Consider the following 57,225-nt stretch of genomic DNA (forward strand, 5'->3'; position numbering starts at 1 on the left):
TCGATCAGGGCCAGGGTCAGCTTGGAGCCGATCAGCGGGATGTCCGGCTTCTCCCTCAGCAGGTACGGGACACCGCCGATGTGGTCCTCGTGGCCGTGGGTCAGGACGATGCCGTCGATGTCCTCCAGCCGGTCCCGCACGGAGCTGAAGTCCGGAAGGATCAGGTCGACTCCGGGCTGCTCCTCCTCGGGGAAGAGGACGCCGCAGTCGACGATGAGCAACCGGCCGCCGTACTCGAAGACGGTCATGTTGCGGCCGATCTCGCCGAGACCGCCCAGCGGGGTGACGCGCAGGCCGCCCTCGGGCAGTGGCGGCGGGGGGCCGAGTTCGGGATGCGGGTGGCTCAAAAGTCTCTCCTCACCACGCGCGCCACGCACCCTGGCGGGCACGTGGCGCGCGATCGTCGTGCACTTGCAGTTGTTGGTCCGTATCCAGTTGTGAAGTCTGTTTCAGAGCTGTACCCCGCCGGCGGCGAGATCGCGCTTGAGCTGCTCGGTCTCCTCCGGGGTCAGCTCGACGAGCGGCATGCGCAGGGGGCCTGCCGGCAGCCCCTGGAGCGCGAGAGCGGCCTTGGTGGTGATCACGCCCTGGGTGCGGAACATACCGGTGAAGACCGGCAGCAGCTTCTGGTGGATCTCCGTCGCCTTGGTGACGTCACCGCTGAGGTGGGCGTCCAGCAGCGCGCGCAGTTCGGGGGCGACCACGTGGCCGACGACCGAGACGAAGCCGACCGCGCCGACGGACAGCAGCGGGAGGTTGAGCATGTCGTCGCCGCTGTACCAGGCGAGTCCGCTGGTGGCGATGGCCCAGCTCGCGCGCCCCAGATCGCCCTTGGCGTCCTTGTTGGCCACGATCCTGGGGTGTTCGGCCAACCGGACGATGGTCTCGGTGTTGATGGGGACGCCGCTGCGGCCGGGGATGTCGTAGAGCATGACCGGCAGGCCGGTGGCGTCGGCGATGGCGGTGAAGTGCCGGTACAGGCCCTCCTGCGGGGGCTTGCTGTAGTACGGCGTGACGGCCAGCAGGCCGTGGGCGCCGGCCCGCTCGGCCGCGCGGGCCAGCTCCAGGCTGTGCCGGGTGTCGTTGGTGCCGGCTCCGGCGACGACGTGGGCGCGGTCGCCGACCGCCTCGACCACGGCCCGCACGAGCTGGGTTTTCTCCGCATCGCTGGTGGTCGGGGACTCACCGGTGGTGCCGTTGACGACGATGCCGTCGTTGCCGGCGTCCACCAGGTGGGCGGCGAGCTGCTGCGCGCCGTCGAGGTCGAGAACGCCGTCCGCGGTGAACGGCGTGACCATCGCGGTCAGGACCCGCCCGAAGGGCGTCTGCGGTGTGGAGGTCGGAGCCATGGGTCCCACGCTACTCGCAGCCTGAGGTCCGGTGTGCTCTCGGGAGCCGGTTGAGGAGCCCGGCACTGTCCGCTCGGGGGTTCAGACAGTGCCGGGTCCGTGGGAAAAGCGTAGACGAACCTCTCCAAAGGCCGCAATCCGGACATGGATCACGGTGGCTCCGTGCGCTATGGGGCGACCCGCCCGTTGGCGTTGAACGCCTCGTGCGTCAGGGGCATGAGGCCGGCCCAGTGCGCCTCCATCCGCTCGGCGACCATCTCGATCTCCCGCTGCGGGAAGGAGGGCACCCTCGCCAGTTCGTGCTGGGTGCGCAGCCCCAGGAAGTGCATCAGCGACCTGGCGTTGCAGGTGGCGTACATCGAGGAGTAGAGGCCGACCGGAAGGGTCGCGCGGGCGACCTCGCGGGCGATGCCGGCGCCCAGCATCTCCTGGTACGCCTCGTAGGAGCGGCGGTAGGAGAACTCCATGGTCTCCACGGCCAGCCGGTGCTGCTCCTCGCTGCCCTCGACGAACCGGTACTTGCCCGGACGCCCCTCCTGCACCAGCTTGCGGGAGGTGTCCGGCACGTAGAAGACGGGCTCCAGCTCGCGGTACCTGCCGCTCTCCTCGTTGTAGCTCCAGCCGACCCGGTGGCGGTGGAACTCGCGGAAGACGAACAGCGGGGCGCTGATGAAGAAGGTCATCGAGTTGTGCTCGAACGGACTGCCGTGCCGGTCGCGCATCAGGAAGTTGATCAGCCCCCTGGAGCGCTGCGGGTCCTTCTCCAGCTCGTCCAGGGACTGCTCACCCGCGGTGGAGACCCGCGCCGCCCACAGCACGTCGGTGTCTGCGGCCGAGTGTTTGACCAGCTCGACGGTCATGTCACTGCGGAAGCGGATGTCGGGGGCGTCGGACACCGGGGATCCTTTCGGTCGTGCCGCGCGGGAAGTCGGGGCGGCGCACAGCCTATGGCGGTGACGGTCGCGGGGCGACCTCGCCCCCCGGCTCGCCCCCGCCGGCACGGCGGCGGAGACGGTCGCTGATATTCTCGCGCAAGCAGCAGAAAACGGGCACTTGCTCGAACGTCCGGACGTTCTCCCCGTGGCAGTACAGATCACCTTTCGAGGAGCAGCAGCAGATGGTCCGCCGCGAAGAGTCCGTGCCCTTCGCCTTCGTCGCCGAGTCCGGGCACTTCCGCAGTAACGTCACTCCCCCGCGCCGCCGCCCGTCGAGGACGGACTTGGCCGGTCGCGTGCTGCTGGGGGTGGTCGTGGTCGCCGGGCTCGTGGGGTCCCTGCTCCTGGGGATGCCGGCCCTGGAGACCCCGCAGCCGCAGGACGGCAGGCCGGACCAGCCGACCGCCGCCGAGAGCCGCTGATAATCTCCTCGCTCACAGGCCCCCACCCACTGTGTCCGTGAGCGAGGATCCCGTGCCACTGCACTTCCTGACGGCCGACGGCGAACTGGACGCCACCGCCTCCGACGCACCGCTGCCGTACGAGGAGCGGGAGAGATGGCGACGACCGTACCGGCCGGGCCCCTGGCGGGTCGCCGCAGCGGCGCTGGCACTGCTGCTCGCCGCCTACATGCTGATGTCCACCCTGATCATCGCCATGGCGGGCAGCGCCGCGGAGGCCGCCGTGTTCCTGCTCGTCGCGGCGCTGGTGATCGCCTACGCGCTGCGGCTGCTGCGTGTGGGGGTGTGGGTCAGCGCGCGCGGGATACGCCAGGTGGGCCTGGTCTCGACCACGACGCTGTCCTGGCGGGACGTCTCGGCCGTACGGACCGTGCAGCAGCCGGTGAGGTGGCTGGGCATGCCGAGGACCGTGCAGGGGCAGGCCCTGCTCGTCGAACCGCGGCACGGCGAAGCGCTGAGGCCCGTGCTGACCGACCACAGCGCCGACTTCCTCTCCCGCCCCGACTCCTTCGACCAGGCGGCGGACGTGGTGGAGGGCTGGGCCGCGGAGAACCGCCGCCCCTAGCCCGCGCCGGTCCGGCGGGCCCGGGGGCGGCCGGCGCCGTTCAGGCGGCGGTCTCCCGCACGGGCCTGCCGTCGTGCAGCGCGATGGCCCGCTGCATGGCCTTGCGGGCCCGCGGGGTGTCCCGGGCGTCGTGGTAGGCCACGGCCAGCCGGAACCAGCAGCGCCAGTCGTCCGGGGCGGCCTCGGTCTCCTCCTTGCGCCGGGCGAAGACCTCGTCCGCCGACGCCTTGTCCACGCGCCCGCCCGCCGTCCGCGCGGGCCCGTCCTGCGGCAGCCCGCCCTCGGCCTCCAGCTCCCGCGCCAGGCGGTTCGCGTTCCGCGCGAAGCGGGTGTTGTGCCACAGGAACCAGGCGCCGACGCACGGGAGGGCGAAGGCGACGGCCCCCATCCCCATCGCGGCCGGCTCGCCCGTCCTCAGCAGCAGTACGCCCTCCAGGGCCACCACCGCGAAGACGACGACCAGCGAGACGGCGAGGAAGGCATAGGTGATCTTTCCGCCCATGGGTCTCAGTCCAGGTCCATGAAGTGTTCCAGCCCCACGGTGAGGCCGGGGGTGCCGGTCACACGGCGCACTCCCAGCAGGATGCCGGGCATGAAGCTGCTGTGGTGCAGCGAGTCGTGGCGGATGGTGAGGGTCTCGCCGGTGTCGCCGAAGAGCACCTCCTGGTGCGCCAGCAGTCCGCGCAGCCGCACCGCGTGCACCGGGATCCCGTCCACGTCCGCGCCGCGGGCGCCGTCGAGGGCGGAGGTGGTGGCGTCCGGCTGCGCCGGGCAGCCCGCCTCGGCCCGCGCCGCGGCGATGAGCTGGGCGGTGCGGGTGGCGGTGCCGGAGGGCGCGTCGGCCTTGTTCGGGTGGTGCAGCTCGACCACCTCGGCGGACTCGAAGAAACGGGCGGCCTGCCGGGCGAAGCGCATGGTCAGCACGGCGCCGATGGAGAAGTTCGGCGCGACCAGCACTCCGGTGCCCGGAGAGGCCTCCAGCCAGGTGCGCAGCTTCCCGAAGCGCTCGTCGGTCCAGCCGGTGGTGCCGACGACGCCGTGGATGCCGTGCCCGACGCAGAACTCCAGGTTGCCCATCACCGAGTCGGGGTGCGTCAGGTCCACCGCGACCTGGGCGCCCGCCTCGGTGAGCGCCTCCAGGGAGTCGTCCTTGTCCAGGGCTGCGACGAGCTCCATGTCGTCGGCGCCCTCCACGGAGCGGGCGGCCTCGGAGCCGATGCGGCCCTTGGCGCCCAGGACTGCTACGCGGAGCTTGCTCATGTGCGTGTTCCCTTTCACGGGTACGGGCCCGGCGGGGCCCGGATCGGCGGGGCCGGCCAGGCCGGCCTCCGGTCAGGCGACGGCTTCTTCCAGACGGGCGCTCTGCCGGTCGGTCAGCGGCCCGATGACCGACAGCGAGGGCCGCCATCCCAGGATCTCCCGGGCCACCGAGCGGATGTCGTCGGGGGTGACGGAGGCGATCTTCGCGAGCATCCCGTCGACCGACAGCTGCTCGCCCCAGCACAGCTCGCCCTTGCCGATGTGGTTCATCAGCGCGCCGGTGTCCTCCAGGCCCATGACCGTGGAGCCGGAGACCTGCCCGATGGCGCGGCGCAGCTCCTCGTCCCCCAGGCCGTGCGCGGCGACGTGGTCGAGTTCGTCGCGGCAGATCTTCAGCACGTCGTGGACCAGGTTGGGACGGCAGCCCACGTACACGCCGAACAGGCCGCAGTCGGCGAAGCCCGAGGTGTAGGAGTACACGCTGTAGGCCAGCCCGCGCTTCTCCCGCACCTCCTGGAACAGCCGGGAGCTCATGCCGCCGCCCAGGGCGGCGCTGAGTACTCCCAGCGCCCAGCGGCGCTCGTCGGTGCGGGACAGCCCGGGCATGCCGAGGATGACGTGGGCCTGCTCGGTGGCGCGGTCCAGCAGGTCCACGCGTCCGGCGGTGCGGATGCGGCGCGAGCCGCTCCGGGGGGCGACGGGCTCGGCGTCGGCGCGGCCCAGGGCGCCCGCCCGTTCGAATGCCTCGCGCACCTGGCGTACGACCGTGTCGTGGTCGAGGTTGCCGGCGGCGGCGACGACCAGGTGGGTGGGGTCGTAGTGCCGGCGGTAGAAACGGGCGATCTGGTCGCGGGTGAGGGCGTTGATGGTGTCGGTGGTGCCCAGGACCGGGCGGCCCAGCGGTGTGTCGCCGAGCATGGTCCTGGCGAACAGGTCGTGGACGCAGTCCCCGGGGTCGTCCTCGGTCATGGCGATCTCCTCCAGGACGACGTTGCGCTCGGCGTCGACGTCCTCGGAGCGGATCAGCGAGCCGGTCAGCATGTCGCAGACGACGTCGACCGCCAGCGGCAGGTCGGTGTCCAGGACCCGGGCGTAGTAGCAGGTGAACTCCTTCGCCGTGAAGGCGTTCATCTCGCCGCCGACCGCGTCGATCTCCGCGGAGATGTCCAGGGCGCTGCGCCGCCCGGTGCCCTTGAAGAGCAGGTGCTCCAGGTAGTGGGTGGCGCCGTTGAGCGTGGGCGTCTCGTCGCGTGAGCCGACCCGCGCCCAGATGCCGAAGGTGGCGGAGCGGACGGTCGGCACCGACTCGGTGACGACCCGCAGGCCGCCGGGGAGCACGGTCTTGCGGACGGTGCCCGCGCCGTTTCCGGCGGTGGCCGCGGACGGGGACCAGCGCCCCGGGCCGGGACCGGGCACGGGGCCGCCGGCCGGGCGGGGGGCGTGGTGGGGACGGGCGACGGCCCGCCCCACCGGGGCGGTGGGGCGGGCCGTCGTACGGGGCGTGCGAGTCACTTGGCCGCGGTGTCCTTCGCGTCGGTGGTCTCGGCGCCTTCCTTCTCGTCCTCCTCGAGCACCGGGATCAGCGACAGCTTGCCTCGCTGGTCGATCTCGGCGATCTCGACCTGGACCTTCTGGCCGACCCCCAGCACGTCCTCGACGTTCTCCACGCGCTTGCCGCCGGCGAGCTTGCGGATCTGCGAGATGTGCAGCAGGCCGTCCTTGCCCGGGAGCAGGGAGACGAAGGCTCCGAAGGTGGTGGTCTTCACCACCGTGCCCAGGTAGCGCTCGCCGACCTCGGGCATCGTCGGGTTGGCGATGCCATTGATGGTGGCGCGGGCGGCCTCGGCGGCCGGGCCGTCGGCGGCGCCGATGTAGATGGTGCCGTCGTCCTCGATGGTGATGTCGGCGCCGGTGTCCTCCTGGATCTGGTTGATCATCTTGCCCTTGGGGCCGATGACCTCGCCGATCTTGTCCACCGGGATCTTCACGGTGATGATCCGCGGCGCGTTGGGGGACATCTCGTCCGGAACGTCGATGGCCTCGCTCATCACGTCCAGGATGTGCAGGCGGGCGTCGCGGGCCTGCTTGAGGGCCGCGGCCAGCACGGAGGCCGGGATGCCGTCCAGCTTGGTGTCGAGCTGGAGGGCGGTGACGAACTGGCGGGTGCCGGCGACCTTGAAGTCCATGTCGCCGAAGGCGTCCTCCGCACCGAGGATGTCGGTGAGGGTGACGTAGTGGGTCTCGCCCTCGATCTCCTGGGAGATCAGGCCCATGGCGATGCCGGCGACCGGCGCCTTGAGCGGCACGCCGGCGTTCAGCAGCGACATGGTGGAGGCGCACACCGAACCCATGGACGTCGAGCCGTTGGAGCCCAGCGCCTCGGAGACCTGGCGGATGGCGTACGGGAACTCCTCGCGGCTGGGCAGGACCGGGACGATCGCCCGCTCGGCCAGCGCGCCGTGGCCGATCTCGCGGCGCTTGGGGGAGCCGACGCGGCCGGTCTCGCCGGTGGAGTACGGCGGGAAGTTGTAGTTGTGCATGTAGCGCTTGCGCGTCACCGGCGAGAGGGTGTCGAGCTGCTGCTCCATGCGGAGCATGTTGAGGGTGGTGACGCCCAGGATCTGGGTCTCACCGCGCTCGAACAGCGCCGAGCCGTGGACCCGCGGGATCGCCTCGACCTCGGCGGCCAGGGTGCGGATGTCGGTCAGACCGCGGCCGTCGATGCGCTTCTTCTCCTTGATGACGCGCTCGCGGACCAGGGCCTTGGTCAGCGAGCGGTACGCCGCGGAGATCTCCTTCTCGCGCCCCTCGAACTGCGGCAGCAGCTTCTCGGCGGCCAGCGCCTTGACGCGGTCGAGCTCGGCCTCGCGCTCCTGCTTGCCCGCGATGGTCAGCGCCTGGGCCAGCTCGTCGCGGACGGCCGTCTCCAGCGCCTGGTACACGTCGTCCTGGTAGTCCAGGTAGATCGGGAACTCGCCGACCGGCTTGGCGGCCTTGGCGGCCAGGTCCGACTGGGCCTTGCACAGGGTCTTGATGAAGGGCTTGGCGGCCTCCAGGCCGGCGGCGACGACCTCCTCGGTCGGCGCCTCGGCACCGCCCTTGACCAGCTCGACGGTCCTCTCGGTGGCCTCGGCCTCGACCATCATGATCGCCACGTCGCCGTCGGGCAGGACACGGCCGGCGACGACCATGTCGAAGACGGCCTCCTCCAGCTCGCTGTGGGTGGGGAAGGCCACCCACTGGCCGCGGATCAGGGCGACGCGGGTGCCGCCGATCGGGCCCGAGAAGGGCAGGCCGGCCAGCTGGGTGGAGCAGGAGGCGGCGTTGATGGCGACCACGTCGTAGAGGTGGTCGGGGTTGAGCGCGAGGACCGTCTCGACGATCTGGATCTCGTTGCGCAGGCCCTTCTTGAAGGACGGGCGCAGCGGGCGGTCGATCAGACGGCAGGTGAGGATCGCGTCCTCGCTGGGGCGGCCCTCGCGGCGGAAGAAGGAGCCGGGGATCTTGCCCGCGGCGTACATCCGCTCCTCGACGTCGACCGTCAGGGGGAAGAAGTCCAGCTGCTCCTTGGGGTGCTTCGAGGCGGTGGTGGCCGACAGCACCATGGTGTCGTCGTCCAGGTAGGCCACGGCCGAGCCGGCGGCCTGGCGGGCCAGGCGGCCCGTCTCGAAACGGATGGTACGGGTGCCGAAGGAACCGTTGTCGATGACGGCCTCGGCGTAGTGGGTCTCGTTCTCCACCAGGGAATTCTCCTCGTCTGCGTCCGTGCCCGTGTGGCGCGGACGGTGGCGGTGGAGCGTCTTCCCGTACGGGCCGGTCTTCGATCGAAGCTCCCGGGACCTTTTCGCCCGGGGGCCACTACCGAGGACCGGCGGCGTGAAGGCGCTCCGCCTCGTTCTCATATGTCGTTGTGGGACCAGACTACAAAGCTTCCGGTCTCCGTGAGTGCCTGTGAGGCGCCGCGAGTACGGCGAAGGGAGCGGTCCCCGTCGTGGGAACCGCTCCCTTTCACGGCGTACTACCGGGCGCCGGCCGCACCGCGGCGGATGCCCAGGCGCTCGACCAGCGCGCGGAAGCGCTGGATGTCCTTCTTCGCCAGGTACTGCAGCAGGCGGCGGCGCTGGCCGACCAGGAGCAGCAGGCCCCGGCGGGAGTGGTGGTCGTGCTTGTGGGTCTTCAGGTGCTCGGTGAGGTCCGAGATGCGGCGGGTGAGCATCGCCACCTGGACCTCGGGGGAGCCGGTGTCGCCCTCCTTGGTGGCGAACTCGGCCATGATCTGCTTCTTCGTAGCGGCGTCGAGCGACACGCGATACTCCTTGGATTCTTCGTCGAGGCCACCGAGTGCCCCTGGTCTTCCGCGCAGGGGATCTTCCATGACTCGGGAGGCGGGGTCCGCTGGGCGCTGCCTCCAGGTGATCACCGGAAGACGCGTACACAAACGGCCGCCGACAACCCTACCAGTCGCGCGACGGCCCGCTCACCGCAGGTCGCCGCCGGACTGCCGGGCTGCCGGGACGGCCCGGGCGCCCGGGACGGCCCGGGCGCCCGCCTCAGCCGGTCATGCTCCGTGCGGCGGAGTAGGCGTCCAGCACCGCCAGGCACAGCGGGACCAGCGACAGCAGGACGAAGCCCTCCGCGAAGTCGAGGAACCGGCCCCAGAACGGGGTGACGCCGCGCCGCGGCACGATCAGGCCGATGGCCGTGGCCAGGGCCGCCGCGCCGGCCAGGGCGGCCGACAGCCAGACGGTGCGCAGGTCCAGCGGGCCGCTGTCGCCGGCCAGCAGCTCGCGCACCGGGTCGGCGGGCGGGTTGAGGGCCAGACCGAGGGCGAGGAGGGCGAGGGCGCCCAGCCCCGCGGCGAGGGCGCAGGCGACCTGGGCGGTGTAGCGGAACAGGCGGGCGCGCATCAGCGCCGCCAGCCCCGCGGCCAGGGCGAGGAGCTGCCCCCAGCCCGACTCGGAGAAGCCCAGGACGGCCGCCGAGGCGACGACGACGGCCGAGCAGCCGCCGACGAGGCCGAGCAGCGTCTCGTGGCCGCGGCGGGCCTGGGCCGCGATGCGGTCCGCGTCGACGGGCCCCGCGGTGTCGGGGGCGGCGTCGGGGTCCTCGTCGTAGCGCATGGCGCCGGTGCGCGGCGCGTTGTAGCCGATGGGAAGCCGGGCGAAACGGGCTGACAGGCCGGGCAGGAAGGCGATGGCGCCGATCGCCACGGGGGCGCACACGGCCGCGGTCTGCACCGGGCTCAGCTCGGCGAGGATGGCGGTGAAGGTGGCCAGGGTGCCGATGGCGGAGGCGAAGGCGGCGGCCACGAACGGGCCGTCCCCGCCGGGCGTGGCGGCGATGAGGGCGACGGAGGCCACGAGGACGGCGACGCATCCGAGCAGGAACTGCAGTCTGCCGATGCCGCCGCCGTCCGCCAGGGGCAGCAGCCCGGACCCGGCGATCATCACGTGCGGCAGGGAGGCGAGTCCGAGCGCCGTCGCGCAGGGGCGGTCGTCGTACACCCGGGCCCGTACCGCCGCGAAGGCGATCAGCAGCACTCCGGTGATCGCGGCGAGGATGCCCGGCAGGCTGTGCATGTCGTGGCGGACCGGGTCGGCGAACCACAGCACGAAGGCCATGAGCGACAGCAGCACCACGCCGCCGACCAGCCCGGCTCCGCGCATCAGGTCGTCGCTCCACATCCTGCGGTCCTTCGAGACCGCGGAGGCGACCGCGTCGGAGACGTCGTCGAAGACGGCCGGCGGCAGCGACTCGGCGAACGGGCGGAGGCTGAGGACCTCGCCGTCCAGGACCTGCTGGGCGGTCAGGGAGCGGGCGCTGTCGAGCACGCCGCCGTCGCGGCGCACCAGGTGGTAGCCGACCGGAGCGCCCTCGGCGGAGGTCTGGCCGCTGAGGCGGAGGATCTCGGGGTACAGGTCGGCGACCGGGACGTCCTCGGGGAGGGCCACGTCGATGCGGCTGTCGGGCGCGACGATGGTGACCCGGCAGAAGCCGGTGGCGGCTGCCGGTGCAGTCGTACTCACCTTGAGATCCCCCTCGTGGGCTGCTCGCTGGCTCACTGGCTCCACACGATGCGCACGGCCCCTCCCCGGGAACTCCGCGCCCCACCGCGGCTTTTCGCCCTCGGCCGGCCGCTCACGCTGCGCATATGTCGCGCGCCACCCTACCGCCCCCCGGTACCGGCGGCTGCCAGTAGTATCGCCCCGCGCGGACGGGGTCCGTCGCCACGGGGGCGTCGGCAGGCACACCACCGTCCCGCTCTGCCCGAGGGATTGATGCTTCCGTGAGCCAGATCGTCGTCAAGCGTCCGCCGCGGGTGCTGCCGCCCAGCGTGCCCGGCGAGGATCTGAGGCTCGAACCGCCGCCCGAACTCCCGCGCGGGCAGCAGGAGGGCGTGTTGTTCCAGCTCCTGCCGATGCTGGGCATGGGCGGTTCGGTGGTCTTCTTCTTCATGCCGAACGCGCACCCCTTCATGCGCATCATGGGCGTGATCATGATCGCGTCCACCGTGGCCATGCTCATCGCCACCATCGTGCGGTTCCGCCGGGGCACCCAGGGCGAGATGGCCCAGATGCGCCGCGACTACCTCAAGTACCTGGCGCAGACCAGGCGCAAGGTCCGCAGGACGGCGCGGATGCAGCGGGACGCGCAGTACTACCTGCACCCCTCGCCGGACCAGCTGTGGGCCCTGGTCGCCGAGTCCTCCCCGCGCTTCGCCGGGGAGGCCCCCAGCCGGGTGTGGGAACGGCGCGCGAGCGACGACGACTTCGTGCACGTGCGCGTCGGCCTGGGCGAACAGCGGCTCGCCACCCCGCTGGTGGCCCCGGAGACGGCTCCGGTGGACGAGCTGGAGCCGCTGACGGCCGGTGCGATGCACCAGTTCCTGCAGACGCAGGGCACCGTCGCGGACCTGCCGATGGCCGTGTCCCTGCGCGCCTTCTACCACCTGACGGTGAGCGGCGACCCGGAGTCGGTGCACGGCGCCGTCCGCGCCATGGTCGCCTCCCTGGTCACCCTGCACTCCCCCGAGGACCTGGTGGTCGGCGTGGTGACCGGGCGGGACGGCGCCGAGCGCTGGGAGTGGGCCAAGTGGCTGCCGCACGTCCAGGTGCCCGGCGTCGCCGACGGCGCGGGCAGCGGGCGGCTGATCACCGGCGACCCGGCGGGCCTGGAGCATCTGCTGGGCGCGAAGCTGGAGGGTCGCCCCCGCTTCAACTCCTCCGGGCCGCCGCTGCTGGACCAGCCCCACGTGGTGGTCGTGCTGGACGGCGGCTCCGTGGTGCCGCCGGACTCGATGCTGGCCTCCGCCGAGGGGCTGCAGGGGGTCACCGTCATCGAGGTCGTGCCCGGTGACATCGGCAGTCCGCGCGGCGGCCTGTCGGTGGTCGTACGCCCCGGCGAGCTGCGGCTGGAGTCGGCGCACGGCGCGGTGTACCAGGGGCGGCCCGACTCCCTCTCCCCGGAGGCCGCCGAGGCGCTGGCCCGCCAGCTCGCCCCGCTGCGCGTGGGCACGGGCGGCGACGACGACGAACCGCTGCTGGCGAACCTGGAGTTCACCGACCTGCTGAGTCTGGGCGACGCCGCCTCGGTCGACGTACGGCGCACCTGGCGGCCGCGGTCCACGGCCGAGCGGCTGCGCGTGCCCATCGGCGTGGGCGAGGCCGGCCAGCCGGTCATGCTGGACCTGAAGGAGGCCGCGCAGGACGGCATGGGCCCGCACGGCCTGTGCGTCGGCGCGACCGGCTCGGGCAAGTCGGAGCTGCTGCGCACCCTGGTCCTGGGCCTGGCGGTCACGCACTCCTCGGAGACGCTGAACTTCGTGCTGGCGGACTTCAAGGGCGGCGCGACCTTCGCCGGGATGTCGCAGATGCCGCACGTGGCGGCCGTCATCACCAACCTGGCCGACGACCTCTCGCTGGTCGACCGCATGGGCGACTCCATCCGCGGCGAGCTCAACCGCCGCCAGGAGCTGCTGCGCGACGCCGGCAACTACGCCAACATCCACGACTACGAGCGGGCCCGGGCCGCGGGCGCCCCGCTGATCCCGCTGCCCTCTCTGGTGCTGGTCATCGACGAGTTCAGCGAACTGCTGACGGCCAAGCCGGACTTCATCGACATGTTCATCCAGATCGGCCGCATCGGCCGTTCGCTGGGCGTGCACCTGCTGCTGGCCTCGCAGCGTCTGGAGGAGGGCCGGCTGCGCGGGCTGGAGACGTACCTGTCCTACCGGATCGGTCTGCGCACCTTCTCGGCGGCCGAGTCCCGCGCGGCGCTGGGCGTGCCGGACGCGTACCACCTGCCGTCGGTGCCCGGCTCGGGCTATCTGAAGTTCGGCACCGACGAGATGGTCCGCTTCAAGGCCGCCTACGTCTCGGGCACCTACCGCTCCGGCACCTCCGCCGGAGCCGGGGCCGCCGGCGGGCCGCTGCCGGCCGAGCGCCGGCCGGTGCTCTTCACCGCCAGGCCGGTGCCGGTGCCGGCCCCCCGGCGCGCCGAGCCCGCCCAGGCCCCCGTGCCCGCCGCCCCGGCCGACGACGACGCGCTGGCCGACACCGTTCTGGACGTCATCGTGCGCCGGCTGGAGAACCAGGGCCCGGCCGCCCACCAGGTGTGGCTGCCGCCGCTGGACCAGGCTTCGCCGCTGGACGAGCTGCTGCCCGGTCTGGTGGCGGTGCCCGGCCGCGGCCTGACCCAGCCGGACTATCCGCACGCGGGCCGGCTGACGGTGCCCCTGGGCCTGGTGGACAAGCCGTTCGAGCAGCGGCGCGAGACGCTGCTGCGCGACTTCTCCGGCGCAGCGGGCCACATGCTGGTCGTCGGCGGCCCGCAGTCGGGCAAGTCCACCCTGCTGCGCACCCTGATCGCCTCCTTCGCCCTCACCCACACCCCGCAGGAGGTGCAGTTCTACGGGCTGGACTTCGGCGGCGGCGGCCTGACGGCCGTGAAGGACCTGCCGCACGTGGGCGGCATCGCCTCCCGGCTGGACCCGGAGCGGGTGCGGCGGACCGTGGCCGAGGTCGCCGGCGTGCTCAACCAGCGCGAGGAGTACTTCCGGGCCGGCGGCGTCGACTCCATCGCCACCTTCCGGCGCCGCCGGGCCCGCGGGGAGATCACCGACCAGCCGTGGGGCGACGTGTTCCTGGTCGTCGACGGCTGGGGCGCCTTCAAGCAGGAGTACGAGATGCTGGAGGCCGTCGTCACCGACATCGCCGCCCGCGGTCTGGGCTACGGCATCCACGTCGTGGTGGCGGCCTCCCGCTACATGGAGGTGCGTCCGGCCCTGAAGGACCAGTTGCTGAACCGGCTGGAGCTGCGGCTGGGCGACACCATGGACTCGGAGTTCGACCGCAGGGTCGCCGCGAACGTGCCCACCGGCGTCCCCGGACGCGGCCAGACGCCGGAGAAGCTGCACTTCATGACCGCGGTGCCGCGCATCGACGGCGTCGCCTCCGACGACGAGCTCTCCGACGCCACCGCGGCGCTGACCCGGGCGGTGGCCGGCGCCTGGCAGGGCCCCGCGGCCCCGCCGGTGCGGCTGCTGCCGCGCGAGCTGCCCGCCGACCGGCTGCCGCGGGGCGGCGACCACCCGGGGTACGGCGTCGCCTTCGGCATCGACGAGAACACCCTGCAGCCGGTCTTCGTCGACTTCGAGACCGATCCGTTCTTCCTGGTCTTCGGCGAGAGCGAGTCGGGCAAGACGGCGCTGCTGCGCCTGCTGGCCAAGCAGATCTGCGAGCGCTACACGCCCGACGAGGCGCGCATCGTCGTCGCCGACTACCGGCGCTCGCTGCTGGGCGACATCCCCGACTCCCACCTCATCGTGTACGCGGCCATGTCCAACGCCATGGACACGCACATGGCCGCGATGAAGGACCTGATGGAGAAGCGCACCCCGCCGGAGGACGTCACCCCGCAGCAACTCCGCGACCGCAGCTGGTGGCACGGCCCGAAGATGTTCATGATCATCGATGACTACGAGCTGGTCTCCACCTCCAGCGGCAACCCGCTGGCGATGCTCGCCGAGCACCTCCCCTTCGCCCGGGACATCGGCGTCTGCTTCATCATCGCCCGCAGTTCCGCCGGGGCCTCCCGGGCCTCCTACGAGCCGTTCATGCAGCGCATGAAGGAGCTCGGGGCGCAGGGCGTGGTCCTCTCCGCCGATCCGGGCGAGGGCGATCTCCTCGGCAACGTCCGCGGCCGGCCGATGCCGCCCGGCCGGGGCCACTTCGTCTCCCGCAAGCGCGGGGCCCCGCTGGTCCAGGTGGGCTGGCTGCCCCCGCGCTGACCCCCTTGCCCCGGGGTGTTCCGCCTCCGGGGCCGGCCGGCTCCGGACGTGTCCGCGAGCCGTCTCGAACCGGCGTTCGCCGTGGTCGGGAGGTTGCGCGGACGCCCCTCGGAGCGCGTACCGGGCTGTTATCTTGCCCGGGGGCCGTGAGCCGCGGAGCGCCGCGCCGTGCCCCTCACGTTCACCGCCGCCGCACCGCGGACCCGTGCACGGCGTGGCGCGGGAGCGCGCTCCCGTCGCCGGCGTCCATCGAGGAAGGACACTGATGGGGACTCAGCAGGAGAAGGACGAGCTGTACGCGATGGACATCTCCGACGCCGTCTGGGAGAGCGCACCCGGCGGTCCGGAGGACGAGAAGGTGGAGATCGCCCATCTGCCGGGCGGCGCCGTGGCCATGCGCAACTCCAAGGACCCCGACACCGTGCTGCGCTACACCGCCGCCGAGTGGCGGGCCTTCGTACTCGGGGTCCGTGACGGGGAGTTCGACCTCAAGCCCTGAGGCACCGCGACTCGGTTCCCGCACCGGCCGGGAAAGCGGCCGGGCGCCTGGCGACCGGATGCGCATCCGGTCGCCGGGCGCCCGGCGTGGTGTTCGCGACCGATCCGGGGATCAGAACTCGAACCGCTGGGCCGCCTTGCGGTCCGTCCGCTGGTAGCCGTTGGTCGACTCGACCAGGTTGTCGGCGATGGCGTTGAGGGTGGTGTTCAGGCCGCTGACATCCTGGCTCCAGCCGGCGTGCTTGGCCCTGAATGCCTGCTTCGCCTCACCGTCCCAGGTGTTGACGACCTTCATCACTTTGTCCTCGAGCGCGTTGAGCTGGTTCGTCAGCTCCTTGGCCGCGTTGCGGACGTCCTCCGCCGCGGTGATGACGGTGCCATAGGTGATCTTGATGGTCATGTCAGCCCCTACCTTCTCTGTACGGCTCGTTACTTGACGGTCGGGGTGATGCCCGTACCGGCGAAGTCGCTGATCGGGCTCGCCTTCGCCAGCTGGTTGAACTTCTCCATCTGGTCGATCTCGTTGGCGGTGAACCCGTCCTTGCTCGCCTCGAGGGCCTCCTCGATCAGCTGGAGCCTGCCGTCCAGCTTCCGGGCGTACTCGTTCGTCTGCCGCTGAAGCCGGTCGTAGGAGCTCGCGGCGTCGCCCTTCCAGGCGCCCTGGATCGTGTCGACCACGGCGTTCAGGTTGGAGATCTTGCTCTTGAGCTTGGCCTGCATGTCGTTGACCTCGCCGATCAGCGACTTGAGATCGGCATCATTTGACTGGAAGTCGCCGCCGCCTTCTCCGGACATACCGTTCTCCTTGAATGGGTTGATGGTGCTCACTGGCTGGTCGTCATGGGCGCTCCGCGTACGGGCCCCCGTCACGTCCTGCGGATCGTCCTCCGCACGAGAACGAATGCGCCTGCGACCACGATGGCCGCCGCGGCACCCGCTCCCAGGTAGACCCACAGACCACCGTCGTCCTCCGACGCGGCGGCTGCGGTCTCACCCTGGTCCTTCCGGTCCTCGTCCGTTCCCCCGGCGCCGTTCCGGTCGTTCTTGCCGTCGCTCTCCCCCTCGGAGGAGGACGCCTCCGGCGGGAGGGTCGGTTCCGTGGCCTCGATCGGGTTCCTGCCCGGGTCTCCGGGATCGCCCTTGCCTTCGAGCAGGTGGATGCGGGGCCGGACGGCACCGTATCCGATGTAGACGCTGGAGGCCCCGTCTTTCCCGTCCTTGCGCCCGGCGGTGTCCACCAGCACACGCAGGACCTGGTTGGCCGTCCAGTCGGGGTTCTTGGCCCAGATCAGGGCCGCCGAGGCGGAGGCGATGGCGGTGGCGGCACTGGTGCCTCCGTCCCTGACGCAGTACTTCTGGAAGCTCTCGTCACACCATCCGGGCATCTCGCTTCCCGGAGCCGACAGATCCACGTTGACGCCGTGCTGGGAGAAGCCCGTCACCTCGCCCTGCTCGTCGGTGGCGCCCACGCCGACCACGCCGGGGTACGAGGCCGGGTACATCGGTTTGTTGCCTTTCCCGGCATCGTTGCCGACGCCCGCGAAAAGCAGCTTTCCCTTGCTCAGCGCGTACTCGACGGCCTCTGCTCCGGCAGGGTCGTGATAGGGGCTTCCGAAGGACATGCTGATGATCTTTGCGTCGCTGTCAGCAGCCGCTCGAAGAGCTTCTCCGTAGCTGCCGTCATCGAACCTGTCGTCATCGTCTTCCGTTGAGATCCGGTAGGGAATGATCTTTGCTCCGGGAGCCAGCCCTCGGACACTCCCGTTCTTGCCCGTACCGGCGATGAGTTCGGCCATGTCCGTTCCATGGCCTGCGTAATCGTCGGTGGCCCCTCCTGGAGCCCCGGTCATGTCCTTGCCCGGCAGCACCTGACCCCGGAGAGCATCGGTGGAGGCGTTGACGCCGCTGTCGATGACGGCCACTTTGACGCCTTCACCCGTGCTGACCTTCCACATCTCCTCGGCTTGCATGGCCTCCAGGTACCACTGTTGCGAACGGACATCGTCCGCTTGAGCCACAGGTGCCGTCCCGACGAGGCATACGGTCCATGCACCGGTTACAGCCAGTACGGAGATCAGGCGCCGTCGCATACGCCGCGACGGCAACCTGCTGTGGCCGTGGTCGTGTCCTGCCGTCATCGCCGCTCTCTGTCGTGGGGTTAGTCGATAACAGGAGGGGCGATTCCGTTGCGCCCCGTCCGCCAGGTGTCTTCGTCCTCGGTGAGGTAGTCGGGCCTGCGGGAGTCCTTCCGGTTCTCCTCACGGGGGCTCGTGTTTGCGCTGCGGGGCACCGCGCCCGTCGTGTTCCGCCCATTTGCACCAGCACCACCTGAGCCGCCCCCGGCCAGCCCGGAGCCGCCGGGCGTGAAGGGGCGTACCACGCCCCCCTGGCCCGAGGCGCTCCGGGGAGTTCCAAAGACACCGCCGCCCCTCCCCGAGCCGATCGCTCCTGTGCCCGCGGCTCCCGCCGGGGGCCGTCCCGCCATGCCGTGTTCCGCTCCGACCACGGTTCCACGCGGGAGGCGAGGGCCGTTGGATGCCCCTTGGCCCTGCTGCGGAGTCCCGCCGAAGATGCCGCTGCCGCCCCGCCCCATGGGCGGTGTCGTCGCGGTGGGCGCCCTTCCGGCTGGAGGGGCGGAACCCGTGACCGGACGGGGGTTCGTGTTGTTCGCCGGCGGAACGGTGGACGGACCGCCCGCACGTCCCGTGCCGGGCCGGCCGGGCTCCTGGCCCGGAGCGTGTGTGGTCGGAACTCTGGAGGTACCGACCTGCCTGAGGTTCCCCCCTCCCCTGTGGGTGGGAACGGGAGGAGAACCGGGCAGGACGGGGCCTGGTGTGACGGGCCCGCCGCCGCCCGTCGGGGCGGCCGGGGTGCGCGGACCGGTGTCGGCGGGTGCGGGAGGTGACACGGGGGCGACGGTGTTCAGGTCTGTGCGTACAGGTTCCCGGGGCTCGTAGGCTCCTTCGACGAAACCGCGGCCACCCGGAGCAGAGGGTGACAGGCCCGCACCCACGGCCTGCGTGTCGCCCACGGTTCCGCCGCCATTCCCATGACCGGCGGAAACGGAAGTGTCTCCGCCTGCGGAAGGCGACGGGTTGATGCGGATCGGCGGCGCCGGCGGCATGCCGACGTTCGGCATCGGGCCGAACTCCGGCTCCTCCAGGCCCTTCATGTTGTCGTGCGAGACCTTGTAGTAGGAGGCCAGGCGGTTCATCTGGTTGATGGCCTCCTGGCGGTCGTCCTCCTTCTTCTTGGCCAGCTTGTACTTCTCGTTGGACTCGACGCGCTCCTCGGGCGGGATGCTCTCCAGGCGCGGCGCGGCCATGACCGCCGGATCGCGCTCGGGCATGCCGCTGCGCACCATGGACAGGCCGACTCCGGCGGCCTTCAGCTGGGTGCTGGCCTTCTCGGTGAAGTCCGCCAGGAGGAGGGTGTTCTTGCTCAGCTTCCGGCCCCACTCGCGGAAGCTGTCGCCGAACTCGCCCTCCCAGTCGACCTTGTCGATGTGCTTCTTGAGGTCGTCGCCGATCTGCCTGATCTTGCCGCCCGCGTCCCAGAGGGTGTCGGCGGCGTTCTCGATGTCGGCCGGGTCCGCGTCGTCCACCAGGGAGAACATCTCTTCGAGGTCTTTCTTCTCGAAGTCCGTGGTGCCCATGACGCTGTTGCGCGCGGCCACGCCCCCGAACAGGTCGACCGGGATGAAGGCGCCGTTGCGCTTGAGGTCGGTCATGACGAGCTGCCCCGCGACGAACGGCTCCTCGGGTCTGTCCTGCCCGTCCTGCCTGTCCTTGTCGGTCACGGTCGTACCTCCCCCGTCAGTAGGTGACCCCGGTGGCCTCGTCCTTGGGCGGCTGCTTGCTCGCCGCGTGCTGCTGCTGGTGCTGGTGGGCTCTGGTCTGGAGCTCCCAGAAGCGCCGCTTCAGATCGTCCTCCAGGTTGCCGAAGCCGACGTCGGCGCCGTGGACGGCGATGCGCATGGCCTCGATCTGATCGCCGAGGACTCCGGAGAGCCTGGTGAGCTGGGCGTGGACCCGGGCGTACTGCGAGTAGATCCCGTCGGCTTCGGCGAACTCGCCCCCGAAGGAGGAGCGCTTCACCTCCTGCTGCCCGACCTTCGTGGGGGAGGCGGGCGAACTCTCCAGCTCGTCGAGGATGTTGTCGACCCGGTTCTTGAACTCCCTGAGCGACTCGAGTTCACCCTTGAGCTTCTCGGCCGGCACCCCCATCAGGCTCCCCCTCCGCCTGCTCCAACGCACATCCCGATCCGTGCCCCGTCACTCTAGCCACTGCGGGTGACACGGCGGCAACCCGGTTCCCCGGGCCGTCACATGAGCGCCCCGGAACCGCGGAGGCCGCCCTGCTCCCCGGCCGGCCCCCGTCTGCGCCGCCAGTCCCGGTACACCAGCGAGCCCCCGGCGATCACCGACACCAGGACGCCTCCGCCGACCACCGTGTAGGTGCCCAGGCGCCTGTCGCGCTCCTGCGGGGTCTCGCCCAGGTGGAGTTCGGCCGGGGTGGGAGGTTCGGCCCGGTCCACGCCCTCATGGGCCACCGGCTTCTCGATCCTCCTGTCGTCCTCGGTCAGCGCCCGGACGGGATCGACGACGCCCCACCCCACGTGGCGGTCGTGCCCGGGTACGGACCGCTCGGCGGTCTGCGCGATCTGGGCGGCGACGTGGTGCGGCTTCCAGTCCGGGTGCTCGGCCACCAGCAGGGCGGCCACGCCCGCCACGTAGGGCGCCGAGAAACTGGTGCCGTTGTCGGCGCAGTGGCCTCCGCCCGGGACCGTGGAGACCATGTCGACGCCGGGCGCGGCGACATCCACGAAGTCGCCCGACTGGGAGAAGGGCGCCCTCTCGTTGTTGCGGTCGGAGGAGGCGACGGCGATGACGCCCTCGTAGGAGGCCGGATAGGTCTCCTTCACGTTGCCGCCCAGGCCGTCGTTGCCGGCCGAGGCGACGATGACGACGTCCTTGGCCAGCGCGCGGTTCACCGCCTGCTCGAGCCTGGAGTTGGGCCGGAGGGGCTTGGCGGTGTCCTGCGAGATGTTGACGACCTTCGCCCCGACGTCGACCGCGTGGTCGATGGCCTCGGCCATGCTGTCGGTGTTCCCGTTCCCGGCGGCGTCGTTCTGCTGGATGGGGATGATGGTCGCCTCGGGGGCGATGCCGACGAAGCCGGTGTTCTCCGCCGGGCGCGCGGCGATGATGCCCGCGACCTTGGTGCCGTGGCCGACGGTGTCCTCCGTGCCGTCCTTCGCGGGAGGCCTGGGGGTGTTGCCGTACTCGTCCTTCTTGGGTGCGGGCAGGTTGCTCATGCCCAGCCCGGCGTCGACCGCGTCCTTCAACTGGGGGTGGTCGTCGTCCACTCCGGTGTCGATGACCGCGACCTTGACGCCCTCGCCCTTCGTCTTCTCCCACAACTGGTCCAGGATCACCCGCTTCAGGGACCAGGGCCTGCCCTCGAAGGGCTTGGCGGGGAAGGTGCACTGCCCGGTGTCGGCGGCAGCCGGCGGCGCCCAGGCCAGGGGGGCGGTGACGGCCCCCAGGGCCGTCAGGCCGATCGCCGCGGCCGTCGGGAGCGCCGCCCACCGCAGCGGCGCGGGCGTGGTGGTGGCCGAAGTGTCCGTCATCTCGCGCTCCCCCGGCTCAGGAACCCTGCGGCTGCTTCGCCGCGTTCGTGCTCAGCCTCGGCCCGGTCGGCAGGAAGCCCGACCAGGCGGCGGGCACCGGCACCGGCCGGACTCCCTCGTAACCGAGCATGATCTGTGCCTGGTTGCCCTCCTGGACGCTCCGCTCCGGGTCCTCCTTCCTGCCGTCCGTGCCGATCTCGGACTCGTCCTGGCCGCTGTCGGTGTTCGCCTGCACCGCGTAGCGCAGGCCGGTGTCGGTCACCAGGAAGACGCCGCCGGAGCCGGTGTCCCGCCCCGTGACCTGGCGGAAGAGCAGGCCCGAGCCGGGGGTCACGTACGCGCTGGTGGCCCCGTTGGGGAGGGTGGCCGGATAGTCCTCGCCCGCCCAGGTGCTGAGCGTCGCGGTGCCCTTCTTCTCGTCGACGCCGCGCAGCACGCTGCACAGGGCGTCCCGGCCGCTGCCCGTCCGGTTGACCGCGCTCGGTTCCGCCTCGGGCCAATTCCGGCTGCTGCCGTAGAAGGTGCTCTCGGGCCGGATGGCGCCGGCGCTGACCTCCCGGGCCTTCCCCTGCTGGCCGAGCGGGGTGGCCTGCGGGCTGTTGAGCAGCAGCTTGGCCATGAAGTCGGTGACCGGCCTGATCTGGTCCCTGAGCACCACGTAGTGCTGGTGGCCGGTGCCGGAGGGGGCGCGCAGCACCATGCCGACCCGGTTGGCCTCGGCGTCCAGGTCGCCGGGGGCGCCGGCCGGGGTGCCCAGTCCGTCGATCCCCTCGGGGAACAGGATCGGGTCGCCCTGCCTGAATGTCCTGAGCCAGTCGGCGCTGACGTCCTGGGGCCGTGTGCTGCCGACGACGGTGCGCAGCAGCGTGTCGTCCGCCTCGATGCGGTACGCGGTGCCCCGCGCGTCGACGATGTGGAGCTTCTTGTCGGGGTCCCTGACGTACATCACCTGGCCGCCGCGCAGCCGGTTCCTGCCCTCGACCCGCTTCTCGTCCCGGTCGGCGAGGACGAAGACCGCCTTCTGCACGCCGTCGTCGCCGGGCTGGACGCACACGGCCCAGCGCTTGGCCTTCGTCGCCTCCTCCTTGCCGGGCAGCCGGTCGGGGGCGTAGGGGATGCCGAGGGTGGCGCCGTGCGGGATCCTCCCGCTGTCGAGGACCTTCTCGTCGACCTCGACGATCCCGAACTTGCTGGGGTCCAGCAGGAGTTTCGCGGAGGCCAGGTTGAGCACCGGGTGGAGCTGCTTCTTCCCCCTGGTTTCGAGGACGACGTAGCGGGTGGTGGACTCGCTGCCGATGATGACCTTCTCGCCGGGGTTGTCCCAGCCCTTGGGCGCCTTGGGCTTGAACATCCCCCAGGCCCCGAAGCCGGCCAGGATCACGGCCCCGACGACCAGCCCGGGGAGCACCGCCCGCAGCGGGCGCGGCGCCCCCTCCTCGGTCCCGGTCGGTGTGGGCTGGAGGAATGCCGAGACCAGCCGCTTCTTGGCGAAGGTGTAGGCGTTGAGCTCGTCCCGCCGTGATGCCATCTCTCGCTGCTTCTCCCCGCTGGTGGGCCCGGTGTCCCCCGGGATTCCGGAGCACCGCCACTGCTGCCTGCTGTCGGACCGGGCCCCTACTATGCCCGTTGGCGATGGGCCCTCGCCGCTCCGGTAGGGTGATCGCCCGACCAACGCCCTGGAGGGTCAGGGCGATTACGGACACAAGGGGATTTTCAGGGGATGGGGACCGCCACGCGGGCCCGGACCGCCACGTCCGCGCCCGACAGTCCGGCGCCGGACGGCGCACGCCCCGAGCCCGCGAGGCCGCGTCCGGTGCGTTCGGTCACGCCGCGTGCCGAGGCACGCCACCGCGGCCTGGGGCCGCTCCGGCTGCACCAGCTGGTTCTGGCCGAGCTGGCCGCGGCGGGAGTGCTGGCCGCGGCCGCCGTGCACAAGGTTCTGGTGATCCCGGCGGCCGTGGTGGCCGTCGTCCTGCTGCTCCTGACGGTACTGCGGCGGCGCGGCCGCCCGCTCCCGGAGTGGCTGGGCACCGTCGTGGCGCTGCGCCGCCGCAGGCGGCGGGCCGCCTCCGAGGTGCTGCCGCCGGACACCGACCCGGGCCTGGCCCCGGCCGTCGAGTGCGATCCGGCCCTGCGCAGTCTGACCTATGTCGACCGCGAGCGGCGCGGCGTCGGCATGGTGGGGGACGGCACGTTCCTGACGGCCGTGCTGCGCGTCGAGCCCCGCCCCTCCGCCCTGCGTTCCGGCCCCGACGAACGGCCCCTGCCGCTGCGGCTGCTCTCCGACGCCCTGGAGGTGGACGGCATCCGGCTGGAGTCGGTGCAGGCGGTGCAGTACACCCAGCCCGCCCCGGCACCGCATCTGCCGGCGCAGTCGGTGGCCGCCTCCAGTTACGGCCCCCTCCAGGCGTCGTGCGGCGCACCGGCCGTACGTGTGACCTGGGTGGCCCTCAAACTCGACCCGGAGCTGTGCCGGGAGGCGGTCCGGGCGCGCGGGGACGGTCTGGAGGGCGCGCAGCGCTGCCTGGTGCGAGCCGCGGACCAGTTGGCGAGCCGGCTGGCCGGTGCGGGTTTCCGGGCGACGCTGCTGTCGGAGCAGGAGCTGGTCACCGCGCTGGCGACGTCGGCCGGGGCGAGCCCGGCGGCCACGGCGCGGGCCGGGCGCCCCGACTCCGCCCCCGCGCGGCGCACCGAGGAGAAGGCCCGTGCCTGGCGGTGCGACGACCGCTGGCACACCACGTACGCGGTGGCCCGCTGGCCCGAGTTGGGGCCGGGGTCCGCTCCGCTGCCGTCGCTGGTGGCGTCGCTGACGGGGCTGCCCGCCCTGGCCACCACCTTCAGTCTGGCCCTGAGCCGGGGCGAGAGCCGTTCGGTCGCGATACGCGGGCATGTGCGCATCACCGCCCGCAGCGACGCCGAACTGGTCGCCGCCCGGCACGTGCTGGAGCGGCTGTCGCGGGAGCGCCGCGTGGGAATCGCCCGGCTGGACCGCGAGCAGGTGCCCGGGGTGCTGGCGACGCTGCCGCTGGGAGGGACGCGCTGATGCCCGGATCCGCAGACTCGGCGCGCACGGCCGCACGGCCCCGTCTGGGGTTCGGGCTGCGCGGGCCGCGGACGCCCCGTCACGTCCTGCCCGTGGAGCAGCTTGACGCACTCGCCCTGCCGGTCGGTGACGACGGAGTGGTGGCCGGTGTCGATGTCGAGGACCGCCCGGCCGTCATCGGCCTCCACCATCCGGCCCCCCACGACGTGGTGCTGATCGGCGGTCTGTGGACGGCTCAGGTGCTGGCGCTGCGTGCGGCGGGCACGGGTGCGCGGGTGGCCGTCGAGACCGGCCGGCCCCAGGTGTGGACGAACCTGGCCCGGGCCGCGGGCGGCGACCAGCAGTGCATGACGCTCCACGACGTCGGCCGGGTTCCGCCGCTGGGCGCCACTGCCGTCTCTCCGGTCGTGGTGATCCGGGACTGCGGGATGAAGCCGCCGCGCGGCCGGGTCTCCTCGGGGCCCTGGCAGTCGGTGCTGACGCTGCTTCCGTATCTGAGCCCGGTGGCCCCCCGGCTGCTGAGGGGCGCCTCGCTCACCGGTGTCCAGCAGGTCTCCCCCGAGGAGGCCCGGCAGGTGGGCAGGATCCTCTCCCTGTCCCGGCAGGAGGTCGAGGCGCTGTCCACGCTCGCCGACGGCGTGACGCTGTGGTGCACGGGCCGGGACCGGCGGTTCGTGCTGACCAGACCCACCGACGCCGAGACGGGGTTGCTGGGCGTGGCCCGGCGGCTGGACTGACGGTCCGCCGACCGACCGCGGTCCGCCGCCCCGTCACCGGTCCGTTGTCCGAGTGGGACGGGAACGGCATGCCGTTTCGGTGCCCGTGGCGACTAGGGTGGACATGCGCGCGGCAGGACATTCCGAGGGAGCGGGCCGGAGGCCGCGGCGGCGGGGGAGCCGGCGGCCGGGCCCGCCGGCAGGGAGCGGTCCGCGCGGTTCGGCCGGGGTGCTCGACCAGATCAGCAGGAGGCATTGTGAACAGCGACCGGGACGAGATCCGCGTCGACGGGATCGCACCCGGCGACGACCTGCCCAAGGACGAACTCGACGCCACGGGTGAGTTCACCATCGACTACACACCACCTGCCTGGTACACGCGGAACGCCGACCCCGCCCCGCGTCCGCCGGCCGCTTCCGGCGGCTTCGCGGACGGCACGGAGGCCGGCGGGACGGACGCGGGCACCGGTCCAGATACCGGCGCGCCGCCCGCATTCCCCCCGGTGACGCCGCCCGGGCCCCCCGCGGGGGACGCCGGTGAGGAGCCCGGCGACCACCGGTCCGGTGAACCGCCGGCCGGCCCGGCTCCGGAGGCCGCTGACGGCGGGGAGGGCGGACGGGACGGACGGCTGGGGGAGCATCCCGCCGGTGACGGTCCCGGCGGTGACGCGACCATGCGTTTCTCCTCCGCCGCGCTGCGCCGGGAGATCGCCGGACGGCAGGCGGCGAAGGAGCCCGCCGACGGCGGAGACGATCGGCCGGAGGGCACGGACGGCGAGCCGGCCGGCAGCGCGTCCTCCGGTGACGAAGCACCCCCGGCTCCGGCCCCGTCGCCGTCCGCCGACTCCGAAGTCCGGTCCCGTCCCCGGGACGACGCCGGTGAGGAGTCCGCGGGGGACGACGAGCCCGCTGGGCCCGAAGCCGGAGCGACCGGTGAACCGCACGGCTCCGCCCCGCGGCCTCCGGCTCCTCCGGCACCCGCCCCGCAGGCCCCCGCGCAGCCGCCGTGGCAGACCGCTCCGGAGGGCGGGGCGCCGGTCGGACTGCCTCCCCTGCCGCCGCACTTCCAGCCCGCCGCTCCTCCGGCCGCGCCCAACCCGCCGGTGCCGCAGGACGGTTACCACCTCGCCCAGCCCCAGCACCAGGCCCAGCCCCCGGCCGCGCCCGGCCCGCAGCCGCAGCCGGAGGGCGGTTACGGCTTCCCCCAGCCGCCCGCCGCACCGCAGGCCGGCCCGTCCCAGCCCCAGCCTCCGGCCGTACAGCAGACCGGTGCCCCCGGGCCCGCCGCGGACCGGGCCGGCGTTCCCATGCCGCCCGCGGAGCCCGCCTCCCAGGACGGCTACGGCTTCCCCCGCCCCCAACCGCAGCTGCAGGCACAACCGCAGCCCCCGGCCGCGCCCGGCCCCCAGCCGCAGCCGGAGGGCGGTTACGGCTTCCCCCAGCCGCCCGCCGCACCGCAGGCCGGCCCGTCCCAGCCGCTGCCTCCCGCCCAGCCCCCGGCCGCGCCCGGCCCGCAGCCGCAGCCGCAGCCGCAGCCGCAGGACCCTCGTGCCGGTTCCGCCTGGCCCGACCCCCGCCAGCAGCCTCCGAGCCAGCCCGGTGCGCTCGGATACACCGCGTCGGTGGAGCTGTCCTCCGAACGCCTGCTGAACCAGAAGAAGAAGCCCCGCCCGCAGAGCAACCGCGGCGGCTCCCGCTTCCGTATCGGGGCCAGGAAGGAGGAGGCCGAGCGGCAGCGCAAGCTCGAACTCATCCGCACCCCGGTGCTGTCCTGCTACCGCATCGCGGTGATCAGCCTCAAGGGCGGCGTCGGCAAGACGACGACCACCACGGCGCTCGGCGCGACGCTCGCCAGCGAGCGGCAGGACAAGGTCATCGCGATCGACGCCAACCCGGACGCGGGCACGCTCGGCCGCCGGGTGCGGCGCGAGACGGGCGCGACGATCCGCGATCTGGTGACGGCGATCCCGTACCTCAGCAGCTACATGGACATCCGCCGGTTCACCTCGCAGGCGCCCTCCGGACTGGAGATCCTCGCCAACGACGTCGACCCGGCGATCTCGACGACCTTCAACGACGAGGACTACCGCCGGGTCATCGGCGTGCTGGGCCAGCAGTACCCGATCATCCTCACCGACTCGGGCACCGGCCTGCTCTACAGCGCGATGCGCGGCGTCCTCGATCTCGCCGACCAGCTCATCGTCATCTCCACCCCGTCCGTGGACGGCGCCAGCAGCGCCAGTACGACGCTGGACTGGCTCTCCGCCCACGGGTACGGCGATCTGGTGCAGCGCAGCATCACGGTCATCTCCGGGGTCCGCGAGACCGGAAAGATGATCAAGGTGGACGACATCGTGGCGCACTTCAAGACGCGCTGCCGCGATGTGGTGGTCGTCCCGTTCGACGAGCACCTCGCGGCCGGCGCGGAGCTGGACCTGGACATGATGCGGCCCAGGACGCGCGAGGCGTACTTCAACCTCGCCGCCCTGATCGCCGAGGACTTCTCGCGCCACCAGCAGGAGCAGGGCCTGTGGTCGCCCGGCGGGAACCCGCCGCTGACCGCGCCGCCCATCCCCGGCCGGCCGCAGCCCCAGCCCGGTCAGCCCCATCCCGGCGCCCCGCAGCATGCCCAGGCTCCCTACCAGCCGCAGCCCTACCCCCAGCACCAGCAGCCGTACGGGCAACCGCAGCCGCAGCCCCAGCAGCCGTACCCGCACTACCCCCAGCAGCAGCCCGGTCAGCCCCATCCCGGTCAGTCCCACCCCGGACACCAGCCGTATCCGGGCCCGCCCGGCCACCCGGGTCAGCCCGGCCAGGCGCAGGCCGGTCCCTCCCAGCAGCCGCCCGGTGCCGCGGGGCCGCCCGCGCCCGGCGCACAGTGGCAGCAGCCGGAGCGGTGACGGCGGCGGCGCACCGCCGCGGGACGTGAACGGGCCCGCCGGTCCCGCCCCTGAGGGGCAGGGCCGGCGGGCCCGTCCGTCCGCTCGTCCGCCGTGCGCGGGGCCGAAACGCTCAGCCCAGCAGTTCCCGGGCCACCCGCACGTCCTCGGCCATCCGCTCCAGCAGCCCGTCCAGCGTGTCGAACCTCTCCTGCCCGCGGATGTAGGACAGGAAGTCCACCGCGACGTGGAGTCCGTAGAGGTCGAGGTCCACACGGTCGATGGCGTACGCCTCCACAGTCCGTTCGGTGCCGTCGAACTGCGGGTTGGTGCCGACGGAGATCGCGGCGGGCATCGACTCCCCCTCCACCACCAGCCATCCGGCGTAGACGCCGTCCGCGGGGATCGCCGTGTGCGGCAGCGTCTCGACGTTGGCCGTCGGGTAGCCCATCTCGCGTCCGCGCTGCGCACCGCGGACGACCACGCCCTCCACCCGGTGCGGCCGGCCCAGCACCTCCGCCGCGCCCTCCACGTCGCCCTCGGCGACCAGGCGGCGGGTGAGGGTGGAGGAGAACGGCTCGCCGCCCCCGGCCTCCCCGCGCTCGAACAGGTCGACGACCATCACGTCGTAGTCGTACGTCCTGCCCAGCTCGGCCAGGGTCTCCACGGTGCCGGCCGCCCGGTGGCCGAAACGGAAGTTGGGGCCCTCCACGACGGTACGGGCGTGGAGCCTGTCGACCAGCACCTTCACCACGAAGTCGGCCGGCGACAGCTTCGAGAACTCCTCGGTGAAGGGCAGGACCAGGACCGCGTCCACGCCCAGGCCGGCCATCAGCTCCGCGCGCCGGTGGTGCGGGGCGAGGAGCGGCGGGTGGCTGCCGGGCCGCACGACCTCGCTGGGGTGCGGGTCGAAGGTGACGACGACGGCCGGTACGCCCAGCTCGCGGGCGCGCTCGACCGCCCTGCCGATGATCAACTGGTGCCCGCGGTGCACCCCGTCGTAGGAGCCGATGGTGACGACGCTGCGCCCCCAGTCCTCGGGGATGTCCTCCAAGCCACGCCAGCGCTGCACAGTGCCCGCTCCTCGCCGAATGCCAGTGGATGGTGCCGGGTCCAAGGGTGCCATGACCCCCCGTCGCGTTCGCACGGGGACCCGCGCCGTACGGCTCCCGCCGGAAAGCGCCCCGGTGTGCGCCGTGGTTCACTCCGTGCGCCCGCCCGGCGAGGTGCGTCCGGGCCCCTGTGTGGACAGGAAACCGGATGCGCACAGGAGGGGGATCGTGGGCGCGGGCGCCGGACCCGGTGCCCGCGCCCACGGTGCGTCACCGCCACCGCCGGGTCCGGCCGGGTCCGGCCGGGCACCACCGGTTCCCGCCGGGCGCCAGTCAGGCGAAGACGGCCAGGCTCCTGGCCCTGCCCCCCTGCTCCTCGACCAGTGCGAGGAAGCGGTCCCCAGGCCCGAAGACCGCGACCGGCCCGGGCCTGCCGGACGGCGGCATGGCGATCCGCACCCCGTTCGCCAGCAGCCTCGCCTGCCGCTCGTCCACGTCCCAGCGCGGGAAGGCGGCCGCGGCCGCCTCGCCGACGGGAACGACGGTCAGCGACTGCTGGTGCTGCTCCAGGGTGCGTGCCGCGTCCAGACCGTACGGGCCGACCCGGGTGCGGCGCAGCGCCGTGAGATGGCCGCCGACCCCCAGACCGGCGCCCAGGTCGCGGGCGAGCGCCCGGATGTAGGTGCCGGAGGAGCAGACGACGGAGACCAGCAGGTCCAGCACGGGGGTGCCGTCCTCGGCACTCCCGGCGCGGACGTCGTGCACGGTGAAGGAGGAGACGGTGACCGGCCGGGCGGCCAGCTCCACCTCCTCGCCCTCGCGCACCCGGGCGTAGGACCGCTTGCCGTCGATCTTGATCGCGCTGACCTTGGAGGGGACCTGGAGGATGTCGCCGGTCAGCTTGGCGACGCCGTCGTCGATCGCCTCGCGGGCGATGCCGTCCGCCGGCGTGGAGGAGGTGATCTCGCCCTCCGCGTCGTCGGTGACGGTGTTCTGGCCGAGGCGGATGGTGCCGACGTACTCCTTCTCCGTCAGCGCCAGGTGCCCCAGCAGCCGGGTCGCCTTCTCGACGCCCAGGACGAGGACGCCGGTGGCCATCGGGTCCAGCGTGCCGGCGTGTCCGACCCGGCGGGTGCGGGCGATGCCGCGCATCTTGGCGACCACGTCGTGGGAGGTGAAGCCGGCGGGCTTGTCGACGACGACCAGCCCGCCGGGTTCCTGGGTTCCTTTGCGTGCCACGGGTCAGGCGTCCTCGCCGTCCGTGCCGCCCGTTGCGTCCCCCCTGCCCTCGGCGCCGCCCGCCTCCTCCTCGTCCTCCTCGCGCGCGGGCTTGCGGTAGGGGTCGGGCTCGCCCGCGTACGTGGCGCCCGAGGACGCCTGGCGCACCTGGGCGTCCGACGCCCTGGCCCTGGCCAGCAGGTCGTCGATGGTCCGGGCGTTCTCCGGGAGCGCGTCCGGGACGAACGTCAGCGACGGCGTGAAGCGCACGCCGGTCTGCCGCCCGACCTCCGAGCGCAGTACCCCCTTGGCGCTCTCCAGCGCCGCGGCGGAGGCCGCCCGCTCCTCGTCGTCGCCGTAGACCGTGTAGAAGACGGTCGCCTCCCGCAGGTCGCCGGTGACCCGGGTGTCGGTGATCGTCACATAGCCGAGCCGCGGGTCCTTGATCCGCCGCTGGAGGGTCTCCGCGACCACGACCCGGATGCGGTCGGCCAGTTTGCGTGCCCGCGCGGTGTCGGTCATGTGTCTGCTTCCTTCTGTTTCGGATCGTTCGGTTCGGGTCCGGGCGGGGCCGTGCACCGGAAGCGCTCAGTCCTCGTCCCCGTGGAACCGCCGCCGCACCGACAGCAGCTCCACCTCCGGCCGGGCGGCCACCAGCCGCTCGCACCGGTCGAGCACGTCCGAGACGTGCCCGGCGTCCCCGGAGACCATCGCGAGGCCGATCACGGCCCTGCGGTGGATGTTCTGCTCCCCGACCTCCGCGACGCTCACCGTGTACCTGCGCTGCAGCTCCGCGATGATCGGGCGGACGACCGACCTCTTCTCCTTCAGCGACCGCACGTCGCCGAGGAGCAGGTCGAACGAGAGTGTGCCTACGTACATGGGATGCGGGTCCAGCCGACCCGTGAGGCCTCGTGGGGCGGAGCCCTGCCGACGCCCGGCAGGACACGGGAAACCGTACACGCAACGGTTCCCGGTGATCGACGCATATAACGGCCACGGAGCCTCCCGCCGGGGCGGGAGGCTCCGTGGCCGTTCACCGGTGGCGCCCACCGGCGGGGGTCAGGCGCGGGGCTTCTCCCGCATCTCGTACGTCGCGATGACGTCGTCGACCTTGATGTCGTTGAAGTTTCCGAGGTTGATACCGCCCTCGAAGCCTTCGCGGATCTCGGTGACGTCGTCCTTGAAGCGGCGCAGACCCTCGATGTTGAGGTTCTCCGCCACGACCTTGCCGTCGCGGATGAGGCGGGCCTTGGTGTTCCGCCTGACCTCGCCGGAGCGGATGATGACACCCGCGATGTTGCCGAGCTTGGAGGAGCGGAAGACCTCGCGGATCTCCGCCGTGCCGAGCTCGACCTCCTCGTACTCCGGCTTGAGCATGCCCTTGAGGGCCGCCTCGATCTCCTCGATCACCTGGTAGATGACCGAGTAGTAGCGGACGTCCACGCCCTCGCGCTCGGCCATCTGCGTGGCACGCCCCTCGGCGCGCACGTTGAAGCCGATGACGATGGCGTCGGAGCCGGTCGCCAGGTCGATGTCGGTCTCGGTGACCGCACCCACGCCGCGGTGCAGGACGCGCAGGTCGACCTCCTCGCCGACGTCGAGCTGGAGCAGCGAGGACTCCAGGGCCTCGACCGAACCGGACGCGTCGCCCTTGATGATGAGGTTGAGCTGCTGCACCTCGCCGGCCTTGAGCACCTTGTCCAGGTCCTCCAGGGAGACCCTGCGGGTGCGCTTGGCGAAGGCGGCGTTGCGCTCGCGGGCGGCGCGCTTCTCGGCGATCTGCCGGGCCGTGCGGTCCTCGTCGACCACCAGGAAGTTGTCGCCCGCCCCGGGGACGCTGGTCAGACCCAGCACCAGGACCGGGGTGGCCGGACCGGCCTCCTCGACGTTGTTGCCCTTGTCGTCGAGCATCGCCCGGACGCGGCCGTACGCGTCGCCGACCACGACCGTGTCGCCGACCCGCAGGGTGCCGCGCTGGACCAGCACCGTGGCAACCGCGCCGCGGCCGCGGTCGAGGTGGGCCTCGATCGCGATGCCCTGCGCGTCCTGCTCCGGGTTGGCCCGCAGGTCGAGCGAGGCGTCCGCGGTCAGGACCACGGCCTCCAGCAGCTGGTCGATGTTCAGACCCTGCTTGGCGGAGATGTCGACGAACATGGTGTCGCCGCCGTACTCCTCGGCCACGAGCCCGTACTCGGTGAGCTGGCCGCGCACCTTGGTCGGGTCCGCACCCTCGACGTCGATCTTGTTGACCGCCACCACGATCGGCACGTCGGCCGCCTTGGCGTGGTTGAGGGCCTCGACCGTCTGGGGCATCACACCGTCGTTGGCCGCCACCACCAGAATCGCGATGTCGGTCGACTTCGCACCGCGGGCACGCATGGCGGTGAACGCCTCGTGACCCGGGGTGTCGATGAAGGTGATCTTGCGCTCTTCGTCGTTGACCTCGGTCGCGACCTGGTAGGCGCCGATGTGCTGGGTGATGCCGCCGGCCTCGCCCTCGATGACGTTGGTCTTGCGGATCGCGTCCAGCAGGCGCGTCTTACCGTGGTCGACGTGACCCATGACGGTCACCACCGGCGGACGCGAGACGAGTGCCTCCTCGCCGCCCTCGTCCTCGCCGAACTCGATGTCGAAGGACTCGAGCAGCTCGCGGTCCTCCTCCTCCGGGCTGACGATCTGGACGACGTAGTTCATCTCCTCGCCGAGGAGCTGCAGCGTCTCGTCGGAGACCGACTGGGTCGCGGTGACCATCTCGCCCAGGTTGAACATCACCTGGACCAGCGACGCCGGGTTGGCGTTGATCTTCTCCGCGAAGTCGGTGAGCGACGCACCGCGCGACAGCCGGACGGTCTCGCCCTTGCCGCGCGGCAGCATCACGCCGCCGATGGACGGGGCCTGCATGGCCTCGTACTCCTGGCGCCTCTGCCGCTTGGACTTGCGGCCGCGGCGCGCCGGACCGCCGGGACGGCCGAAGGCGCCCTGCGTGCCACCGCGGCCACCGGGACCGCCGGGACGGCCGCCGAAACCGGGACGGCCGCCGAAGCCACCGCCACCGCCGCCGCCACCGGGACGGCCGGCGAAACCGCCGCCGCCACCGCCGGGACGACCGCCGCCGCCACCGCCGGGACGGCCGGCGAAGCCGGGACGACCGCCGCCGCCACCGCCGGGACGGCCCGCGCCGGCGCCGGGACCACGGCCGCCGGGGCCCGGACGCGGACCCGCGGCCGGACGCTGCGGCATCATGCCCGGGTTCGGACGGTTGCCGCCCGGACGCGGACCCGCGGCGCCGCCCTGGCCGCCCTGCGGGCGCGGCATGTTGCCGGGGCTGGGACGGCCGCCGCCGGGAGCCTGCGGACGGGGACCGCCCTGGCCGGCTCCGGGACGCGGACCACCCGGGGCACCGGGGCCGCCGGGACGCGGGGCACCGCCCGGACGGGGCGCCTGCGGGCGCGCCATGCCGGTGGAGCCGCCGGAGGTGAAGGGGTTGTTGCCCGGACGCGGGCCGGCCGGACGGGCGCCCGGCTTGGGACCGCCCGGCTTGGGACCGCCCGGACCGCGGCGGTCCTGGCCCGCCGGGGCGGGACGGCCACCGGGCTTGGGGGCACCCGGACGCGGCGCGCCCTGGCCGGACGGCGGCGCGGTGAACTCGGGCTTGGCCGGGGCGGGGGGCTGCGCCGGGCCCGGCTTGGCCGGGGCGGGACGCGGCCCGGGGGTGGGCGGGGTCGGGCCGCTCTTGGCGGGCGCCGGCCCCGGACCCGGGACGTTCTTCTGGGGCGCGCTCCTGGGCGCCTCGGCCGCGGGGGCCGGGGGCTTGGGCGCGCCGGGCTTGGGGGCACCCGGGCGGGGTGCGGAGGCACCCGGCTTCGGGGCGCCCGGCTTGGGGGCCGCCTTGCGGGGGGCGGCGGGCTTCGCGGCGGACTTCTTGGCGCCTCCGGCGCCGTTGCCCGCGTCGAACGCGTCGGTCAGCTTGCGTACCACCGGCGCCTCGATCGTCGAGGACGCCGAACGGACGAATTCACCGAGTTCCTGGAGCTTGGCCATGACGACCTTGCTCTCGACTCCAAGCTCCTTGGCGAGCTCGTATACCCGGACCTTAGCCACTTCGCTCCTTACGGTCCGGGGGGATTCTTCCGCCGGACCTTCGCTACTGCATGGGCGTACTCATCGCGTACTCATCGAGTGCTCATCGCAATCTCGACCTACTTCCAACTCGCGAGGTACCTCTCCCGTACGGCGGGGTGCCGTACGGGCCGTCGTGCGTGCTTGCTGTCTTACGGTGTTGCCCGCGGTACTGCCTGCAGCAGCTCCGCGGTATCGAGCGGTCCGCCGGCCCGGAAGGCCCGCTGGAACGCCCGGCGGCGGACCGCCAGGTCGACACAGGTCGGTGCGGGGTGCAGATAAGCGCCCCGGCCGGGCAGCGTACCGCGATGGTCGGGAACGCATCTGTTCCCGACCAGCACCACACGCAGCAGATCGCCCTTGCCCGACCGCTCCCGACAACCCACGCAGGTGCGTTCAGGGCATGCGCGGGCGCGCGTCCGGTCAGACACTCTTAAGTCTACCTCCCCGCGCGGATTGCGCCGTTGGCGGGGTCGCCATTGGGGTACGGACGGTGACAGGCCTCTCAGCCCCTCTCCGCGCCGCTCTCCCGGCGTTCCCCACCGCGCTCCCCGCTCTGCTCGGTGTCCGGGCGGATGTCGATCCGCCAGCCGGTGAGCCGGGCGGCGAGCCGGGCGTTCTGCCCTTCCTTCCCGATCGCCAGCGAGAGCTGGTAGTCGGGCACCGTGACCCTGGCCGACCGTGCCGCGGCGTCCACGACGTCCACCCTGCTCACCCGGGCGGGTGAGAGCGCGTTGGCCACCATCTCGGCCGGGTCGTCCGACCAGTCCACGATGTCGATCTTCTCGCCCTGCAGCTCGGCCATCACGTTGCGCACCCGGCCGCCCATCGGGCCGATGCACGCGCCCTTGGCGTTCAGGCCCGGACGGGTGGACCGTACCGCGATCTTGGTGCGGTGCCCGGCCTCGCGGGCGATGGCCGCGATCTCCACCGAGCCGTCCGCGATCTCGGGCACCTCCAGGGCGAAGAGCTTCTTCACCAGATTGGGGTGGGTGCGCGAGAGCGTCACCGACGGGCCGCGGACTCCCTTGGCGACCCGCACGACATAGGTGCGCAGCCGGGTGCCGTGCGAGTAGTCCTCGCCGGGCACCTGCTCCTGCGGGGGCAGGATCGCCTCGAGCCTGCCGATGTCAACAAGGACGCTGCGCGGATCCTTCCCCTGCTGGACGACTCCCGCGACGATGTCGCCCTCGCGCCCGGCGTACTCGCCGAGGGTGATCTCCTCCTCGGCGTCCCGCAGGCGCTGCAGGATGACCTGCTTGGCGGTGGTCGCGGCGATCCGGCCGAACCCGGAGGGGGTGTCGTCGAACTCGCGCGGCTCGGCGCCCTCGGGCAGGTCGGCCGGATCCTCCTTGGCCCACACCGTCACATGGCCGGTGGAGCGGTCCAGCTCCACACGGGCCTGGCGGCGGCTTCCCTCGGTGCGGTGGTACGCGATGAGGAGAGCCGCCTCGATCGCCTCGACCAACAGGTCGAAGGAGATCTCCTTCTCCCTCACCAGACCCCGCAGGGCACTCATGTCGATGTCCACGGCTACGCCTCCTCCTGGCTCTCTTCGTCAGAGGCCGCAGCCTGACGCGCCTTCTCGGCCTTCTCGGCGGCCTTGCGGTTGAACTCGATCTCCACCCGGGCCCTGGCGATCTCGGTGTAGGCGAGCCGGCGGGCGGTGGCCCTGCGTCCCTTGACGCCGGGCACCTCCACGTCCACGCCGTCCTCGTCCGCAGCGCCGACGCGGGCGACCAGTTCGCCGCCGCCCGCCCCCTCTGCCAGCTGCGCCCTGATCAGCCTGCCGACGGCGCGGCGGTAGTGCCGCGGCTCGGTCAGCGGGCGGTCGGTGCCGGGTGAGGTGACCTCCAGGACGTACGGGGCGCCGCCCATCACATCGGTCTCGTCCAGCGCCTGGGACGCCTCGCGGCTCAGCTCCGCACAGGTGTCGAGCTGCACGCCCTCGTCTGAGTCCACCACGACGCGCAGCACCCGCCTTCTTCCGGCCGGGGTCACTGCGATCTCCTCGAGATCCAGCCCCCTGGCGGTGACGAGCGGCTCCAGCAGTCCTCGCAGCCTCTCGCTCTGGGTGGTGCTCATCCGGGTGACTCCTCGGCCGCGTGTGCTGTTGTGGGAACGTCCAGTCCTGGGGTTACGGGGGTCAAGCCTATCGTCTGCCGCGGGCTGCGCCGACCAGGCGGCCGGAGGCGCTGCGCCGGGCGGCCGTCCCCCGCACGGGGCACTCGCGGGGCACGGCGGTGCCCCGCCGAGGGGGACGGTGCGAACACGGGTACGCTCACACCCGCGGTGATCGCCGCCCGTCCCCCGCGCCGCCGAACCACCTCCCCTGGGAGCGCCCGTGCCGATCGACCCGCGTCCCCGCCGGCGGAGCCTGCTGGCCACCGGTGTGGCGGGCGCCGCCGCGCTGCTGCTGACCGGATGCTCGCAGGAGAGGCCGACGGCCGCCGAGCGCAGGCTGGCCTCCGCGGACGAGCGGCTGCGCCGTGCCGCCGCGCGCGGCAGTGCCGCGCTGCTGGCCCGCTACGACCGCACCCTCGCCGCGCACCCGGACCTGGCCGGGCGGCTGGAGCCGCTGCGGGCGGACGTGGCACGGCACGTGAGGGCCTTCGGCGGGACGGAGCCCGGTGGTCCCGGGAGCCCGAAGGACTCCGGGAGCCCCGGCGGCTCACCCGCCCCGGAGGCCGCCCGGGGCACCGGGGCGGGCGTACCCGCCGACCCCGGGCGCGCGCTGAGCGCCCTCGCGAACGCCGAACGCACCGCCGCCGACGCCCTCACCCGGGCCCTCGACGGCGCCCCGCCCGAGCTCGCCCGGCTGCTCGCGTCCGTCGCGGCGGCCGGGGCGGTCCACGTCTACCTGCTCACGGGCGGCGAGTGATGAACCAGGCGACCGACCGGGCGGTGAACCCGATGGCGAACCCGGTGGCGAACCCGGCCGTGGCCACGGCCTCCTCCGCGGCGTCCCCCGCCTCCCCTGCCACCGGCGCCGTACCGGACGCGGCCCCCGGCGGTGTGCCCGGAGGGGAGGGCGGGCCCGGCGCGAAGGACGGCCCCGCGCTGGCAGCCCTGCAGGCCGCGCTCCTGGCCGAGCACGCCGCCGTCTACGGTTACGGCGTCGTGGGCGGGCGGATCGCCGAGGACCGGCGCGCGCAGGCGCGGGAGGCCCACGACGCCCACCGCGCGCGCCGTGACGCCCTGCGCCGCGCGGTGCGGCGGATGGGCGGCAGCCCCGAGCCCGCCGCCGCGGCCTACTCCCTGCCCTTCGCGGTGCCGGACGGCGCCGCGGCGGTGCGGCTCGCCGCCGAACTGGAGGAACGGGTGGCCGCCGTCTACGCCGACCTGGTCCGGGCCGGCGAGGGCGGGCTGCGACGGGAGGCGGCCGCCGCGCTGCGGGAGGCCGCGGTCCGCGCGGCACGCTGGCGCGGTACGGGCGTACCCTTCCCAGGGCTCGCCGAGCGCACCGCGCCGGCGGGCCGGGAGTCCCTCTGAGGGGTTCTCCCGCGCGACGCCGACGACGAAAGGGACGCCCGGGCATGACATCGGCTCCGCACGTCGAACCCCCGCAGCGGCTGGTGCGCTTCCAGGGCGCGGACTCCCCCTGGCTGGCGCGGCTGCCCGGCCTGGTCCAAGCGTCGCTGGCGCGCTGGGAGCTGACGGCCGAGCGGGTGGTCTCCCCCGGCGGGCGCGGCAGCCTGGTCGTCCTGGTGCGCCGGGCGGACGGCTCGCCGGCCGCGCTGAAGCTGCGCGCCGCCGGTGCGGCGGACGAGGCGGCGGCGCTGTCCCGCTGGGAGGGGCACGGCGCGGTACGGCTGCTGGACGCCGCGCCCGAGGACGGCGCGCTGCTGCTGGAACGGCTGCACGCGGATGTGTCGCTGCGCTCGCTGCCGGACGCGAAGGCCACCTTGGAGGCGGTCTCGGCGCTGCACCGGCTGTGGGTGCCCCCCGCGCCCCCCGGCGCCCCGGAGGACGGCGGGCATCCCTTCACCACCGTGGAGGAGCACACCGGCCGGGCGGTGGAGGGCATCCGCGCGCATGTGCCCGAGGAGGCCCGCCCGCTGGCCGAGGAGGCACTGGCGCTGCGCTCCGGGCTGCTCGCCGACGCCCCCGAACAGGTGCTGCTGCACGGCGACTTCCGGCAGGGCGCGGTGCTGTCGGCGGATCCGGGGCGGGCGCACTGGCTGGTGGTCGGCCCCGATCCGCTGGTGGGCGAGCGGGCGTACGACCTGGCCCGGCTGGTCCGCGACCGGCTGCACGACCTGGCCGCCGGCTCCGGCGCCCCCGCGATCGCCCGGCGCCGGGTGGCCAAGCTGGCGAACTCCCTGGAGGTGGACCGCGACCGGCTGCGCGGCTGGAGCCTGTACCGGGCGGTGGAGTCGGGTGCGCGGCACCTCGCCGCCGGCGAACGCGCCGACGGCGAGGCGCTGCTGGAGTTCGCCGGCTGGCTGTGAGCCGCCGCCGCGGGGCCCGGGCCGGGCCCGTGCCGAGCTCGTGCCGAGCTCTGGGGCGGGGCCGGTGAGGGCCCCGCCTCGGCGGCTCAGGCGGACTCGCCGGCCGAGCGGACCAGCCGCTCCACCGCCTCGTCCACCGGGACCTCCTCGCGCTCGCCGGTGCGCCGGTCCTTCAGTTCCACCAGGCCCTTGGCCGCGCCCCGGCCCACCACCAGGATCTCCGGCACGCCGATCAGCTCCGCGTCGGTGAACTTCACACCGGGCGAGACGCCCGTACGGTCGTCCACCAGGGTGCGCACCCCGGCCCCGGCCAGCCTCTCGGCCAGCTCCAGGGCCATCTCGATCTGGGCGCCCTTGCCGGCGGCGACGACGTGGACGTCGGCCGGGGCGACCTCGCGCGGCCAGCACAGGCCCTGGCCGTCGGCCGTCTGCTCGGCGAGCGCGGCCACCGCGCGCGAGACGCCGATGCCGTAGGAGCCCATGGTGACGCGGACGGGCTTGCCGTCGCGGCCGAGCACGTCCAGGGAGAAGGCGTCGGCGTACTTGCGGCCGAGCTGGAAGATGTGGCCGATCTCGATGGCCCTGTCCAGCTTGAGCCCCGCGCCGCAGGACGGGCAGGGGTCGCCGTCCTCGACGGTGACCACGTCCAGGTACTCGTCGACCTCGAAGTCGCGGCCGCACACCACGTTGCGGGCGTGGGTGTCGGGCTTGTTGGCCCCGGTGATCCAGGAGGTGCCGGGGGCCACGCGCGGGTCGGCGACGTAGCGGAAGGCGGTGCCGGCCAGCCCCTGCGGACCGACGTAGCCGCGCACCAGGGCGGGGCGGCCGGTGAAGTCCTCGGCGGTGACCAGCTCCACGGTGGCGGGCGCCAGGTGCTCGGCGAGCTTGCCGAGGTCCACCTCGCGGTCGCCGGGCACGCCCACGGCCCAGATCTCGCCGTCCACCTTGACCAGCAGGTTCTTCAGGGTGGCGGAGGCGGGCACGCCCAGGTGGTCGGCGAGCGTCTCGATGGTGGGGGTGTCGGGGGTGTCCAGTTCCTCGACGGGCGGGTGGCCCATGGGGTCGCCCGGCTTCAGCGGGAAGGTGACGGCCTCGGTGTTGGCGGCGTAGCCGCAGGCCGGGCAGTCGGCGAAGGTGTCCTCACCGGCGGCGGCCGGGGCGAGGAACTCCTCGGAGGCCGAGCCGCCCATCGCGCCCGAGACGGCGGAGACGACCCGGTGGTCCAGGCCGAGCCGGGTGAAGATCCGCACGTACGCCTCGCGGTGCAGCCGGTAGGACTCGGCCAGTTCCTCGTCGCTGGTGTCGAAGGAGTAGGAGTCCTTCATCAGGAACTCCCGGCCGCGCAGGACGCCCGAGCGCGGGCGGGCCTCGTCGCGGTACTTGGTCTGGATCTGGTAGAGCATCACCGGCAGGTCCTTGTAGGACGTGCACTGGTCCTTGACGACCTGGGTGAAGATCTCCTCGTGGGTGGGTCCGAGCAGGTAGTCGGCGCCCTTGCGGTCCTTGAGCCGGAACAGCAGGTCGCCGTACTCCTCCCAGCGGCCCGAGACCTCGTACGGCTCCCTGGGCAGCAGGGCCGGGAGCAGCACCTCCTGGGCGCCGATGGCGTCCATCTCCTCGCGCACGATCCGGGTGACGTTCTCAAGGACCTGCTTGCCCAGCGGCAGCCAGGTCCAGATCCCGGCGGCGGTGCGGCGTACGTAGCCGGCGCGGACCAGAAGCCTGTGGCTGACGGTCTCGGCGTCGGCCGGGTCCTCGCGCAGCGTCTTCAGCATGAGCCGGGACATGCGCTGGACACGGGCTGCCATGGGTTTCTCCTGCGTGCGGTGGGTCGGTTTCCGGGCCGCGGCGGTACTGCGGCCCCGCCCAGGAGACTACCGGCGCCGCAGCGGCAGCGGCGCACCCATCACCGCGTACGGGCTCCCGGCGCTCGGGAACAGCACATGGCGGGCCAGGTCCCGGTAGCCCAGGGAGCGGTAGAGGGCGCGGGCCGGGCTCTCGGTGTCGATCGCGGAGAGGATCGAGCGCGGCTCGGCGGCGGTGTCGGTGATCGAGGTGATCAGCTCCCGGCCGATGCCGCGCTTCTGGTACGCCGGGTGCACGTGCAACTCGGTGATGACGAAGGCGTCGTCGAGCCACCCGGCGTTCCCGTTGCGCCGCAGGTACGGCTCGACGACCGTGGACCACCACTGCGTGCGGTCGTTGGGCATCCCGTAGACGAAGCCGACCAGCCGCCCGCGCGGTGTGGTTGCACCCAGCGCCCGGACCCCGGGGGCGGCGGCGTGCCGCAGCACGATGTGGCGGCGCACCCCCACCTCGTCGTCGGTCAGTCCGAAGGCGACGGCCTGTACGGCGAGCGCCTCGTCCACGCGGGCTGCGAGGTCCAGGGGACCGACCTGGGCGTCTTCCATGGTGTCCGACCCTACTGGAGAGGCCGGCGGGATCCGGCGAACACCCGCGCGGACGCCGGGGCGTTCGGGACCGTCCGGTGCCGCCTGGGGGAGCCGTCCGGGACCGTTCGGAACGGCACGCCTCAGAACAGCACGCTCATGAACGCGCCGACCTCGCGGAAGCCGACCCGGCGGTAGGCGGCGCGGGCCGCGGTGTTGTAGTCGTTGACGTAGAGGCTGACGACCGGGGAGACCTCGGTCAGCGCGTAGCGCAGCACCGCCGCCATGCCGGCGACGGACAGGCCTTGACCGCGGCGGTCGGGGGCAACCCACACGCCCTGGATCTGGCACGCCTGCGACGTGACGGCGCCGATCTCGGCCTTGAAGACCACCCGGCCGTCCTCGATGCGGGCGAACGACCGTCCGGCGCCGACCAGTTCGGCGACCCGGGCCTGGTAGATCAGCCCGCCGTCCCCGGCCAGCGGTGAGACGCCGACCTCCTCGGTGAACATCGCCACACAGGCGGGCATCAGCACGTCCATCTCGTCCTTGCGGACGCGCCGCACATACGGGTCGGGCCGTATGCCCGCGGGCATGCGGTCGGCGACCATCAGCGGCTGGTGGCGGCGGACCTCGCGAGCCGGACCCCAGTGCGGCTCCAGCCGGGCCCACAGGGCGGCGGTGGGCCGGGCCGGGCCGACGACGGACGAGCAGCGCCGCCCCTGGCGGCGCGCCCGCTCGGCGAAGGCGCGCACCGCCTCCGGTCCCGCGCAGACGGGGACGAGGTTGGCGCCCGCGTAGCACAGGGACTCCAGCCGCCCGCGCTGGTACCAGCCCCACATCTCCCCGCCCAGCCGCCACGGGTCCAGGCCGGAGACCCGGACGCGGGCGGCGACGAAGGCGTTGTTGACCGGCTCGCGGTCGAGTACCGCGAGGGCGTCGTCGAGCTCGTGGGGCTCGACGACGCGGGTGGTGGTGGTCGTCAGCACGTGGGATGCCTCACCGTACGGCCGTGGTGGCGGGGAGCGGTCTTCCGACTTTACCCCCGGGCCGCCGCGGCCGGACGGGCGCGGGCCGGTCAGCTGACGGAGACCTCCGGCGGCCCGGAGAGCACGCCGTCCTTCTCCATCTGCTCGGCGATCTTCATGGCCTCGTCGATGAGGGTCTCGACGATCTTGGACTCGGGGACGGTCTTGATGACCTCGCCCTTGACGAAGATCTGGCCCTTGCCGTTGCCGGAGGCCACCCCGAGGTCGGCCTCGCGGGCCTCGCCGGGCCCGTTGACGACGCAGCCCATGACGGCCACCCGCAGCGGCACCTCCATGCCCTGAAGGCCGGCGGTCACCTCGTCGGCGAGCTTGTAGACGTCCACCTGGGCCCGGCCGCAGGAGGGGCAGGAGACGATCTCCAGCCGGCGCTGGCGCAGGCCGAGGGACTCCAGGATCTGGATGCCGACCTTGATCTCCTCCACCGGCGGGGCCGACAGCGAGACGCGGATGGTGTCGCCGATGCCCTCGCTCAGCAGGGCGCCGAAGGCGACGGCCGACTTGATGGTGCCCTGGAAGGCCGGTCCGGCCTCGGTGACGCCCAGGTGGAGGGGGTAGTCGCACTTCTCGGCCAGCAGCCGGTAGGCGTTGACCATCACGACCGGGTCGTTGTGCTTGACCGAGATCTTGATGTCGCGGAAGCCGTGCTCCTCGAACAGCGAGCACTCCCACAGCGCGGACTCCACCAGCGCCTCGGGGGTGGCCTTGCCGTACTTGGCGAGCAGCCGCTTGTCCAGGGAGCCGGCGTTGACGCCGATGCGGATGGGGACGCCGGCGTCGGATGCCGCCTTGGCGATCTCCTTGACCTTGTCGTCGAACTGCCGGATGTTGCCCGGGTTGACGCGCACGGCCGCGCAGCCGGCGTCGATGGCGGCGAAGACGTACTTGGGCTGGAAGTGGATGTCCGCGATCACCGGGATCTGGGACTTCTTCGCGATGACCGGCAGCGCCTCGGCGTCGTCCTGGGACGGGCAGGCCACGCGGACGATCTCGCAGCCGGAGGCGGTCAGCTCGGCGATCTGCTGGAGCGTGGCGCCGATGTCGGCGGTGACGGTGGTGGTCATCGACTGCACGGAGACCGGGGCGTCGCCTCCGACGGCCACCGAGCCGACCTGGATCTTCCGGCTGACCCGTCTGTCGGCCAGTTTGGTCGGTACGGACGGCATTCCGAGCGAAATGGCTGTCATTGTGGTGTGCAACCCCAAGCTGTGGTCCAGTGCCCCGTTCGGCGGCGGGCTCCGGCCTCCGAGATTACGGTACGCCCGGGGCCCGGGGCACACCGTGGTCCGCCGTACGCGGGGCGGGGCGGCGGGTTCGCCCCCGCCCCGCCCCGCGCCGGGCGTCAGCCGGTCAGGCGTACGGGGTTGACCACGTCCGCGATGAGCACCAGCAGCGTGAAGCAGACGAAGACGCCCGCCACCACGTACGCCACCGGCATCATCTTCGCCACGTCGAACGGGCCGGGGTCGGGGCGGCGCAGCACCCTGGCCAGACCCCGGCGCAGCGACTCCCACAGGGCCCCCGCGATGTGGCCGCCGTCCAGCGGCAGCAGCGGCAGCATGTTGAACAGGAACAGCGAGAGGTTGAAGAGGGCGAGGGTGAGGAGGGTGATCGCCACCCGCTGCTCCGCCGGGATCTCCAGGGCGAAGATCTCCCCGCTGACGCGGGCCGCGCCGACCACGCCCATCGGGGAGTCCTGCTCGCGCTCGGCACCGGCGAAGGCCGCGTTCCACAGGCCGGGGATCTTCTCCGGCAGACGGGTCAGCGCCTCGGCTCCGGCGATCATCATGTCGCCCATGCGGTCGACGGCCTGCGGGAAGGACTGCTCGACCACGCCGGTGGCCGGGGAGAAGCCGAGGAAGCCGGTGGTGACGTACTCGCCCTCGACGTAGCCGCCGCGCCCGTCGGACTTGGCGACCTGGTTCTTCACCAGGTTCGCCTGGAGGACCTCGCGCTCGCCGTCGCGCTCGACGGTGATGGTGGCCGGCCCGATGGTGTCGCGGATGCGCTGCTGGAGGTCGCCCCACTCGGTGACCTCCGCCCCGTTGAAGGCCACGATGGTGTCGCCGGGCTTCAGGCCGGCCGCCTTGGCCGGGGAGTCGGGGGCGCCCTCGGGGCAGGTGTCGGTGCGCTCGGAGACCCTGACCACGCACTCGGAGACGGAGGAGACGGTGGTGGTCGTGGTGTTGATGCCGAAGGTCATCAGCGTGCCGAGGAAGATCGCCACGGCCAGCACCAGGTTCATGAACGGGCCGGCGAACATCACGATCACGCGCTTCCAGGGCTTGCGCGTGTAGAACATCCGCTTCTCGTCGCCCGGCTGGAGCTCCTCGTAGGCCGCCGCGCGGGCGTCCTCGATCATCCCCCGGAAGGGGGAGGTGGAGCGCTGCCGGACGGCGCCGTCGTCACCGGGCGGGAACATGCCGATCATCCGGATGTAGCCGCCGAGCGGGATCGCCTTGATGCCGTACTCGGTCTCGCCCTTCTTCCGCGACCACAGGGTGGGGCCGAAGCCGACCATGTACTGCGGCACGCGGACGCCGAACATCTTGGCCGTGGACAGGTGGCCCAGCTCGTGCCAGGCGATGGAGAACAGCAGGCCGACCACGAAGACGACTATGCCGAGGATGGTCATCACCGTCGTCATGCGCGTGCCTCCGCTGTCCGTTCCGTCATACGTGCCGCCAGTTCGCGGGCGCGGGCGCGTGCCCAGGTCTCGGCGTCGAGCACCTCGTCCAGGGTCAGGCCGGCTCCCCGGGGGGTGCCGTGCTCCTCGACCACCGCGGCGACGGTATCCACTATGCCGTTGAACGGCAGCCTGCCGGACAGGAACGCCTCGACGCACTCCTCGTTGGCGGCGTTGAACACCGCCGGCGCGGTCCCGCCCAGCGCGCCGACGTGGCAGGCCAGCGCCACGGACGGGAAGGCCTTCTCGTCCAGCGGGAAGAACTCCCAGCTCATCGCCTTGGACCAGTCGAACACGGGGCCGGTGCCGGGCACCCGGTGCGGCCAGCCGATGCCGAGGGCGATGGGCAGCCGCATGTCGGGCGGGCCGCACTGGGCGATGGTGGAGCCGTCCCGGAACTCCACCATCGAGTGGATGTAGGACTGCGGGTGGACGACGACCTCGATGCGGTCGAAGGGGATGTCGTACAGCAGGTGCGCCTCGATGACCTCCAGGCCCTTGTTGACCAGGGTCGCGGAGTTGACGGTGATGACCGGGCCCATCGCCCAGGTGGGATGGGCCAGGGCGTCGTCGGGGGTGACGTCCTCCAGCTCCTCGCGGGTGCGTCCCCGGAAGGGACCGCCGGACGCGGTCACCAGCAGTTTGCGCACCTCGGCGCGGGTGCCGCTCATCAGCGCCTGGAACAGCGCGGAGTGCTCGGAGTCGACGGGGATGATCTGGCCGGGCTCGGCCAGAGCCTTCACCAGCGGGCCGCCGACGATGAGGGACTCCTTGTTGGCCAGGGCCAGGGTGCGTCCCGCCTCCAGAGCGGCCAGGGTGGGGCGCAGCCCGATGGAGCCGGTGATGCCGTTGAGGACGGTGTGGCACTCGGACGCGGCCAGTTCGGTGGCCGCGTCCGCTCCGGCCAGCACCTCGGGCAGCGGCTCGGCGGAGCCGTAGCGGGTGCGCAGCGCCTCGCGCAGCTCGCCGGCCCTGCTCGCGTCGGAGACCGCGACGGTGCGGACCTTCAGCCGGTGGGCCTGCTCCGCCAGCAGCTCCACCCGGCCGCCCGCGGCGGACAGCGCGGTCACCCGGAAGCGGTCGGGGTTGGCCAGCACCACGTCGACGGCCTGGGTGCCGATCGATCCGGTGGAACCCAGGATCACGATGTCGCGCGGGCCGCCCGCGGCGGGGGCGTCGGCCGGGTGGCGCAGATGCGGGTCTGCGAGAGGGGCGGGACTGTCGGTCATCCCCCTATTGTGTCCGGTCCGCGAGACGGCCCGGACACCGCGTCACGCCGCGCCGCACCGCGCCACCCGGCCGACGTCCAGGCCGTCGTCCGGCCGACGCCCCCGCCGCCGTCAGGCAGTCGTCCGGCCGTCAGCCGGTGCGCAGTTCCTCCGCCGAGGTGCCCGGGCGCAGGAAGAGCAGCCCGAGGCCGGTGGCGGCCGCGACGAGGACCAGTACGCCCAGCCCGTGGAGGGCGAGGTCGCCCAGGGGCACGGGGACGGCGCGCACCACGTCGGGGACCTCGATCAGGTGGCTGTACTTCTCGAAGTTCTCCTCGCACAGGGCCGGGGCCGCGTCGCAGGTCTGCGCCCGGCCGCCGCCCTCCCGCACCTCCGCGCCGAAGTACCCCCGGCCCATCAGGGTGCCCACGGTCATCGCCAGCGCCACGGCCGGGACCAGGGGCGCGAACGTCTGCCACACCAGCGCCCGGCCCATCACCGAGCGGGGCACGCCCGCGGCGGCCAGGGCCGCGTGGGAGCGGCGGCGGGCGACGACGGCCTCGGCGACGGTGACCAGCAGACCGGCCGCCGCGATCACCAGCCCCACGACGACGGCCGTGTCGACCACGTCCATGGCGTCGAGGTAGAAGGTGTCCGAGCCGTATCCGCCCGTCGTCTCCTGCCCGGCCGCCTCGTCGTAGAAGCGCTGCACCTCCTGCCGCGCCTCCAGCATGGTGGCGAAGAAGGCGCGTACGGCCAGCGCTCCCGCGCCGAAGACCACGGCCACCAGCAGGGCGGCGAGGGTGCGGCTGCCGTGCCAGGGGTCGGCGAGCAGCCGGCGGGCGGCCAGCAGCGGGGCCGGACGGCGGGCGAAGCGGTGCAGCACCCGGCCGGTGGCGTGGGAGATCCATCCGGTGCCGAGCACCACGCCGAGGGCGGCCATGAGTCCGCCCCCGAAGAGCAGCAGGAGCGGCAGTGGAGAGACGAAGGCCGGGTCACCGGAGTCCTCGTAGTTCTTCCGGATCGCTTCGAGGGCGAGGGAGGCCCCCACACCGAGCACGATCAGGACGGCGGGCCACGGTCCCGGTGAACGCCTCGACCGCGCCTGCCGGGTCACTCCGAGCGGAGTCACGATCACCCGGCGCAGCATCACCGCGGCGGCGAGCGCCGCCAGCAGCGGCAGCCCGAGCACGGCGGCGGCCAGCGCGGGTACGGACGGCAGTACGTCGGTGGGCAGCGGAATCCTGCCCTCTGCGTCCGGCCGGTGCAGTACCCCGCGCCCGACGAGGAAGACGGCGAGTCCGGCGCAGGTGCCCAGCAGGCCCGCCACCCCCGTCTCGGCGGCGGCGACGGTCATCGCCTGGCGCGGAGTGCCGCCGGCCAGCCGGATCGCGGCGAGCCGCCGGTCGCGGGAGGGCGCACCGAGCCGGGCGCACTGCCCGGCCAGGGCCAGTACGGGGATGGTGAGCAGCAGCAGGGCGGCGATCACGCCGGGACGCAGTCCGGGCTCCTGGAGAAGGGTGCTGGTGTACTGGTCGTTGAGGGGCACACCCGCGTCGGCCCGGGGCTCGGGATCGGGGATGGCCAGCACCGTCAGCGCGGCGAGCACCGCCAGTGCGGCGAGGGCGGCGCTGACGGCGGTGAGCACCACCCGCAGGGTGTCGGTACGTGTTCCGGCCAGGGCCAGTCCGAGCAGCGCGGTGGGCTTCACGGGCGGCCGCCCGCCGGCACGTCGACACCGAGTCCGGTCGGGTCCAGCGCACCGTCCCGCAGGGTGATCTCGCGGTCGGCGTAGGCGGCCACGGACGCCTCGTGGGTGACGAGCACGACGCTGGTGCGCTGCTCCTGGGCGACCCTCGTCAGGTGCCCCAGCAGCCGCTCCCCGGCCAGCGCGTCCAGCGCGCCGGTGGGTTCGTCGGCGAAGAGCACCTTCGGTTCGGTGACCAGCGCCCGCGCCGCGGCGCACCGCTGCTGCTGGCCGCCGGACATCTCGCCGGGCCGGGAGCCGGCCACGTCGGCCACCTCCAGCCGCTCCAGCCAGTTCAGCGCGGCGGTACGGGCTTCGCGCCGCCCCTTGCCGGCCAGCAGCAGCGGCAGGGCGACGTTCTCGGCCGCCGTCAGTTCGGCGACGAGCTGCCCGAACTGGAACAGCACTCCGAAGTCGGTGCGCCGCAACCGGGAGCGGTCTGCCTCCGAGCGGGTGTCGAGGCGCTGACCCCCGTACAGCACCTCGCCCGCGTCGGGGCGCAGGATTCCGGACAGGCAGTGCAGCAGTGTGGACTTGCCGCAGCCGCTGGGTCCGGTGACGGCGAGAATCTCGCCCTCGGCCAGCTCCACGGTGACGCCGCGGAGCGCGGGCGTCGGCCCGTAGGACTTCACGACCCCGCGTGCTTGCAGGAGCGTCATGGGTGCACCTCCCGGTGCAGGTCGGCGACGCGGTCCAGCGTGGTGCGCAACCAGCGCAGGTCGGCGTCGAGGTGGGCGATGGCGAAGTCCGCGGCGATCACGTCGCCGAGCGAGGACTCGGGGTCGGTCTTGACGGCTGTCAGCTCGCGCAGCCGCGCGGTGTGCGCCCGGCGCTGTTCGGCGAGGTAGCCGCGGGCCTGTTCGACGCCGCTGACCAGCAGGGCGACGACGACCTTGGCCAGCAGTGCGCTGGTGACGTACGGGGCCGGGGTCTCGATCTCCTCCAGCCAGGCGCGCAGCTTCTCGCGTCCGGCGTCGGTGAGGGCGAACTCGGTGCGGTCCGGCCCTCCTTCGCGGCTCTGCCCGCGCTTCTCCACCAGACCGTCGCGCTCCAGCCTGCCGAGCGTGCCGTAGACCTGGCCGAAGGCGATCGGTCTGGCCTTGGGGAAGCGCTGGTCGTGCGCCTTCTTCAGGTCGTAGCCGTGCTGCGGCCCGGCGGCCAGCAGGGCGAGCAGTACATGGGCTGCGGTGGACATGACGGCGACTATTCCCCGAGAGAATAGTTGCCGTCAAGTCGTTTCCTCTTCAGGTCCGTTGCCGCTCACCCGGAGGCGAGCAGCCGGGCGGCACCGGAGGCGGACAGCGCGGTGGGCACAGCCAGGACGGTCTCGGCCACCGCGAGCGCGTGGCGCGTCACCGCTCCACCCGCCGCGCCGCGGGCGGCCTTCCCGGAGCGGGTGCGCGCGGAGGACCGAGCGCCCACCGGCGGGGCGCAATCCCGTTGCCCGTGCCCCGGGCGGCGGCGCAGACTGCCCCGGTGCTGATTCGACGCGAGAGCCCCGCCGATGTTCCCGCCGTACGCGCCGTGACCGGTGCGGCCTTCGCCGCCCGGTCGCAGACGCCCGTCCCGGTGGAGGTCACCCTGCTGGACGAACTGCGCGGCCGCGAGGCGTGGTTGCCCGCGCTGTCGCTGGTGGCCGAGGACCCCGGCGGCGAGGTCGTCGGACATGCGGTGTGCACCCGGGGACACATCGGCACCGCGCCCGCGCTGGGGCTCGGCCCCATCAGCGTCCACCCCGGCCACCAGGGGCGCGGCACCGGTTCGGCGCTGATGCACACCGTGCTCGGCGCGGCCGACGCCCTCGGCGAACCGCTGGTGGCCCTCCTCGGCGAGCCCGCCTACTACCGCCGCTTCGGCTTCCGCACCTCCACCGAGTACGGCATCACTCCGCCCGACCCCGCCTGGGGCGAGTACTTCCAGGTCCGCGCCCTGGCCGCGTACGACCCCGAAGACCCCGCCCTGCGCGGCGCCTTCGCCTACGCCGAGCCGTTCAGCCGCGTGTGAGCGGCCGGAGAGGCGAAAGCTCCCGAGCACCGCACGATTCGATGCGGGTCCGCCGTCCCGGACCGCTTGCGTTCGCGGCGGGCCGGCCGCCCGCCGCCGTCGGGCCCCGGACGCCCCGCTGACAGCGGTCCGGTTCAGGAGGCGACGACTCCTCCCAGGTCGTCAGCCGCCTCGCGCCCCAGGGACCTGCGGTATCCGGTGCACGGGGTCCGCGCGGCCCCGATGCCCGCCCGGAGGCGGCCCGCAGTTTCGATCCGTCTCTGCCGGCCCCCTTGCCCCCTTTCAGAGTCCGGTGTTCCATATTCGCGACCCGCTGGTCATGAACACATCACTAGCGGGTGTAGGGCGAAGCGAGCACGCCTGGCGCGTCCTGACCACCCGCTGCCAAGGCGCCGCCCGGCAACTCCGGGCGGCGTGGGTGTCGCCTTGCCTTCGTTGCCCGTGATCCGGACAAGGAAAGGCAGATTCCACCGACATGAGAGCCTTTGCGAAGCGGCTTCGAGCCGTCTTCCCCGTCGCAGCCCTCGTCACCGGCGGCCTGGTCGCCGCCACACTTCCGGCCGGCGCCGCTCCGGCGGACGCCGGCTCCTCCTCCGGGAGCTACATCGTCATGCTCCGCGACACCGCCGACTCCCCGTCGGTGGCGGCCGAGCACTCCCGCGCCCACGGCGCCTCCGTCGGCCACGTCTACCGCAGCGCCATCCGCGGCTACTCGGCCCGTATGAGTTCCACCGCCGCGGAGCGCATCGCCCGCGACTCCCGCGTCCTGCTGGTCCAGGCCGACGGCGTGGCCACCACCACCGCCCAGAGCACCCCGACCGGCATCGACCGGGCGAACGCCGAACTCAGCTCCACAGCGGGCATCGACGGTGCGGACGAGCGCGTGGACGTCGACGTCGCGGTGATCGACTCCGGCGTCGACCTCGACCACCCCGACCTCAACGTCAACACCGCCGGGGCCATGAACTGCTCCAAGGGCAGGAGCGCCGACGACGGCAACGGCCACGGCACCCACGTGGCGGGCACGATCGGCGCGCTCGACAACGGCGACGGCGTCGTCGGCGTGGCTCCCGGTGCGCGGATCTGGCCGGTCCGCGTGCTGGGCAACTCCGGCAGCGGCTCCTGGTCGGACGTGATCTGCGGTGTCGACTACGTGACCGCCAACGCCGACAGGATCGAGGTCGCCAACATGAGTCTCGGCGGCTCCGGCACCGACAGCGCCTGCGGGAGCAACAAGGACGCCCTGCACGAGGCGATCTGCAAGTCGGTCGCCGCCGGCGTCACCTACGTCGTGGCCGCCGGCAACTCGTCGGACGACTCCGCCAACCACGTGCCGGCCGCCTACGACGAGGTCATCACCGTCAGCGCGCTGGCCGACTTCGACGGCAGGCCCGGCGGCGAGGGCGCGCCCACCTGCCGCACCGACGTCGACGACACCATCGCGGACTTCTCCAACCACGGTGCCGACGTCGACATCATGGCCCCGGGCGTCTGCATCGAGTCCACCTGGATGAAGGGCGGCTACAACACGATCTCCGGCACCTCCATGGCCTCCCCGCACGTCGCCGGTGGAGCGGCCCTGTACCTCGCCGGCCACCCCGGCGCCTCCCCGGGCACGGTGAAGTCCGCCCTGCAGTCGGCCGGCACCACCGACTACACCTGGCCCGCCGGGGACCCCGACGGGATCAAGGAGAGGCTGCTGGACGTCTCCTCCTTCTGATCGCGGCGAGACCGACGGCCGTCACCGCGCGACAGGGCTCCCGGCCGAGGCCGGGAGCCCTGTCGCGCCGTTCGCGGCCGGTCGTCCCCGGACCGGGAGGAACGGACCGTCCCACGCGGCACCTTCGCCCGTACCGAGCCGTTCGGCCGGGCGTGAACGGACGCGGGGTCAGAGCGAGCCCGGTGGGACCAGCCACTGGGTGGGCTGGCCGGTGACCTCGGCAATGGTCTCGAAGTCGCGGTCGTAGTGGAGCAGGGTGAGCCCCTGGAGTTCGGCCGTGGCGGCGATCAAGAGGTCCACGGCTCCGGCCGAACGGTGCCGGCCGACCTTCGTCAGCTCCTTCTGGACGTCCCAGGCGCGGGACACGGCCCGGTCGTCCAGAGGGCTCCAGCCGAAGAGCGCGTCGAGGTCCGCCACCAGTTCGGCGCGGTCCTCGGCGTTCCGGGTGCTGTACAGGAACTCGACCTCGGTCACCGGGCAGCGCGCGATGATCCCCTCGGTCAGGGGTTTCTCCCAGGTGTCGCGCACGGGCTGCCGGAGGATGCGCACCAGAGCGCTGGTGTCGATCAGGTAGACGGCGGCGGTCACGGTCGGTAGTTCTTCTTCTCCAGGAGTTCGTCGAACGCTCCGGCGTCCGCCTTCGCCGCGAGCCGGGCGAGCGCCATGGCACGACGTTTGCGTTCCACCCCTTCGCGCAGGGCGGCCGTGACCGTGTCCTTCTTGGTCTTGGTGCCGAAGGCGATCGCGGCGTCGGCGAGCAGCTTCTCATCGATGTCGATCAGCGTCTTGGCCACGGCCACACCTCCGGATATATCCATCTGGAAACCGAGTATATCCCCGATCCGGCGTCGGTGCGCCGGTCGCGACCGCTCTCCTCCACAAGCCGGAAGGCACCCGGCGGTGGATGTTTCCGTGATACCGACGGGCCCCCCGCCCATCAGGTGCCCGGCACCTTCTTCCACCCCGAACCGTTCGGCCGGGCGTGAACGAGACCGCTGTCAGCACCGAACAAGGCGTCGTCTACGAACCCGGCGGCCGCTTACTGGACATCCACCGGCCCGTCCGTGCCCCGGCGGCCGCGCCCATCGTCCTCCTCTGGCACGGCAGAGGGCCGGACGAGCGGGACGTGCTCGCGCCGCTCGCCCGTCAGGCCGCATCGCTGGGTCTGACGGTCGTGGTGCCCGACTGGCGCCCGGACGCACCCGACGGCGGCTGGGGGCATCTGCGGGCGTCGGTGCGTTTCGTCCGGGAGCGGGCCGGTGAGCCGGGGGGCGACGCCGGCCGGATCGTGCTGGCCGGCTGGTCGCTGGGCGCGTACGCCGCGGCGAGCGTCGCGGTCCGGCCCGAGCCGGTGGACGGGTGGCGGCCCGCGGCGGTCGCCGGGATCGCGGGCAGATACCTGTGGGAGCGCCCGGAGATGGGGCTGCGCGACCTGCGTGACGCATTGGCTGCGACGTCCGCGGCCCCGGTCCCGGTCCATCTGGTGCACGGCACCGCCGACGGCATCGCGGACATCCGTCACTCGCGGGACTTCGTGCCCGTCCTCCGCCGGTGGGGGTGGCCGGTCACCCTCACCGAGACCGGCACCGACCACGCGGGCGCGGTGATGACCGAGTACGACCCCGCACGGAAGCGCTGCGTCCCGGCCCGCGCCGCGGACGCCCTGGAGGCCGGCCGCACAACGGCCCGCGTCCTGGCCCGCGCCGCGGGTCTCACCGTGCCGGGCTAGCCGCCTGCCGGTGGCGGGCCGGGCGAACCGGGGGCGGCGCCCTCAGGGGATGAGGCGGTGGACGTCCGTGCGGGTGGAGGGGCCTGGGTCGGCGGGGGCGATCCAGGGGCCGGGGGTGGAGGGGTCGACGACGCCCTCCTCCAGCCAGGCGTACGCGCCGCCCAGCACGCCGCGCACGACCTTGCGGTCGATGTCGTCGGTGTTGTCCCACAGCCGGTCGAAGAGCTCCTCGGTGCGGATGCGGGCCTGGCGGCAGAAGGCGTCGGCGAGCTGGTAGGCGGCGCGGCCGTTCTCGCCCCGGACCCGCAGCATCTCCGCCCGCACGCAGGCCGCGCTCATGGCGAACAGTTCGGCGCCGATGTCCACGATCCGCCCCAGGAAGCCCTGTTTGCCCTCCAGTTTCGCCTGCCAGCGGGACATGCCCAGGAAGGTGGCGCGGGCCAGGCGGCGGGAGGCGCGTTCGACGTAGCGCAGGTGGACGGCCAGGTCGGGATGGCCGCCGGGGTGGAACTCGCGGTAGGAGGTGGGCAGTTGCCCGTGCCCGGCGATCAGTTTGGGCAGCCAGCGGGCGTAGAAGCCGCCGGCGCGGACGGCCGCGCGGCCCTTGTCGGTGAGGGTCTTGTCGGGGTCGACCAGGTCGCCCGCGACCGACAGGTGGGCGTCGACGGCCTCGCGGGCGATGAGCAGGTGCATGATCTCGGTGGAGCCCTCGAAGATGCGGTTGATACGCAGGTCGCGCAGCATCTGCTCGGCCGGCACGCCGCGCTCGCCGCGGGCGGCGAGGGAGTCGGCGGTCTCGAAGCCGCGCCCTCCGCGGATCTGGACCAGTTCGTCGGCCATCTCGTACGCCATCTCCGAGCCGTAGAGCTTGGCGAGGGCGGCCTCGATGCGGATGTCGTTGCGGTCGTCGTCGGCCATCTGGGAGGCGAGGTCGAGGACGGCCTCCAGGGCGAAGGTGGTCGCGGCGATGAAGGAGATCTTGCTTCCGACGGCCTCGTGGTACGCGATCGGCTTGCCCCACTGCTCGCGGGCCGCGGACCACTCGCGGGCGATCTTCAGGCACCACTTGCCCGCCCCCGCGCACATCGCGGGCAGGGAGAGGCGGCCGGTGTTGAGGGTGGTCAGCGCGATCTTCAGCCCGGCGCCCTCGGGGCCGATCCGGTTGGCGGCCGGGACGCGGACGCGGTGGAAGCGGGTGACGCCGTTCTCGATGCCGCGCAGGCCCATGAAGGCGTTGCGGTTCTCCACGGTGATGCCCTCGGAGTCGGCCTCGACGACGAAGGCGGTGATGCCGCCCCGGTGGCCCTCCGAGGCCGGTACGCGGGCCATGACCACCAGCAGGTCGGCGACGACGCCGTTGGTGGTCCACAGCTTCACGCCGTCCAGGACGTAGGAGTCGCCGTCGGGTACGGCGGTGGTGGCCAGGCGGGCCGGGTCGGAGCCGACGTCCGGTTCGGTGAGCAGGAAGGCCGAGATCTCACCGCGGGCGCAGCGCGGCAGGAACGCCTTCTTCTGCTCCTCGGTGCCGAACATCTTCAGCGGCTGGGGCACGCCGATCGACTGGTGCGCCGACAGCAGCGCGCCGACGGCGGGGCTGGCCGATCCGGCCAGGGCCAGGGCGCGGTTGTAGTGGAGCTGGCTCAGGCCCAGGCCGCCGTACTCGGGGTCGATCTTCATGCCGAGCGCGCCGAGTTCCTTGAGTCCCTTGACGACCTCGTCGGGGACCATGCCCTCGCGGTCGATGCGCGGGCCGTCGATCTCCGCCTCGCAGAAGGCCCGGAGCCTGGCGAGGAACTCCTCGCCGCGCCGGGCGTCGGCGTCCGCGGGCCGGGGGTGGGGGTGGATCAGGTCGAGGCGGAAGCGGCCGAGGAACAGCTCCCTGGCGAAGCTCGGCTTGCGCCAGTCCTGCTCCCTCGCGGCCTCGGCCACCTGTCGCGCTTCGCGTTCGGAGACTGTCATCGCGGTTCACCTCGCACTGCCGGGGCGCCATCGAGCACTACTGCCGGGTACTGCGCGATGCGTGTACCCGTTGTGCACGGTACGTACCGTTTCCGGGGTGCGGTGCACCCGTATGCGACCACTTGTTGAAGCGCTTCGACAACCCTTCGCAGAGCATCTGGACAGGCGGTCAGGTCGGGTTTAGGGTCGGTCCGCAGATTCCCTGTCGAAGCGCTTCACCTCAGCCGCTTCCCGCACCGCCCTGGAGAGCCCATGGTCACCCTCGCCGAGGTCGCCCGGCACGCCGGAGTCTCCGCCAGCACCGTGAGCTACGTCCTCAGCGGAAAGCGTTCCATCTCCGCCGCCACCCGCGAACGCGTCGAGCAGAGCATCCGCGAGCTGGGGTACCACCCCAACGCCGGTGCGCGGGCGCTGGCCAGCAGCAGGTCCAACATCATCGCCCTGATGATGCCGCTGCGCACCGACATGTACGTGCCGGTGATGATGGAGATCGCCCTGGCCGTCGCCACCACCGCCCGCGCCCACGACCACGACGTGCTGCTGCTGACCGGCGAGGAGGGACCGGAGGCGGTACGGCGGGTGGTGGGCAGCGGACTGGCCGACGCGATGATCCTGATGGACGTCGAGCTGGACGACGCCCGCCTGCCGCTGCTGCGCGACACCGGGCGCCCCGCCGTGCTCATCGGCATCCCCGCCGACCCGTCCGGACTGACCTGCGTCGACCTGGACTTCACCGCCACCGGCGCGCTGTGCGTGGAACACCTGGCCGAGCTGGGCCACCGCGACATCGCGGTGGTCGGCGAGGCGGCCGCCGTCTACGAGCGGCACACCGGCTTCGCCGAGCGCACCCGCGACGGGCTGCGCGCCCGCGCCGCCGAACTGGGGGTGCGGCTGCTGCACCGGCCGTGCGAGGGCAGTTACGCGGCGATGGCCGGGACGCTCGCCCGCATCCTCGACGAACGCCCCGGCACCACGGGCTTCGTCGTGCAGAACGAGGCCGCCATCGACCCGCTGCTGAGCCTGCTGCGCCAGCAGGGCCGGGCCGTGCCCGAGGACGTCTCGGTGGTCGCCATCTGCCCCGACCAGGTGGCCGTCCAGGCGTCCGTGCGCCTGACCTCGGTGGCCATACCCGCCCACGAGATGGGGCGCCGCGCGGTGGAGCTGGTGATGGCCAGGGTGCGCGGCGAGCGCGGGAACCGCCTCGAACTCCTGCCCCCGCGGCTGACGGTGCGGGCCAGTTCCGGTCCGGCCCCCGCCGCCCGCTGATCCCCACCCGCCGTTCCCCCCGGCTCTCGCCGCTCAACGCCCACCGCTCCCCGCTCTTTCCGCCCGACCGGTCCGCACACCGACGAGCCCCTCAGGAGCCCCGTGTCCACACCCGCCTTCTCCCCTCCCCCCTCCTCACTGGCCCAGTCCTCCCCCACCCGCGGCACCTTCCGTACGCGCGACGGCGCGCTGGAGTGGCGCGGGCGGCAGGAGACCGTACGCGTCGAGCCCTGGGGCCCGGACGCCGTACGGGTCCGCGCCCGGCTGGGCGGTCCGGTCCTGGACGGACTGCCCGGCGCGCTCCTGGCCGATCCGCCGCCCGACGGGTCCGGGCCGGACATCCGGATCGAGGACGACCACGCCCGGGTGACCTGCGGAGCGATCACCGCCGTGGTGAGCGCCGACGGCATGCTCCGCTTCGTGCGCACCGGCGACGGCGCCGAGCTGCTGTCCGAGGACCGCGCCCACTTCTGGTGGCCCGGCTCCCGGCTGCACACCGCCACCGGCAACGGATACCACCGCCTGGAGCAGCGCTTCGCCGCCTACGAGGGCGAGCGGCTGTACGGGCTGGGCCAGCACCAGCACGGGCTGCTGGACCAGAAGGGCGCGGTGGTCGACCTCGTCCAGCGCAACGCCGAGGTCTCCATCCCCGTGCTGACCTCCTCGCGCGGCTACACCCTGCTGTGGAACAACCCGGCCGTCGGACGGGTGGAGCTGGCGCACAACGGCACCCGCTGGGTCGCCGACTCCGCCCGCCAGATCGACTACTGGATCACCGCCGGCGACCCGGCCGGCGCCCAGCGCCGCTACTCGGCCGCCACCGGCCGCACCCCGATGCTGCCGGAGTGGGCGGCCGGTTTCTGGCAGTGCAAGCTGCGCTACCGCACCCAGGACGAACTGCTGTCGGTCGCGCGGGAGTACAAGCGGCGCGGGCTGCCGCTGTCGGCGATCGTCTGCGACTTCTTCCACTGGACGCATCTGGGCGAGTGGCGGTTCGACCC

51 protein-coding genes (2 of these 51 running past the window's edge) are annotated in these 57,225 nt (G+C 72.9%); 15 read left to right on the top strand and 36 right to left on the bottom strand.

From position 1 onward, the window contains the following. The 3 genes from QPK52_RS06550 to thyX all read right to left on the bottom strand — a co-directional run. Positions 1–347: the start of a ribonuclease J gene (locus QPK52_RS06550; protein ID WP_410536066.1), read on the bottom strand. It extends 1,339 nt beyond the left edge of the window; 347 of the gene's 1,686 nt are visible here — the first part of the coding sequence; the start codon lies at positions 345–347; the stop codon falls past the left edge of the window. 102 nt (positions 348–449) lie between these two features. Then, positions 450–1,349, bottom strand: coding sequence for a 4-hydroxy-tetrahydrodipicolinate synthase (dapA, locus tag QPK52_RS06555; protein ID WP_410536067.1), 900 nt, complete (start codon positions 1,347–1,349; stop codon positions 450–452). Positions 1,350–1,516: 167 nt separating this feature from the next. Continuing rightward, the gene (gene thyX / locus QPK52_RS06560) at positions 1,517–2,209 is read right to left on the bottom strand and encodes an FAD-dependent thymidylate synthase (RefSeq protein ID WP_410540236.1); all 693 of its coding nucleotides are present in this window, start codon (positions 2,207–2,209) and stop codon (positions 1,517–1,519) included. Positions 2,210–2,466: 257 nt separating this feature from the next. Here thyX and QPK52_RS06565 point away from each other — a divergent pair, with 257 nt between their 5' ends. Next, the gene (locus tag QPK52_RS06565) at positions 2,467–2,706 is read left to right on the top strand and encodes a hypothetical protein (RefSeq protein WP_410536068.1); all 240 of its coding nucleotides are present in this window, start codon (positions 2,467–2,469) and stop codon (positions 2,704–2,706) included. 52 nt (positions 2,707–2,758) lie between these two features. Then, the gene (locus QPK52_RS06570; RefSeq protein WP_410540237.1) at positions 2,759–3,310 is read left to right on the top strand and encodes a hypothetical protein; all 552 of its coding nucleotides are present in this window, start codon (positions 2,759–2,761) and stop codon (positions 3,308–3,310) included. A 40-nt stretch (positions 3,311–3,350) separates the two neighbouring features. On the opposite strand, the gene QPK52_RS06575 is transcribed toward QPK52_RS06570, so the two are convergent. The 6 genes from QPK52_RS06575 to eccD form a co-directional block, all read right to left on the bottom strand. Then, positions 3,351–3,812 carry a hypothetical protein gene (locus QPK52_RS06575; RefSeq protein WP_410536069.1) on the bottom strand — a complete coding sequence of 154 codons (462 nt, stop codon included), beginning with the start codon at positions 3,810–3,812 and terminating at the stop codon, positions 3,351–3,353. A gap of 5 nt (positions 3,813–3,817) precedes the next feature. After that, positions 3,818–4,570 (bottom strand): 4-hydroxy-tetrahydrodipicolinate reductase, encoded by a 753-nt coding sequence (gene dapB, locus QPK52_RS06580; protein WP_093662277.1) that lies wholly within the window; start codon positions 4,568–4,570, stop codon positions 3,818–3,820. Positions 4,571–4,642: 72 nt separating this feature from the next. Beyond that, positions 4,643–5,986: a M16 family metallopeptidase gene (locus QPK52_RS06585; RefSeq protein ID WP_410540238.1), complete on the bottom strand. Its 1,344-nt coding sequence runs from the start codon at positions 5,984–5,986 to the stop codon at positions 4,643–4,645. A gap of 92 nt (positions 5,987–6,078) precedes the next feature. Continuing rightward, a complete protein-coding gene (locus tag QPK52_RS06590) occupies positions 6,079–8,310 on the bottom strand; it encodes a polyribonucleotide nucleotidyltransferase (RefSeq protein WP_410536070.1) in 2,232 nt (743 codons plus the stop codon). Positions 8,311–8,588: 278 nt separating this feature from the next. Further along, on the bottom strand, positions 8,589–8,876 hold the full coding sequence (gene rpsO, locus QPK52_RS06595; RefSeq protein ID WP_093662273.1) for a 30S ribosomal protein S15: 288 nt from the start codon (positions 8,874–8,876) through the stop codon (positions 8,589–8,591). A gap of 244 nt (positions 8,877–9,120) precedes the next feature. Beyond that, on the bottom strand, positions 9,121–10,596 hold the full coding sequence (eccD, locus tag QPK52_RS06600) for a type VII secretion integral membrane protein EccD (RefSeq protein WP_410536072.1): 1,476 nt from the start codon (positions 10,594–10,596) through the stop codon (positions 9,121–9,123). 260 nt (positions 10,597–10,856) lie between these two features. Between eccD and eccCa the strand changes: the two genes are divergently transcribed. Together eccCa and QPK52_RS06610 are read left to right on the top strand one after the other, a co-directional pair. Further along, positions 10,857–14,858 (top strand): type VII secretion protein EccCa, encoded by a 4,002-nt coding sequence (gene eccCa / locus QPK52_RS06605; protein ID WP_410536074.1) that lies wholly within the window; start codon positions 10,857–10,859, stop codon positions 14,856–14,858. A gap of 265 nt (positions 14,859–15,123) precedes the next feature. Further along, on the top strand, positions 15,124–15,357 hold the full coding sequence (locus tag QPK52_RS06610; protein ID WP_031508379.1) for a DUF397 domain-containing protein: 234 nt from the start codon (positions 15,124–15,126) through the stop codon (positions 15,355–15,357). A 111-nt stretch (positions 15,358–15,468) separates the two neighbouring features. Here the strand turns inward: QPK52_RS06610 and QPK52_RS06615 are convergent, their stop codons facing one another. The 7 genes from QPK52_RS06615 to eccB all read right to left on the bottom strand — a co-directional run bounded on the left by QPK52_RS06615 (position 15,469) and on the right by eccB (position 22,516). Next, positions 15,469–15,756, bottom strand: a complete 288-nt coding sequence (locus QPK52_RS06615) for a WXG100 family type VII secretion target (protein ID WP_410536076.1) — start codon at positions 15,754–15,756, stop codon at positions 15,469–15,471. A gap of 29 nt (positions 15,757–15,785) precedes the next feature. Beyond that, entirely contained in the window at positions 15,786–16,151 is a 366-nt protein-coding gene (locus QPK52_RS06620) for a WXG100 family type VII secretion target (protein ID WP_410536077.1), read from the bottom strand. Positions 16,152–16,222: 71 nt separating this feature from the next. Next, complete coding sequence (locus QPK52_RS06625) at positions 16,223–17,326, bottom strand: S8 family serine peptidase (RefSeq protein ID WP_410536079.1); 1,104 nt, start codon at positions 17,324–17,326, stop codon at positions 16,223–16,225. A gap of 188 nt (positions 17,327–17,514) precedes the next feature. Then, entirely contained in the window at positions 17,515–19,155 is a 1,641-nt protein-coding gene (locus QPK52_RS06630; RefSeq protein ID WP_410536080.1) for a hypothetical protein, read from the bottom strand. 16 nt (positions 19,156–19,171) lie between these two features. Further along, positions 19,172–19,582, bottom strand: a complete 411-nt coding sequence (locus QPK52_RS06635; RefSeq protein WP_410536082.1) for a hypothetical protein — start codon at positions 19,580–19,582, stop codon at positions 19,172–19,174. 98 nt (positions 19,583–19,680) lie between these two features. After that, the gene (mycP, locus tag QPK52_RS06640) at positions 19,681–20,988 is read right to left on the bottom strand and encodes a type VII secretion-associated serine protease mycosin (protein WP_410536084.1); all 1,308 of its coding nucleotides are present in this window, start codon (positions 20,986–20,988) and stop codon (positions 19,681–19,683) included. Positions 20,989–21,004: 16 nt separating this feature from the next. Then, entirely contained in the window at positions 21,005–22,516 is a 1,512-nt protein-coding gene (gene eccB / locus QPK52_RS06645; protein ID WP_410536086.1) for a type VII secretion protein EccB, read from the bottom strand. A 192-nt stretch (positions 22,517–22,708) separates the two neighbouring features. Between eccB and eccE the strand changes: the two genes are divergently transcribed. The 3 genes from eccE to QPK52_RS06660 all read left to right on the top strand — a co-directional run bounded on the left by eccE (position 22,709) and on the right by QPK52_RS06660 (position 27,647). Further along, positions 22,709–24,031, top strand: coding sequence for a type VII secretion protein EccE (eccE, locus tag QPK52_RS06650; RefSeq protein WP_410536087.1), 1,323 nt, complete (start codon positions 22,709–22,711; stop codon positions 24,029–24,031). Beyond that, positions 24,031–24,768, top strand: a complete 738-nt coding sequence (locus tag QPK52_RS06655; protein WP_410536089.1) for a hypothetical protein — start codon at positions 24,031–24,033, stop codon at positions 24,766–24,768. The genes eccE and QPK52_RS06655 overlap by 1 nt, the downstream gene beginning before the upstream one ends. 236 nt (positions 24,769–25,004) lie before the next feature. Then, positions 25,005–27,647, top strand: a complete 2,643-nt coding sequence (locus QPK52_RS06660) for an SCO5717 family growth-regulating ATPase (protein WP_410536091.1) — start codon at positions 25,005–25,007, stop codon at positions 27,645–27,647. A gap of 112 nt (positions 27,648–27,759) precedes the next feature. Here QPK52_RS06660 and QPK52_RS06665 read toward each other — a convergent pair whose 3' ends face one another. The 8 genes from QPK52_RS06665 to rimP form a co-directional block, all read right to left on the bottom strand. After that, positions 27,760–28,698 (bottom strand): bifunctional riboflavin kinase/FAD synthetase, encoded by a 939-nt coding sequence (locus QPK52_RS06665; protein WP_410536093.1) that lies wholly within the window; start codon positions 28,696–28,698, stop codon positions 27,760–27,762. Between the two features lie 313 nt (positions 28,699–29,011). Further along, entirely contained in the window at positions 29,012–29,917 is a 906-nt protein-coding gene (gene truB, locus QPK52_RS06670) for a tRNA pseudouridine(55) synthase TruB (RefSeq protein ID WP_410536095.1), read from the bottom strand. A 3-nt stretch (positions 29,918–29,920) separates the two neighbouring features. Further along, positions 29,921–30,418 carry a 30S ribosome-binding factor RbfA gene (gene rbfA / locus QPK52_RS06675; protein WP_410536097.1) on the bottom strand — a complete coding sequence of 166 codons (498 nt, stop codon included), beginning with the start codon at positions 30,416–30,418 and terminating at the stop codon, positions 29,921–29,923. Between the two features lie 66 nt (positions 30,419–30,484). Continuing rightward, complete coding sequence (locus QPK52_RS06680) at positions 30,485–30,778, bottom strand: DUF503 domain-containing protein (protein WP_410536099.1); 294 nt, start codon at positions 30,776–30,778, stop codon at positions 30,485–30,487. 180 nt (positions 30,779–30,958) lie between these two features. Next, positions 30,959–34,000 carry a translation initiation factor IF-2 gene (gene infB, locus QPK52_RS06685; RefSeq protein WP_410536101.1) on the bottom strand — a complete coding sequence of 1,014 codons (3,042 nt, stop codon included), beginning with the start codon at positions 33,998–34,000 and terminating at the stop codon, positions 30,959–30,961. A 170-nt stretch (positions 34,001–34,170) separates the two neighbouring features. After that, a complete protein-coding gene (locus QPK52_RS06690; RefSeq protein WP_093850722.1) occupies positions 34,171–34,449 on the bottom strand; it encodes a YlxR family protein in 279 nt (92 codons plus the stop codon). A gap of 74 nt (positions 34,450–34,523) precedes the next feature. Next, positions 34,524–35,549 (bottom strand): transcription termination factor NusA, encoded by a 1,026-nt coding sequence (nusA, locus tag QPK52_RS06695; protein WP_410536103.1) that lies wholly within the window; start codon positions 35,547–35,549, stop codon positions 34,524–34,526. Between the two features lie 2 nt (positions 35,550–35,551). Continuing rightward, positions 35,552–36,103, bottom strand: a complete 552-nt coding sequence (gene rimP / locus QPK52_RS06700; protein WP_410536105.1) for a ribosome maturation factor RimP — start codon at positions 36,101–36,103, stop codon at positions 35,552–35,554. Positions 36,104–36,362: 259 nt separating this feature from the next. On the opposite strand from rimP, the gene QPK52_RS06705 reads away from it, so the two are divergent. From QPK52_RS06705 to QPK52_RS06715, 3 genes are read left to right on the top strand one after another with little or no spacing between them, the layout of a single operon-like run. Continuing rightward, positions 36,363–36,899, top strand: a complete 537-nt coding sequence (locus tag QPK52_RS06705; protein WP_410536106.1) for a hypothetical protein — start codon at positions 36,363–36,365, stop codon at positions 36,897–36,899. A gap of 32 nt (positions 36,900–36,931) precedes the next feature. Then, positions 36,932–37,510 carry a DUF4439 domain-containing protein gene (locus QPK52_RS06710; RefSeq protein ID WP_410540239.1) on the top strand — a complete coding sequence of 193 codons (579 nt, stop codon included), beginning with the start codon at positions 36,932–36,934 and terminating at the stop codon, positions 37,508–37,510. A 44-nt stretch (positions 37,511–37,554) separates the two neighbouring features. Next, positions 37,555–38,469, top strand: a complete 915-nt coding sequence (locus tag QPK52_RS06715) for an aminoglycoside phosphotransferase family protein (protein WP_410536107.1) — start codon at positions 37,555–37,557, stop codon at positions 38,467–38,469. An 86-nt stretch (positions 38,470–38,555) separates the two neighbouring features. Here the strand turns inward: QPK52_RS06715 and QPK52_RS06720 are convergent, their stop codons facing one another. From QPK52_RS06720 to QPK52_RS06760, 9 genes are all read right to left on the bottom strand, one after another. Continuing rightward, positions 38,556–40,277, bottom strand: coding sequence for a proline--tRNA ligase (locus QPK52_RS06720; RefSeq protein ID WP_410536109.1), 1,722 nt, complete (start codon positions 40,275–40,277; stop codon positions 38,556–38,558). 66 nt (positions 40,278–40,343) lie between these two features. Next, the gene (locus tag QPK52_RS06725) at positions 40,344–40,880 is read right to left on the bottom strand and encodes a GNAT family N-acetyltransferase (RefSeq protein WP_410536110.1); all 537 of its coding nucleotides are present in this window, start codon (positions 40,878–40,880) and stop codon (positions 40,344–40,346) included. A 122-nt stretch (positions 40,881–41,002) separates the two neighbouring features. Further along, positions 41,003–41,848, bottom strand: a complete 846-nt coding sequence (locus tag QPK52_RS06730; RefSeq protein ID WP_410536112.1) for a GNAT family N-acetyltransferase — start codon at positions 41,846–41,848, stop codon at positions 41,003–41,005. An 89-nt stretch (positions 41,849–41,937) separates the two neighbouring features. Beyond that, positions 41,938–43,092: a flavodoxin-dependent (E)-4-hydroxy-3-methylbut-2-enyl-diphosphate synthase gene (gene ispG, locus QPK52_RS06735; protein WP_410536114.1), complete on the bottom strand. Its 1,155-nt coding sequence runs from the start codon at positions 43,090–43,092 to the stop codon at positions 41,938–41,940. Positions 43,093–43,247: 155 nt separating this feature from the next. Continuing rightward, positions 43,248–44,552: a M50 family metallopeptidase gene (locus tag QPK52_RS06740; protein WP_410536116.1), complete on the bottom strand. Its 1,305-nt coding sequence runs from the start codon at positions 44,550–44,552 to the stop codon at positions 43,248–43,250. Further along, positions 44,549–45,820, bottom strand: a complete 1,272-nt coding sequence (gene dxr, locus QPK52_RS06745; protein ID WP_410536118.1) for a 1-deoxy-D-xylulose-5-phosphate reductoisomerase — start codon at positions 45,818–45,820, stop codon at positions 44,549–44,551. The genes QPK52_RS06740 and dxr overlap by 4 nt, the downstream gene beginning before the upstream one ends. Positions 45,821–45,950: 130 nt before the next feature. Further along, positions 45,951–47,510 (bottom strand): ABC transporter permease, encoded by a 1,560-nt coding sequence (locus tag QPK52_RS06750; protein ID WP_410536120.1) that lies wholly within the window; start codon positions 47,508–47,510, stop codon positions 45,951–45,953. Continuing rightward, positions 47,507–48,205: an ABC transporter ATP-binding protein gene (locus tag QPK52_RS06755; protein WP_410536122.1), complete on the bottom strand. Its 699-nt coding sequence runs from the start codon at positions 48,203–48,205 to the stop codon at positions 47,507–47,509. Before QPK52_RS06755 ends, QPK52_RS06750 begins: the two co-directional genes overlap by 4 nt. Continuing rightward, positions 48,202–48,741 (bottom strand): helix-turn-helix transcriptional regulator, encoded by a 540-nt coding sequence (locus QPK52_RS06760; RefSeq protein ID WP_410536124.1) that lies wholly within the window; start codon positions 48,739–48,741, stop codon positions 48,202–48,204. Before QPK52_RS06760 ends, QPK52_RS06755 begins: the two co-directional genes overlap by 4 nt. Before the next feature lie 281 nt (positions 48,742–49,022). On the opposite strand from QPK52_RS06760, the gene QPK52_RS06765 reads away from it, so the two are divergent. Together QPK52_RS06765 and QPK52_RS06770 are read left to right on the top strand one after the other, a co-directional pair. After that, positions 49,023–49,550, top strand: coding sequence for a GNAT family N-acetyltransferase (locus QPK52_RS06765; protein ID WP_410536126.1), 528 nt, complete (start codon positions 49,023–49,025; stop codon positions 49,548–49,550). Between the two features lie 475 nt (positions 49,551–50,025). Continuing rightward, the gene (locus tag QPK52_RS06770; RefSeq protein ID WP_410536128.1) at positions 50,026–51,270 is read left to right on the top strand and encodes a S8 family peptidase; all 1,245 of its coding nucleotides are present in this window, start codon (positions 50,026–50,028) and stop codon (positions 51,268–51,270) included. A gap of 168 nt (positions 51,271–51,438) precedes the next feature. Here the strand turns inward: QPK52_RS06770 and QPK52_RS06775 are convergent, their stop codons facing one another. Then, entirely contained in the window at positions 51,439–51,858 is a 420-nt protein-coding gene (locus QPK52_RS06775; protein WP_410536130.1) for a PIN domain nuclease, read from the bottom strand. After that, on the bottom strand, positions 51,855–52,088 hold the full coding sequence (locus QPK52_RS06780) for a type II toxin-antitoxin system VapB family antitoxin (protein WP_410536132.1): 234 nt from the start codon (positions 52,086–52,088) through the stop codon (positions 51,855–51,857). The genes QPK52_RS06775 and QPK52_RS06780 overlap by 4 nt, the downstream gene beginning before the upstream one ends. A gap of 164 nt (positions 52,089–52,252) precedes the next feature. Between QPK52_RS06780 and QPK52_RS06785 the strand changes: the two genes are divergently transcribed. Further along, positions 52,253–52,999 (top strand): alpha/beta hydrolase, encoded by a 747-nt coding sequence (locus QPK52_RS06785; protein WP_410536134.1) that lies wholly within the window; start codon positions 52,253–52,255, stop codon positions 52,997–52,999. Positions 53,000–53,041: 42 nt separating this feature from the next. Here the strand turns inward: QPK52_RS06785 and QPK52_RS06790 are convergent, their stop codons facing one another. Then, the gene (locus QPK52_RS06790; protein WP_410536135.1) at positions 53,042–54,958 is read right to left on the bottom strand and encodes an acyl-CoA dehydrogenase family protein; all 1,917 of its coding nucleotides are present in this window, start codon (positions 54,956–54,958) and stop codon (positions 53,042–53,044) included. Between the two features lie 252 nt (positions 54,959–55,210). On the opposite strand from QPK52_RS06790, the gene QPK52_RS06795 reads away from it, so the two are divergent. Both QPK52_RS06795 and QPK52_RS06800 read left to right on the top strand, forming a co-directional pair. Next, positions 55,211–56,224 carry a LacI family DNA-binding transcriptional regulator gene (locus tag QPK52_RS06795; protein WP_410536137.1) on the top strand — a complete coding sequence of 338 codons (1,014 nt, stop codon included), beginning with the start codon at positions 55,211–55,213 and terminating at the stop codon, positions 56,222–56,224. Positions 56,225–56,326: 102 nt separating this feature from the next. Next, positions 56,327–57,225: the beginning of a TIM-barrel domain-containing protein gene (locus tag QPK52_RS06800; protein WP_410536138.1), read on the top strand. 1,150 nt of this gene lie beyond the right edge of the window; the window shows 899 of its 2,049 coding nt (coding positions 1–899); the start codon lies at positions 56,327–56,329; its stop codon lies off the right edge, out of view.

The sequence above is a fragment of the Streptomyces sp. KL2 genome, assembly GCF_046529545.1.
Taxonomy (GTDB): domain Bacteria; phylum Actinomycetota; class Actinomycetes; order Streptomycetales; family Streptomycetaceae; genus Streptomyces; species Streptomyces radiopugnans.

Excerpts from the sequence above, each read along its gene's own strand:
- dapA (WP_410536067.1), bottom strand. The coding sequence starts at position 1,349 with ATGGCTCCGACCTCCACACCGCAGACGCCCTTCGGGCGGGTCCTGACC.
- thyX (WP_410540236.1), bottom strand. The coding sequence starts at position 2,209 with ATGACCGTCGAGCTGGTCAAACACTCGGCCGCAGACACCGACGTGCTG.
- QPK52_RS06565 (WP_410536068.1), top strand. The coding sequence starts at position 2,467 with ATGGTCCGCCGCGAAGAGTCCGTGCCCTTCGCCTTCGTCGCCGAGTCC.
- QPK52_RS06575 (WP_410536069.1), bottom strand. The coding sequence starts at position 3,812 with ATGGGCGGAAAGATCACCTATGCCTTCCTCGCCGTCTCGCTGGTCGTC.
- dapB (WP_093662277.1), bottom strand. The coding sequence starts at position 4,570 with ATGAGCAAGCTCCGCGTAGCAGTCCTGGGCGCCAAGGGCCGCATCGGC.
- QPK52_RS06610 (WP_031508379.1), top strand. The coding sequence starts at position 15,124 with ATGGGGACTCAGCAGGAGAAGGACGAGCTGTACGCGATGGACATCTCC.
- QPK52_RS06615 (WP_410536076.1), bottom strand. The coding sequence starts at position 15,756 with ATGACCATCAAGATCACCTATGGCACCGTCATCACCGCGGCGGAGGAC.
- QPK52_RS06620 (WP_410536077.1), bottom strand. The coding sequence starts at position 16,151 with ATGTCCGGAGAAGGCGGCGGCGACTTCCAGTCAAATGATGCCGATCTC.
- QPK52_RS06625 (WP_410536079.1), bottom strand. The coding sequence starts at position 17,326 with ATGCAAGCCGAGGAGATGTGGAAGGTCAGCACGGGTGAAGGCGTCAAA.
- QPK52_RS06635 (WP_410536082.1), bottom strand. The coding sequence starts at position 19,582 with ATGGGGGTGCCGGCCGAGAAGCTCAAGGGTGAACTCGAGTCGCTCAGG.
- mycP (WP_410536084.1), bottom strand. The coding sequence starts at position 20,988 with ATGACGGACACTTCGGCCACCACCACGCCCGCGCCGCTGCGGTGGGCG.
- eccB (WP_410536086.1), bottom strand. The coding sequence starts at position 22,516 with ATGGCATCACGGCGGGACGAGCTCAACGCCTACACCTTCGCCAAGAAG.
- eccE (WP_410536087.1), top strand. The coding sequence starts at position 22,709 with ATGGGGACCGCCACGCGGGCCCGGACCGCCACGTCCGCGCCCGACAGT.
- QPK52_RS06655 (WP_410536089.1), top strand. The coding sequence starts at position 24,031 with ATGCCCGGATCCGCAGACTCGGCGCGCACGGCCGCACGGCCCCGTCTG.
- rbfA (WP_410536097.1), bottom strand. The coding sequence starts at position 30,418 with ATGACCGACACCGCGCGGGCACGCAAACTGGCCGACCGCATCCGGGTC.
- QPK52_RS06680 (WP_410536099.1), bottom strand. The coding sequence starts at position 30,778 with ATGTACGTAGGCACACTCTCGTTCGACCTGCTCCTCGGCGACGTGCGG.
- rimP (WP_410536105.1), bottom strand. The coding sequence starts at position 36,103 with ATGAGCACCACCCAGAGCGAGAGGCTGCGAGGACTGCTGGAGCCGCTC.
- QPK52_RS06710 (WP_410540239.1), top strand. The coding sequence starts at position 36,932 with ATGGCGAACCCGGTGGCGAACCCGGCCGTGGCCACGGCCTCCTCCGCG.
- QPK52_RS06715 (WP_410536107.1), top strand. The coding sequence starts at position 37,555 with ATGACATCGGCTCCGCACGTCGAACCCCCGCAGCGGCTGGTGCGCTTC.
- QPK52_RS06720 (WP_410536109.1), bottom strand. The coding sequence starts at position 40,277 with ATGGCAGCCCGTGTCCAGCGCATGTCCCGGCTCATGCTGAAGACGCTG.
- QPK52_RS06725 (WP_410536110.1), bottom strand. The coding sequence starts at position 40,880 with ATGGAAGACGCCCAGGTCGGTCCCCTGGACCTCGCAGCCCGCGTGGAC.
- ispG (WP_410536114.1), bottom strand. The coding sequence starts at position 43,092 with ATGACAGCCATTTCGCTCGGAATGCCGTCCGTACCGACCAAACTGGCC.
- QPK52_RS06740 (WP_410536116.1), bottom strand. The coding sequence starts at position 44,552 with ATGACGACGGTGATGACCATCCTCGGCATAGTCGTCTTCGTGGTCGGC.
- dxr (WP_410536118.1), bottom strand. The coding sequence starts at position 45,820 with ATGACCGACAGTCCCGCCCCTCTCGCAGACCCGCATCTGCGCCACCCG.
- QPK52_RS06755 (WP_410536122.1), bottom strand. The coding sequence starts at position 48,205 with ATGACGCTCCTGCAAGCACGCGGGGTCGTGAAGTCCTACGGGCCGACG.
- QPK52_RS06760 (WP_410536124.1), bottom strand. The coding sequence starts at position 48,741 with ATGTCCACCGCAGCCCATGTACTGCTCGCCCTGCTGGCCGCCGGGCCG.
- QPK52_RS06770 (WP_410536128.1), top strand. The coding sequence starts at position 50,026 with ATGAGAGCCTTTGCGAAGCGGCTTCGAGCCGTCTTCCCCGTCGCAGCC.
- QPK52_RS06780 (WP_410536132.1), bottom strand. The coding sequence starts at position 52,088 with ATGGATATATCCGGAGGTGTGGCCGTGGCCAAGACGCTGATCGACATC.
- QPK52_RS06790 (WP_410536135.1), bottom strand. The coding sequence starts at position 54,958 with ATGACAGTCTCCGAACGCGAAGCGCGACAGGTGGCCGAGGCCGCGAGG.
- QPK52_RS06795 (WP_410536137.1), top strand. The coding sequence starts at position 55,211 with ATGGTCACCCTCGCCGAGGTCGCCCGGCACGCCGGAGTCTCCGCCAGC.